52 protein-coding genes and 4 tRNA genes (1 of these 56 running past the window's edge) are annotated in these 56,985 nt (G+C 62.4%); 20 read left to right on the forward strand and 36 right to left on the reverse strand.

Going from position 1 to position 56,985, the window contains the following annotated elements:
• Window positions 1-57 precede the first annotated feature (57 nt).
• The 6 genes from lon to purM form a co-directional block, all read right to left on the reverse strand.
• Window positions 58-2,466, reverse strand: coding sequence for an endopeptidase La (gene lon, locus G473_RS0121450; protein WP_029014795.1), 2,409 nt, complete (start codon window positions 2,464-2,466; stop codon window positions 58-60).
• Between the two features lie 271 nt (window positions 2,467-2,737).
• On the reverse strand, window positions 2,738-2,962 hold the full coding sequence (locus tag G473_RS28255; protein WP_035708519.1) for a hypothetical protein: 225 nt from the start codon (window positions 2,960-2,962) through the stop codon (window positions 2,738-2,740).
• 124 nt (window positions 2,963-3,086) lie between these two features.
• The gene (locus tag G473_RS0121460; protein ID WP_029014796.1) at window positions 3,087-3,557 is read right to left on the reverse strand and encodes a GNAT family N-acetyltransferase; all 471 of its coding nucleotides are present in this window, start codon (window positions 3,555-3,557) and stop codon (window positions 3,087-3,089) included.
• Window positions 3,558-3,603: 46 nt separating this feature from the next.
• A complete protein-coding gene (locus tag G473_RS29630) occupies window positions 3,604-4,059 on the reverse strand; it encodes a DUF805 domain-containing protein (RefSeq protein ID WP_051330556.1) in 456 nt (151 codons plus the stop codon).
• Window positions 4,060-4,116: 57 nt separating this feature from the next.
• Window positions 4,117-4,767, reverse strand: a complete 651-nt coding sequence (gene purN / locus G473_RS0121470; RefSeq protein WP_425411588.1) for a phosphoribosylglycinamide formyltransferase — start codon at window positions 4,765-4,767, stop codon at window positions 4,117-4,119.
• Entirely contained in the window at window positions 4,764-5,822 is a 1,059-nt protein-coding gene (gene purM, locus G473_RS0121475) for a phosphoribosylformylglycinamidine cyclo-ligase (RefSeq protein WP_029014798.1), read from the reverse strand. The genes purN and purM overlap by 4 nt, the downstream gene beginning before the upstream one ends.
• Before the next feature lie 112 nt (window positions 5,823-5,934).
• Between purM and G473_RS0121480 the strand changes: the two genes are divergently transcribed.
• The 4 genes from G473_RS0121480 to G473_RS0121495 all read left to right on the forward strand — a co-directional run bounded on the left by G473_RS0121480 (window position 5,935) and on the right by G473_RS0121495 (window position 9,816).
• Window positions 5,935-7,119, forward strand: coding sequence for a DUF2066 domain-containing protein (locus G473_RS0121480; RefSeq protein ID WP_084438467.1), 1,185 nt, complete (start codon window positions 5,935-5,937; stop codon window positions 7,117-7,119).
• Window positions 7,120-7,328: 209 nt separating this feature from the next.
• On the forward strand, window positions 7,329-7,934 hold the full coding sequence (locus G473_RS28265; RefSeq protein WP_035708521.1) for a CDP-alcohol phosphatidyltransferase family protein: 606 nt from the start codon (window positions 7,329-7,331) through the stop codon (window positions 7,932-7,934).
• Window positions 7,931-9,097, forward strand: coding sequence for an AI-2E family transporter (locus G473_RS28270; RefSeq protein ID WP_051330557.1), 1,167 nt, complete (start codon window positions 7,931-7,933; stop codon window positions 9,095-9,097). Before G473_RS28265 ends, G473_RS28270 begins: the two co-directional genes overlap by 4 nt.
• Window positions 9,098-9,111: 14 nt before the next feature.
• Complete coding sequence (locus G473_RS0121495; RefSeq protein WP_029014800.1) at window positions 9,112-9,816, forward strand: HdaA/DnaA family protein; 705 nt, start codon at window positions 9,112-9,114, stop codon at window positions 9,814-9,816.
• A gap of 25 nt (window positions 9,817-9,841) precedes the next feature.
• Here G473_RS0121495 and G473_RS0121500 read toward each other — a convergent pair whose 3' ends face one another.
• From G473_RS0121500 to miaA, 16 genes are all read right to left on the reverse strand, one after another.
• Window positions 9,842-10,426 carry a tyrosine phosphatase family protein gene (locus G473_RS0121500; protein ID WP_035708523.1) on the reverse strand — a complete coding sequence of 195 codons (585 nt, stop codon included), beginning with the start codon at window positions 10,424-10,426 and terminating at the stop codon, window positions 9,842-9,844.
• Window positions 10,427-10,447: 21 nt separating this feature from the next.
• Window positions 10,448-10,789, reverse strand: a complete 342-nt coding sequence (locus G473_RS0121505; protein ID WP_154667508.1) for a DUF6491 family protein — start codon at window positions 10,787-10,789, stop codon at window positions 10,448-10,450.
• 155 nt (window positions 10,790-10,944) lie between these two features.
• A tRNA-Lys gene (locus tag G473_RS0121510) sits at window positions 10,945-11,020 on the reverse strand.
• A 32-nt stretch (window positions 11,021-11,052) separates the two neighbouring features.
• Window positions 11,053-11,128, reverse strand: a tRNA-Lys gene (locus tag G473_RS0121515).
• 123 nt (window positions 11,129-11,251) lie between these two features.
• Window positions 11,252-12,406 (reverse strand): rod shape-determining protein RodA, encoded by a 1,155-nt coding sequence (rodA, locus tag G473_RS0121520; protein ID WP_051330558.1) that lies wholly within the window; start codon window positions 12,404-12,406, stop codon window positions 11,252-11,254.
• On the reverse strand, window positions 12,403-14,295 hold the full coding sequence (gene mrdA, locus G473_RS28275) for a penicillin-binding protein 2 (protein WP_051330595.1): 1,893 nt from the start codon (window positions 14,293-14,295) through the stop codon (window positions 12,403-12,405). The genes rodA and mrdA overlap by 4 nt, the downstream gene beginning before the upstream one ends.
• Window positions 14,296-14,343: 48 nt before the next feature.
• Complete coding sequence (gene mreD, locus G473_RS0121530; RefSeq protein WP_029014804.1) at window positions 14,344-14,853, reverse strand: rod shape-determining protein MreD; 510 nt, start codon at window positions 14,851-14,853, stop codon at window positions 14,344-14,346.
• Window positions 14,854-14,864: 11 nt separating this feature from the next.
• Window positions 14,865-15,746: a rod shape-determining protein MreC gene (gene mreC, locus G473_RS0121535; RefSeq protein WP_029014805.1), complete on the reverse strand. Its 882-nt coding sequence runs from the start codon at window positions 15,744-15,746 to the stop codon at window positions 14,865-14,867.
• Window positions 15,747-15,969: 223 nt separating this feature from the next.
• Window positions 15,970-17,007 (reverse strand): rod shape-determining protein, encoded by a 1,038-nt coding sequence (locus tag G473_RS0121540; protein WP_029014806.1) that lies wholly within the window; start codon window positions 17,005-17,007, stop codon window positions 15,970-15,972.
• A 322-nt stretch (window positions 17,008-17,329) separates the two neighbouring features.
• Entirely contained in the window at window positions 17,330-18,880 is a 1,551-nt protein-coding gene (locus tag G473_RS0121545; protein WP_035708526.1) for a 2-isopropylmalate synthase, read from the reverse strand.
• A gap of 169 nt (window positions 18,881-19,049) precedes the next feature.
• Window positions 19,050-19,202, reverse strand: a complete 153-nt coding sequence (locus G473_RS30495) for a hypothetical protein (protein ID WP_154667509.1) — start codon at window positions 19,200-19,202, stop codon at window positions 19,050-19,052.
• Window positions 19,203-19,391: 189 nt separating this feature from the next.
• A complete protein-coding gene (locus tag G473_RS0121555; RefSeq protein ID WP_029014808.1) occupies window positions 19,392-20,279 on the reverse strand; it encodes a hypothetical protein in 888 nt (295 codons plus the stop codon).
• A gap of 188 nt (window positions 20,280-20,467) precedes the next feature.
• A complete protein-coding gene (gene ilvC / locus G473_RS0121560) occupies window positions 20,468-21,487 on the reverse strand; it encodes a ketol-acid reductoisomerase (protein WP_029014809.1) in 1,020 nt (339 codons plus the stop codon).
• A gap of 70 nt (window positions 21,488-21,557) precedes the next feature.
• The gene (gene ilvN / locus G473_RS0121565) at window positions 21,558-22,070 is read right to left on the reverse strand and encodes an acetolactate synthase small subunit (protein WP_154667510.1); all 513 of its coding nucleotides are present in this window, start codon (window positions 22,068-22,070) and stop codon (window positions 21,558-21,560) included.
• A 65-nt stretch (window positions 22,071-22,135) separates the two neighbouring features.
• Entirely contained in the window at window positions 22,136-23,902 is a 1,767-nt protein-coding gene (locus G473_RS0121570) for an acetolactate synthase 3 large subunit (RefSeq protein ID WP_029014811.1), read from the reverse strand.
• A gap of 102 nt (window positions 23,903-24,004) precedes the next feature.
• Entirely contained in the window at window positions 24,005-25,003 is a 999-nt protein-coding gene (gene miaA / locus G473_RS0121575) for a tRNA (adenosine(37)-N6)-dimethylallyltransferase MiaA (RefSeq protein ID WP_051330560.1), read from the reverse strand.
• 203 nt (window positions 25,004-25,206) lie between these two features.
• On the opposite strand from miaA, the gene G473_RS0121580 reads away from it, so the two are divergent.
• The 4 genes from G473_RS0121580 (at window position 25,207) to G473_RS0121595 (ending at window position 28,969) form a co-directional block, all read left to right on the forward strand.
• Entirely contained in the window at window positions 25,207-26,409 is a 1,203-nt protein-coding gene (locus G473_RS0121580) for an OpgC family protein (protein WP_029014813.1), read from the forward strand.
• 179 nt (window positions 26,410-26,588) lie between these two features.
• Entirely contained in the window at window positions 26,589-27,488 is a 900-nt protein-coding gene (gene serB, locus G473_RS0121585) for a phosphoserine phosphatase SerB (RefSeq protein WP_029014814.1), read from the forward strand.
• A 16-nt stretch (window positions 27,489-27,504) separates the two neighbouring features.
• Window positions 27,505-28,263, forward strand: coding sequence for a sulfite exporter TauE/SafE family protein (locus G473_RS0121590; RefSeq protein WP_029014815.1), 759 nt, complete (start codon window positions 27,505-27,507; stop codon window positions 28,261-28,263).
• A 67-nt stretch (window positions 28,264-28,330) separates the two neighbouring features.
• Window positions 28,331-28,969 carry a LysE family translocator gene (locus G473_RS0121595; RefSeq protein ID WP_029014816.1) on the forward strand — a complete coding sequence of 213 codons (639 nt, stop codon included), beginning with the start codon at window positions 28,331-28,333 and terminating at the stop codon, window positions 28,967-28,969.
• Between the two features lie 124 nt (window positions 28,970-29,093).
• On the opposite strand, the gene G473_RS0121600 is transcribed toward G473_RS0121595, so the two are convergent.
• Window positions 29,094-29,185: transfer RNA gene (locus G473_RS0121600), tRNA-Ser, on the reverse strand.
• Between the two features lie 214 nt (window positions 29,186-29,399).
• Between G473_RS0121600 and G473_RS0121605 the strand changes: the two genes are divergently transcribed.
• Complete coding sequence (locus tag G473_RS0121605) at window positions 29,400-30,137, forward strand: DUF3313 family protein (protein WP_084438471.1); 738 nt, start codon at window positions 29,400-29,402, stop codon at window positions 30,135-30,137.
• Window positions 30,138-30,230: 93 nt separating this feature from the next.
• On the opposite strand, the gene G473_RS0121610 is transcribed toward G473_RS0121605, so the two are convergent.
• The gene (locus tag G473_RS0121610) at window positions 30,231-31,826 is read right to left on the reverse strand and encodes an alpha-N-arabinofuranosidase (protein WP_245580232.1); all 1,596 of its coding nucleotides are present in this window, start codon (window positions 31,824-31,826) and stop codon (window positions 30,231-30,233) included.
• A 93-nt stretch (window positions 31,827-31,919) separates the two neighbouring features.
• Window positions 31,920-32,915 carry an AraD1 family protein gene (gene araD1 / locus G473_RS0121615; RefSeq protein WP_029014819.1) on the reverse strand — a complete coding sequence of 332 codons (996 nt, stop codon included), beginning with the start codon at window positions 32,913-32,915 and terminating at the stop codon, window positions 31,920-31,922.
• Window positions 32,916-33,154: 239 nt separating this feature from the next.
• Between araD1 and G473_RS28280 the strand changes: the two genes are divergently transcribed.
• Both G473_RS28280 and G473_RS0121625 read left to right on the forward strand, forming a co-directional pair.
• Window positions 33,155-33,925 carry a FadR/GntR family transcriptional regulator gene (locus tag G473_RS28280; RefSeq protein WP_035708528.1) on the forward strand — a complete coding sequence of 257 codons (771 nt, stop codon included), beginning with the start codon at window positions 33,155-33,157 and terminating at the stop codon, window positions 33,923-33,925.
• Between the two features lie 18 nt (window positions 33,926-33,943).
• Complete coding sequence (locus G473_RS0121625) at window positions 33,944-35,758, forward strand: IlvD/Edd family dehydratase (RefSeq protein WP_035708530.1); 1,815 nt, start codon at window positions 33,944-33,946, stop codon at window positions 35,756-35,758.
• Window positions 35,759-35,897: 139 nt separating this feature from the next.
• On the opposite strand, the gene gatB is transcribed toward G473_RS0121625, so the two are convergent.
• The 4 genes from gatB to G473_RS0121645 form a co-directional block, all read right to left on the reverse strand.
• Entirely contained in the window at window positions 35,898-37,352 is a 1,455-nt protein-coding gene (gatB, locus tag G473_RS0121630; RefSeq protein ID WP_029014821.1) for an Asp-tRNA(Asn)/Glu-tRNA(Gln) amidotransferase subunit GatB, read from the reverse strand.
• Window positions 37,353-37,496: 144 nt separating this feature from the next.
• Window positions 37,497-38,582 carry a hypothetical protein gene (locus G473_RS0121635; protein ID WP_029014822.1) on the reverse strand — a complete coding sequence of 362 codons (1,086 nt, stop codon included), beginning with the start codon at window positions 38,580-38,582 and terminating at the stop codon, window positions 37,497-37,499.
• 100 nt (window positions 38,583-38,682) lie between these two features.
• Entirely contained in the window at window positions 38,683-39,849 is a 1,167-nt protein-coding gene (locus G473_RS0121640; RefSeq protein ID WP_029014823.1) for a PQQ-dependent sugar dehydrogenase, read from the reverse strand.
• Between the two features lie 87 nt (window positions 39,850-39,936).
• Window positions 39,937-40,416: a GNAT family N-acetyltransferase gene (locus G473_RS0121645; RefSeq protein WP_029014824.1), complete on the reverse strand. Its 480-nt coding sequence runs from the start codon at window positions 40,414-40,416 to the stop codon at window positions 39,937-39,939.
• A 138-nt stretch (window positions 40,417-40,554) separates the two neighbouring features.
• Here G473_RS0121645 and G473_RS0121650 point away from each other — a divergent pair.
• Both G473_RS0121650 and G473_RS30500 read left to right on the forward strand, forming a co-directional pair.
• Window positions 40,555-40,642 (forward strand) — tRNA-Ser (locus G473_RS0121650).
• Window positions 40,643-40,815: 173 nt separating this feature from the next.
• The gene (locus G473_RS30500; protein ID WP_154667511.1) at window positions 40,816-41,184 is read left to right on the forward strand and encodes a hypothetical protein; all 369 of its coding nucleotides are present in this window, start codon (window positions 40,816-40,818) and stop codon (window positions 41,182-41,184) included.
• Window positions 41,185-41,283: 99 nt separating this feature from the next.
• Here G473_RS30500 and G473_RS28285 read toward each other — a convergent pair whose 3' ends face one another.
• Window positions 41,284-43,467: a xanthine dehydrogenase family protein molybdopterin-binding subunit gene (locus tag G473_RS28285; protein WP_051330561.1), complete on the reverse strand. Its 2,184-nt coding sequence runs from the start codon at window positions 43,465-43,467 to the stop codon at window positions 41,284-41,286.
• Window positions 43,468-43,487: 20 nt separating this feature from the next.
• Window positions 43,488-43,934, reverse strand: coding sequence for a (2Fe-2S)-binding protein (locus G473_RS0121660; protein ID WP_035708533.1), 447 nt, complete (start codon window positions 43,932-43,934; stop codon window positions 43,488-43,490).
• Window positions 43,935-44,563: 629 nt separating this feature from the next.
• Between G473_RS0121660 and G473_RS0121670 the strand changes: the two genes are divergently transcribed.
• Both G473_RS0121670 and G473_RS0121675 read left to right on the forward strand, forming a co-directional pair.
• Window positions 44,564-44,950, forward strand: coding sequence for a response regulator (locus G473_RS0121670; protein ID WP_051330562.1), 387 nt, complete (start codon window positions 44,564-44,566; stop codon window positions 44,948-44,950).
• Between the two features lie 215 nt (window positions 44,951-45,165).
• Window positions 45,166-45,501 carry a hypothetical protein gene (locus G473_RS0121675; protein ID WP_029014827.1) on the forward strand — a complete coding sequence of 112 codons (336 nt, stop codon included), beginning with the start codon at window positions 45,166-45,168 and terminating at the stop codon, window positions 45,499-45,501.
• Window positions 45,502-45,600: 99 nt separating this feature from the next.
• Here the strand turns inward: G473_RS0121675 and rsmA are convergent, their stop codons facing one another.
• The 5 genes from rsmA to lptF form a co-directional block, all read right to left on the reverse strand.
• Window positions 45,601-46,446, reverse strand: a complete 846-nt coding sequence (rsmA, locus tag G473_RS0121680; RefSeq protein WP_029014828.1) for a 16S rRNA (adenine(1518)-N(6)/adenine(1519)-N(6))-dimethyltransferase RsmA — start codon at window positions 46,444-46,446, stop codon at window positions 45,601-45,603.
• A complete protein-coding gene (pdxA, locus tag G473_RS0121685; RefSeq protein WP_029014829.1) occupies window positions 46,439-47,464 on the reverse strand; it encodes a 4-hydroxythreonine-4-phosphate dehydrogenase PdxA in 1,026 nt (341 codons plus the stop codon). Before pdxA ends, rsmA begins: the two co-directional genes overlap by 8 nt.
• Window positions 47,465-47,469: 5 nt before the next feature.
• On the reverse strand, window positions 47,470-48,777 hold the full coding sequence (locus G473_RS0121690) for a peptidylprolyl isomerase (protein ID WP_029014830.1): 1,308 nt from the start codon (window positions 48,775-48,777) through the stop codon (window positions 47,470-47,472).
• Window positions 48,778-48,865: 88 nt separating this feature from the next.
• Entirely contained in the window at window positions 48,866-49,960 is a 1,095-nt protein-coding gene (gene lptG / locus G473_RS0121695; RefSeq protein ID WP_029014831.1) for an LPS export ABC transporter permease LptG, read from the reverse strand.
• Window positions 49,961-49,963: 3 nt separating this feature from the next.
• Complete coding sequence (gene lptF, locus G473_RS28290; protein WP_051330563.1) at window positions 49,964-51,100, reverse strand: LPS export ABC transporter permease LptF; 1,137 nt, start codon at window positions 51,098-51,100, stop codon at window positions 49,964-49,966.
• A gap of 291 nt (window positions 51,101-51,391) precedes the next feature.
• Here lptF and G473_RS0121705 point away from each other — a divergent pair, with 291 nt between their 5' ends.
• From G473_RS0121705 to G473_RS0121725, 5 genes are all read left to right on the forward strand, one after another.
• On the forward strand, window positions 51,392-52,876 hold the full coding sequence (locus G473_RS0121705; RefSeq protein WP_029014832.1) for a leucyl aminopeptidase: 1,485 nt from the start codon (window positions 51,392-51,394) through the stop codon (window positions 52,874-52,876).
• A gap of 152 nt (window positions 52,877-53,028) precedes the next feature.
• On the forward strand, window positions 53,029-55,476 hold the full coding sequence (locus G473_RS0121710) for a beta-galactosidase (RefSeq protein ID WP_051330564.1): 2,448 nt from the start codon (window positions 53,029-53,031) through the stop codon (window positions 55,474-55,476).
• A gap of 108 nt (window positions 55,477-55,584) precedes the next feature.
• Window positions 55,585-56,070, forward strand: coding sequence for a hypothetical protein (locus G473_RS0121715; protein ID WP_154667512.1), 486 nt, complete (start codon window positions 55,585-55,587; stop codon window positions 56,068-56,070).
• A gap of 13 nt (window positions 56,071-56,083) precedes the next feature.
• Window positions 56,084-56,533, forward strand: coding sequence for a DNA polymerase III subunit chi (locus tag G473_RS0121720; RefSeq protein ID WP_029014835.1), 450 nt, complete (start codon window positions 56,084-56,086; stop codon window positions 56,531-56,533).
• A 123-nt stretch (window positions 56,534-56,656) separates the two neighbouring features.
• Window positions 56,657-56,985: the start of a LacI family DNA-binding transcriptional regulator gene (locus G473_RS0121725; protein ID WP_029014836.1), read on the forward strand. Its footprint extends 715 nt past the window's final position; the window shows 329 of its 1,044 coding nt (coding positions 1-329); it begins with the start codon at window positions 56,657-56,659; the stop codon falls past the right edge of the window.

The raw sequence follows: 56,985 nt of genomic DNA on the forward strand, positions 1-56,985 counted from the left end.
CCCGATTAACGCAAGGGGGGCAGCGGGAACCCAATTCACACGATTTCCCGGCTCACTTCAATGGCGAATCACGCCATCTCGCTCCTCTTCCCCAGCTTTTCCGGGCACCTGGGCTACTTCGTCAGGCTCCGTCCACTCAATTTCAACCGGGGCGGAGGCCAATGCGTTGGCAATCACCTCATCAACGGTTGAAACAGGGATGATGGTCAGGCCTTTTTTGACGTTATCAGGGATCTCGGCGAGGTCCTTCTCATTGTCCTGGGGAATCAGAACCCGCTTGATTCCCCCCCGCAACGCCGCCAGCAGCTTCTCCTTCAGGCCGCCAATGGGCAGAACACGGCCGCGCAAGGTGATCTCACCCGTCATGGCCACGTCCTTGCGCACCGGAATCCCGGTCAGCACAGAGACGATGGTGGTGATCATGGCCACACCGGCGGACGGTCCATCCTTCGGAGTCGCCCCTTCCGGGACATGGACATGGATGTCACGCCGTTCGAACAAGGTCGGCTTGATGCCAAACTTAAGCGCATTGGCCTTCACATAGGATTCGGCGGCCTGCACCGATTCCTTCATGACGTCGCCCAGCTTGCCCGTGGTCTGAATACGGCCCTTGCCACGCAGCATGACGGCTTCGATGGTCAGCAGCTCGCCGCCCACTTCCGTCCAGGCCAGGCCGGTGGTGGCACCGACCTGATCCTCCAGCTCCGCCTCGCCATAGCGGAAGCGACGGACACCGGCGAACTTTTCCAGATTGTCGGGCGTGACCTTCACCTTGTCGACGCCCTGCATCAGGATTTCCTTGATCGCCTTACGCGCCAGGTTGGCGATTTCCCGTTCCAGGGAACGCACGCCGGCCTCGCGGGTGTAATAGCGGATCAGGTCGCGCAGCGCCTCGTCCGTGACGGTGAATTCACCATCCTTCAGGCCGTGATCCTTGACCTGCTTGCCGATCAGGTGGGTCTTGGCGATCTCCACCTTCTCATCCTCGGTGTAGCCCGACAGACGGATGATCTCCATACGGTCCAGCAACGGCTGCGGCATGCGCAGGGAGTTGGCCGTGCAGACGAACATCACGTCCGACAGGTCGTAATCAACCTCCAGATAATGATCGGCGAAGGTGCCGTTCTGTTCCGGATCCAGCACTTCCAGCAGGGCTGACGACGGGTCGCCGCGCCAATCGGCACCCAGCTTGTCAATCTCGTCCAGCAGGAATAGCGGGTTGGAGGTCTTGGCCTTCTTCATGCCCTGGATGACCTTGCCGGGCATGGAGCCGATATAGGTGCGGCGGTGACCGCGCACCTCGGCCTCATCCCGCACGCCGCCCAGCGACATGCGCACAAACGTGCGGCCGGTGGCCTTGGCGATGGACTTGCCCAGCGAGGTCTTGCCCACACCCGGCGGGCCGACCAGGCAGAGAATCGGGCCCTTCACCTTATCCATGCGCTGCTGCACGGCCAGATATTCAAGGATGCGCTCCTTGACCTTCTCCAGACCGTGATGGTCGGCATTCAGGATGGCCTCAGCCCCCTTGATGTCCTTCTTGACCTTGCTGCGCTTCTTCCAGGGAATCGACAGCATCCAGTCCAGATAGTTGCGCACGACGGTCGCCTCGGCGCTCATCGGGCTCATGCTGCGCAGCTTCTTGACCTCGGCCTGGGCCTTTTCGCGGGCTTCCTTGCTGAACTTGGTCTTGGCGATCTTCTCCTCGATCTCCGCCACCTCGTCCTTGCCGTCCTCGCCCTCGCCCAGTTCCTTCTGAATGGCCTTCATCTGCTCATTCAGGTAGTACTCGCGCTGGGTCTTCTCCATCTGGCGCTTCACGCGGTTGCGGATGCGCTTTTCCACCTGCAGCACGCCGATCTCGCCTTCCATGAAGGCATAGACCTTCTCCAGCCGTTCAGCGACGGTGGGGGTCTCCAGCAATTGCTGCTTTTCGGGAATCTTGAGCTGAAGATGGCTGGCGATGGTATCGGCCAGCTTGCCCGGCTCCTCGATCTGGTTAATCGAAACCAGCACCTCGGGCGGGATCTTCTTGTTGAGCTTTATATATTGCTCGAACTGCGACACGGCGGCGCGCGAAAGCGCCTCCAGTTCCTGCGGCTCACTGGACTTCTCGTCGATCAGTTCCGCATAGGCCTGGAAAAAATCCTCATTGTCGCCGAACTTCGTGATGGTCGCGCGCTTGCCGCCTTCGACCAGCACCTTCACCGTGCCATCCGGCAGCTTCAGGAGCTGCAACACGGTGCCGATGGTGCCGACACTGAAAATATCAGCCGGCGTCGGGTCATCCTGCGAGGCGTTCTTCTGGGTGACGAGCAGGATCTGCTTGTCATCCTTCATGACGTCTTCCAGCGCCCGAACCGATTTCTCACGGCCCACAAACAGCGGGACGATCATATGGGGGAAGACGACGATGTCTCTCAGCGGAAGGACCGGGTAGAGAACACCACGGGGGATGTCCAGCATATCAATCTGCCTTCTGTCTCGTATTGCCGCCAGCCCCGCTGGGCCTGGACCCAACCGCCCGCCCCAACTGGGCGCGGGAATGAACGGTCGGAGACGGCGTCGAGCTTAACGTGGCACACGGGTGTGCCCCCTTCAAGGGCTTGAACCATTGCCGTTGCGCACTAAGGGATAGGAGACGGCCATCTGGTGGTCGCCCGGACAGCAAAAAGGCCGCTGGTTCGACGAACCGGCGGCCTTTTCAAGGCAAATCAGATGCAGGCGACCGAGGGGGTCAGACCTTGCCCAGCAACGCCAGGATCGCCGTGGCAACAAAGCCCAGCAGCATGAAGAACACCGCATAGCCCCAGCCCACAAAGAAGTGCAGCAGGAACATCAGCAGGATCAGCGTCACCACAATGATGCTGATGGTGGTGAAGCGGGTGAAGGCGTGCCAGCCCTCCGCATGTTCGCGCACGATCTTGTCGCTGACCAGAGCGGGCCCGTGGTTGCCGGCCATGTTGTTCTCCCCGGAACTGAAGCTGAAGAATTCTGCCAATCGTTTAAGCGCAGAACCGTCCCTTGACAAGGGGCCACGCGATGGGAGGCCTCGCGATGGGGGGGCCTCGCGACGAAACGCCCCGCTAGCGGATATCCTTCACCAGTCGCAGCGTCTCTTCCCCATAGCCCTGGCGGGCATAGAAGGCGCGGCCCCGGGCATTGCTGGCAAAAACATCCAGCGCGACATGGGCATATCCCTGTTCACGCGCCCATTCCTCCACCCGCGCCATCAGGGCCTTGGCCACGCCCTTCCCCTCCGCCGCATCACTTACGGCCAGCAGGGGGATATAAACGGCGTTCCGGTCGGTAAAGATGTCCAACTGCGGTTCGGCATGGATAAAGCCTAGCCGCTCGCCCCCCTCTTCATCGTCCGCACAGGCGATGAAGGTCACCGCCCCGGCACGCGGCATTTCCAGCGTTTCATGCATGAAGGCCCGCTGAAAGCGCATCACCTCATCCGCCGAACGCCAGGCCAAATCGGCTACACCCGCCAGACGAGGGGCCAGGGCGTGGATGAAATCAGAATCATCTTGGGTGGCAGGGCGGATGATCATCGCGGCACTTCAACAGTATCGAGAGAGAGAACCCATTAGCTTATATTCACGGAGCCAGTGGATCATCACCGAAACGGTTTGGACCCTTGGTACCTGGCCAGCACAACCAGGCGGCAATCATCATGATGGCGCCAAACAAACCGATCCCCGCAATGATCTGCCCTATTCGGGTCCAAATCGCAGGCTCATACGCATATTCCAAACTGAAAAACATGAAAAGCACCACGAAAGGGATGTACAAAAATCCACACCACCTATTTACATTGACGTCCTGCAATCGCCGAAAATAGATCGAAATACTGGGCATAAGCGTAATCAATGAAAAAATACCTGCGGCAATTTCATTGAACGAGAAAGCAATACCAAAAAAGTTTACGAAAACTTGCCACCACCAGAATTCCGACCGCGAGGCCCGACCAAACAGGTTGGCATACTGGCGAAATCCGCTTTTTACCGCCTTCAAAGGCCCCATAGCCAACCCCACAGCCCGATCATGTGCCATGGGGTGATGCATTTAGCCCGCATTAGCAACCGAAATAACGGGCCACGCGACCGCCTTTTAGGAATTTGGCGGCGGGCAGATCACCGGTGCCGGTGCCCGTAATCCCTCGATATGGGCGACCATCCCCTCCACCCGCACCCTTCCCTCCCCGATCAGGCGGACGGCCAGCGGATAAGCCGTGTGTTCCTGCACCAGCACGCGATCGGCAAGCGTGTCGGGCGTATCCCCCGGCAGGACCGGCACCGCCGCCTGCACGATGATCGGGCCCTCATCCATCACTTCCCGCACATAATGCACGGTGCAGCCATGGAAGCGGACACCCGCCGCGATGGCGCGGGCATGGGTGTCGATGCCGGGAAATGCCGGCAGCAGGGAGGGGTGGATATTGATCAGCCGGTCATGCCAATGGGTGACGAATCCACCCGTCAGCAGGCGCATGAAGCCCGCAAGGCAGACCAGCCCGATGCCGGCATTTTCCAGCGCCGACGTCATCGCCGCCTCATGCGCCGGCTTGTCGGCATAATCCTTGGGCTTCAGCACCAGGGTGGGGATGCCGGCAGCCGTGGCACGGGCCAGACCGGCAGCATCCGCCTTGTTGGAGATGACCAGAGCCACCTCCGCCGGGAAGCCCGGATCGCGACAGGCGTCGATCAGGGCCTGCAGGTTGGACCCCCGGCCGGAGATCAGGACGCCCAGGCGCAGTTTCACGACCAGCGCTCCAGCCCGCTGACGGCGACGCGATGCTCGGCCCCCTCGCGCGGCACCACGGTGCCGATGCGGGCCACTTTCTCGCCCTTCTCCGTCAGCAGGGCCATCGCCTCGTCCGCCTTGTCGGCGGGAACGATCACCACCATGCCGATCCCGCAATTAAACGTGCGGGCCATCTCGGTCGCATCCACATTGCCGGTACGCTTCAGCCAGGAGAAGACGGGCAGCAGATCCCAGGCCGCCGCATCCAGATCAACACCGGTACCGGTGGGCAGCACGCGGGGAATATTCTCCAGCAGACCGCCGCCGGTAATATGCGCCATGGCATTGACGAGACCAGCACGGACAGCCGCCAGCAGCGGCTTTACATAAATCCGGGTCGGGGTCAGCAGCGCTTCACCCAGGCTGATCGCGCCATCCCACGGGCAGGGGCTTTCATAGGTCAGGCCGGACACGCCGACCAGCTTGCGCACCAGGGAATAGCCATTGGAATGAACGCCGCTGGAGGCCAGCCCCAGCACCACATCGCCCGCCTTGACCTTATCCCCCATCAGCACCTGGGAGCGTTCAACCGCACCGACGGAGAAGCCGGCCAGATCATAATCACCCTCGGCATACATGCCGGGCATTTCCGCCGTCTCACCCCCCACCAGGGCGCAGCCGGCCTGGCGGCAGCCTTCAGCGATGCCGGCGACGATAGCGCGGCCAGCCGTCACATCCAGCTTGCCGGTCGCGTAATAATCCAGGAACAGCAGCGGCTCGGCACCCTGCACCACGAGATCATTGACACACATGGCCACCAGATCGATGCCCACCGTATCATGATGCTGGGCGTCGATGGCGACCTTCAGCTTGGTGCCCACCCCGTCAGTGGTGGAAACCAGCAGCGGGTCCTGGAAGCCGGCGGCGCGCAGATCGAACAGCGCGCCAAAGCCGCCCAGCCCGGCATCAGAGCCGGTGCGGGCCGTGGATTTGGCCAGCGGCTTGATCGCCTCGACCAGCGCGTTGCCCGCGTCGATATCGACACCGGCATCCCGGTAGGAATAGCTGCTCATCGCCCTGGCCCTCGCTTCTGGCGTAATGACGTGCGGATCGGCTACAAAGCAAGGCAACCTTCCCAGGCGCCAACCCGTTTAGACGGCGCCGAACATAGCAATATCGGAAGCCATGGCAATGCTGGTCCGCTGCACCCCCGCTTTGCGCAAAGGCCTGACGGCCGCGCTCCTCTCCCTGTCGCTGGTCTGGCCGGCCGCAGGACAGGGGGCGGATGACCTGTTCACCGTGCGCGACGTGACCGTCGATGTCACGGCCGCGTCCGCCCTTGCCGCCCGCGATCAGGGCATGCGCGAGGGCCAGCGCAAGGCTTTCGACGCCCTGTTCGACCGGCTGACCCCGGAAGGGACCCGCGCCCGCCTGCCCTCCCTGGACAGCACCGCCGTGGACGCCATGGTGCAGAGCTTCCAGGTGCAGGAGGAGCGGGCGTCCGACGTGCGCTATCTCGGCCGGCTGGCGGTGAGCTTCAACGCCGCCGCCGTGCGCCGTTTCATGCGCAGCTACAATATTCCTTATACAGAAGTGCGATCGCGGCCCGTGCTGGTCATCCCCGTGGACCAGACCGGCGGCGCCCCTGTGCTGTGGCAGGCGGAAACCGCCTGGCGTCAGGCCTGGGCTGACCTGCCGCTGCAAAGCGGTCTGGTTCCCATCGCCATTCCCTATGGCGAGGCACAGGACGTGGCCGATATCGGCGTTGAGCAGGCGGTGGCCGGGGAAGCCGACCCGCTGGCCCGAATCGCCAGCCGCTATGAGGCCGGCGATGTCGCTGTCGCCATCCTGGCCCCGGCCGGCAGCGGGGTCACCGTAACCGTTACCCTTTATCCGGCGACAGGCAGCGCGCCGGAGAGCTTTACCATCAATCAGGAGCAGATCACCACGAGCACCGACGCAGCCAGCGGCTCAACAGGCGCCCATGGCGGTCCAACAGGCGCCCATGGCGGCCCGACCCTGAAGGCGGCTGTGGAAAAAATCGTCCATCAACTGGAAGAGCGATGGACCGCTGCCAACATGGTGGTTCCCGGTCAGGAAAGCGATCTGACCCTCTCCATCCCCTTCACCTCACAGCGGGACTGGCTGGATACGCGCAAACGCCTTTCCGCGATTCCCACCGTCAGCCAGGTGCGCCTGTTGAGCCTGGGCCGTGACCGGGCAGAGGTTGAACTGCGCTATGTCGGCGATATGGAGCGGCTGCGCAGCGCCCTGGCGCAGCAGGACCTGTCCCTGATACAGGCCAGCGAGAAAACGGAACTGCGCCGGCGGGGTGCGGTTTCCACACCCAGCACGCCCCCCACCCCTTGAAAGGCCAACAGGGCCTCATCCTGATTTATCCCCGTTTATCCAGAATTCTCCCCCGGTGGATAACGGGGAACATGGGCATGCACAGATAGCCCCCCTGTCTGTCCGGGCGGAATCGGCCTACAGTTTGTTTATCCACTACCCCAAAAGCGCTCCGCCACCCGGCGGCGATCGCCCAGGGCCATGGATAGCTGAATGGACCGATCCGCCCGATGACGACCGAGAAACCAAACCGGATGCTGCATGTGCCCAACCTGATCACGGGTGGGCGCATCCTGGCTGTGCCCGTGACGGTGTTGCTGATCCTGACGGATCACCTTCACGCCGCTTTCTGGCTTTTCGCGCTGGCTGCCTTGTCAGACGCGGCCGATGGTCTGGTAGCCCGCCTGTTCCGGGCGCGCACCAAACTGGGCGGGTGGCTGGACCCGGCCGCCGATAAGCTGCTGCTGGTCGGCACCTATGTCGCCATGGCGATAACCAACCTGATACCGGTCTGGCTGCTGATCCTGGTCTTGCTCCGGGACCTCATCATCATTGTCGGTATCGCGGTACTGATCCTGGCTCTGCGGGAGAAATTGTCGATCCAGCCCTTGTGGATCGGCAAGCTGAATACTTTTCTGCAGCTTTCCCTGGTGGGGCTTGTCCTCGGGGCCGCCGGGCCGTTCCGGGATTATGCGGATTATGTGATGCCGGGCACGTTGGTGGTGGCCGTGTCCACCGTCGGATCCATGGTGGCTTACATCATGCGCGGGGTGTTCATCCTGCGGACGCGCCTGGGCGCGCAGGATGAACAGCAGGATGGGGAGAAGGCCGAATGAATGCGGCGCGGCAATGGCGTTTCTGGCTCTGGACCCTGATCGTCTTTATCGGTCTGGTCTGGCTGCTGCGGTCCGTCCTGGGGCCTTTTGTTGCTGGTATGGCAATCGCCTATCTGCTGGACCCGCTGGTTGACCGGCTGGAACGGCGGGGTGTGGCCCGCTGGGCCGGCACCACCATCGTGTTGCTGGGATTCGCCCTGGCGCTGATCCTGTCACTTCTGCTGCTGGTGCCATTGCTCCAAGGTCAGGCCATGCAACTGGTCCAGACAATTCCCTCCTGGGTCAGTTGGGCGCGGGAAGAGGCACTGCCTTATGTGCAGCATCTGATGGAACAATTGCCGCAGGAGGATATGGACAAGCTGCGCGGTGCTGTGGGCGATTATGCTGGCACTGCCGTCTCCTGGACCGCCGACCTGCTGAAGGGTGTGGTCACCCAGGGTGTCGCACTGGTCGATATCATCTCAGTGGTATTGATCACCCCCATCGTCGCCTTTTATCTGCTGCGTGACTGGGACCAGTTGATCGCCAATATGGATAGCTGGCTGCCCCGCCAGCATATCGGCACCATCCGGGAACAGGCCAAGGCAGTGGACAATACCCTGTCAGGCTTCGTTCGGGGTCAGGCGACGGTCTGCTTGGTGCTGGGAGCGTTCTACGCCGTCGCTCTGACAGCAGCCGGGCTAAAATTCGGCCTGATCATCGGCATGGTCGCGGGGCTTCTTTCCTTTATCCCCTTCGTCGGCTCTCTGGTGGGATTCCTGGCCAGTGTCGGCGTGGCTCTGTTCCAGTTTGACGAGATGTGGCGGGTTGCCATCGTGGCCGGCATCTTCTTCTTCGGTCAGGCCGTGGAAGGCAATGTGCTGACTCCCAAGTTGGTAGGCGACAAGGTGGGACTGCACCCGGTCTGGGTCATCTTCGCCCTGATGGCCGGCGGTGCCCTGTTCGGCTTCGTCGGTATCCTGCTGGCCGTGCCGATGGCGGCCGTAATCGGCGTCCTCGTCCGTTTTGTCCTGGGCCAGTACATGGACAGCACCATCTATCGTGGCCCGGCACCGGCGGCGCCCACCCCCTGTCCGGAAATCGCCATAGATCCCCTGCCCGCCGATCCGGCAGCGGAAGGCACGGATCGACGTATCCTCAGCGATTATAGGCCGGCGCCATGATGGGTTGCACACTCATGACCACCCCTCCCCCCCGGCAAACCCGCCAGATACCGCTCGACCTGGGGCATCGCTCCGCGATGGGGGAAGCTGATTTCCTGGTCGCGCCCGGCAATCAGGATGCCGTGGCATGGCTGGATGCGTGGCCGGAATGGCCGGCACCGGTGCTGGTCCTGTTCGGGCCGCAAGGGTCGGGCAAAAGCCATCTGGCCCAGATCTGGCGCGCCCGGGCGCGGGCCAATCTGCTGGATGTGGATGATCTGCGCGCAGAAGATTTGCCGGACCTGCTGCACCCGACCCGCACCGCTGTGCTGGATGGTGCGCAGCGTGTGGCGGGTGACCCGGTTCTGGAGCGGGCGCTGTTCCATCTCTATAATCTGGCGAAGGAAAGCGGCGGTCACCTGCTGCTGCTGGCCGATAATGCGCCTGTGAACTGGGTGCTGCGGCTACCCGACCTTCGCTCCCGTCTCCTGGCGGCGCCTGCCGTCGGCATGGCGGCACCAGACGATTCGCTTTTGATGGCGGTGCTGGTCAAGCTGTTCGCCGACCGGCAGGTACGGGTCGGTGAGGATGTGATTGAGTGGCTGCTGACCCGCACCGAACGCAGCTTCGCCAATGCCCGCCGCGTGGTCGACCGGCTGGATCGCGAGGCGCTGGCGGAAAAAAAGCCGATCACCGTGCGATTCTGCCGGCAGGTTCTGGGAGATCGGGGAGATATGTGATCCCCCCGATCCCCCAGCAGGCCTTTTATCCAGCATGCATGAAATCAACTTCGCGGCGGCGGTTATTTTCCAGCAGGAAGCGGATCCATTCCGGCTTGCCGACCGCAGCCTGCCTGTAATGGTCCCGTAATGCTGCCAGCAGCGGCTCCTGACAGCCAAGCAGGGCGCCACCCATCTCCAGCATGCGCAGGTTGGGCCAGGCACGGGGCCTGATTCGCACCACCTCCGCCAGGGCATCCGCTGCCGATCGGTCGGGCCGGGTCTGCGCCAGGATCAGGGTCATGGCGGCTGTGGAGCGGGAAATGCCCATATGGCAATGCACCAGCAGATGGGCCGCCTCCACCGGCTCTACCGCCAGATCGCGGCCGAAATCCAGCAAGGCACGCAAATGCGCCTCCTCCGGCGCCGTCTTGCCCGGCAATTCCTCGATAATATCGTCGAACCGCATGTCCAGGCGCGCATGCTCGCCATAAGCGCCGAAGGCCGGCGGCGTTTCCCGACCGGGGTCCATGATGGACAGGACATGGCTGACGCCGACAGCGCAATGGCCGCCCAGCTCGTCGATCCCGCAGACGGTCAATCGGAAGGGCACAAGGCTGGGCACAGACATCGGAACATTCTCCGGGACGGGTCAGGGGGATGGCAACAGGTCGATGGACTCGACACGGATCAGACGCCCATCGGCGATCACAAAGCCTGTGCCGGCACAGAGCCGGCCATCGCTGCGGGGTTTGAAACCGATCTGGGAAATGGACCGCAAGGCTGCTGTTTCGGCAGCCAGGGACAGGCTGAGGCGATAATGACGGTTGGCACCCATCACAACATCAATCTGGCGGTCGCTGACGACACGCCAGCTATTGATGCGGTTGCTCTCGATGCAGTTTTGCGCCGCCGTCCCCTTCTCCTGGGCATGGACGGGCCCTACCAGCATCAGACACAGGCCCACCAGTACCCCTCTCTTCGTCGGCTGCATCACGATCCTTTCGCACGGATGACGGAAAGGATATGGCGCCGTGAAGGGAAAAGGCCAAGCGTCTTTGCGTGGCAACCGCAAAATGCGACCATCTACGGCGTGTCTTAAACTTCTGAATTTTTCATGGGGATATAAAGCAGAAGTGAATGGAAGGTTGGTGGGCGCACAAGGACTCGAACCTTGGACCCGCTGATTAAGAGTCAGCTGCTCTACCAACTGAGCTATGCGCCCAACCTTGCCTTACTTCACTGCTTGGGATGGATTGGTGGGCGCACAAGGACTCGAACCTTGGACCCGCTGATTAAGAGTCAGCTGCTCTACCAACTGAGCTATGCGCCCAATCCATCTTCCGCTTTCGCGAAGCCCGCCGTGACGTTCGTCGTGGCGAGGCGCGCTGTTTAGCAAAGGGTTCTGACCTTGTCGATAGGAAAATTCACGAGCCCTGAATTTTTCCCAAACCCCTTACAAATCGCCCAATCCGCGCCGGGACATGCGCACATCACGATGCACATGGGCCGACAGGATCAGCCCGAAACCGACCATCACCGCCAGGGTTGCCGTGCCGCCATAAGAGATCAATGGCAGCGGCACCCCGACCACAGGGATCAATCCCATGATCATGGCGACATTGATAAACAGATAGAGGAACAGGTTGACCGTCAGCCCCAGGACAAGCAGCCGGCCATATTGGTGCCGGCACCGGCTGGCGATGACGAATCCATAGAGCAGCAGCAGACAGTAAAGGAACAGGAAGACCAACCCGCCGACCAGCCCGAACTCCTCTGCCAGCATGGTGAAGATGAAATCGGTCTGCTTTTCCGGCAGGAAGTTCAGATGGCTCTGCGTGCCCTGCAAAAACCCCTTCCCTGTCAGGCCGCCGGAGCCGAAGGCGATCTTGGACTGGGTGATGTGATAGCCGGTGCCCAGCGGATCGCTGTCCGGGTCCAGGAACGTCTCCACCCGGTCACGCTGGTAATCATGCAGCAGGAACTGCCAGGACAAGGGCACGGCAATCAGCACCGCGCCAATCACCAGGCCGAATTTCCACAGCCGCACCCCGGACAGGAAAAACATGGAACCGGACGCCAGGATGAGCATCAGCGACGTGCCCAGGTTGGGCTGGGCCAGCACCAGGCCCACGGGCGCCACCACCAGCGCCAGGGGAACGAACAGGAAGGGAATGCGGCCGGTATCCTCCAGGGTCGCCCCATGGAAATAGCGCGCCAGCACCATGACCAGCGTCACCTTCATCATTTCCGATGGCTGAAGTTGGACGAAGCCCAGATCGATCCAGCGTTGCGCGCCTTTCCCGACATTGCCGAACAGGTCCACCCCGATCAGCAACACCAGGACAATGCCGTAAAGCGGATAGGAGAGCTTCATCCACACCCGGATATCGACCAGGGCGATGACGATCATCATCGCCAGACCAACGCCAAAGCGCATCATCTGGCGTGAGGCCCAGGGGTCGATATTGCCGTTGGCGGCGGAATAGAGCATCGCAAAGCCGATGCTGGCCACCAGGGTGATGAGAAAGATGAGACTCCAGGAAATCTGGCCCAGCTTCTCGCCGATCGTCATCGTGCCGTTATCGGCGGAAATATCCAGACTCATCATTCATTTCCCGATACGGGAACCGTGGTGGACGGGGTGCCCTGTCCCATGCTGCCGGCGGGCGCTGCCGCTTGTGGCTGCTGTGCCACGCTATGCCGGGCCGCATCCAGCATCTGGCATTCCAGCAATATGTCACGCGCGATGGGGGCGGCGGTGGCCCCACCACTGCCCCCATGTTCCACAAAGACAGCACAGGCATATTTGGGCGCGTGAACAGGGGCATAGGCAACGAACAGCGCATGGTCGCGCTCGCGCCAGGGCAAATCCTCATTCTTACGCACACCGCTGCTGCGTTCCGCCATGGAGATACGGCGCACCTGCGCACTGCCCGATTTGCCCGCCAATTCCATGCCTGGAACCGTGATGCGGGATTTGTAGCCCGTGCCGCCGGGTACGTTGGACACACCGTTCATCCCTTTCAGGACGGTGGCCAGATTTTCCGGCTTCACCCCGATCAGGGGCCATTCCGTCTGTTCCTGGAACTCGCCTTCAATGGATTTGGCCAGATGCGGCTGTACCGCCCGGCCGCTGGCCAGCCGCGCCGTCATCACGGCAAGCTGTAAGGGGGTGGAAAGCACATAGCCCTGGCCCATGCTGGCGATCAGCGTTTCACCGGGATGCCATGGCTTTTTCAACGTAGTCCGCTTCCATTGCGGATCGGGGATCAGGCCGGGCCGCTCTCCCGGCAGTTCCAGCCCGACGCGGCTGCCCAGGCCGAAACGCCGCGCCATATCCGCAATACGGTCCATGCCGATCCGCTGCGCCAGATCATAAAAATAGACGTCGCAGCTATGCATCAGCGCGCCGACCATATCCATGGTGCCGTGGCCGCCCCGGCGCCAGCAATGGAAGCGGTGGCTGCCCAACTCCATATGGCCAGAGCAGAAAACACGATGCTCGGCATTGACGATGCCGGATTCCAGCGCGGCCAGCGCCGTCATCATCTTGAAGGTCGATCCCGGCGGATACTGCCCGGCAATGGCCTTGTTGATCAGCGGCGTGCGCTCATCATTCAACAGCGCCTGATAGGCATCATACCCGATGCCCATGGCAAACTGGTTGGGATCGAAGCTGGGGGTAGAGCAAAGGCCCTGCACACCACCCGTATTCACATCAATCACAACCGCAGCACCGCTCTCCTCCGCCGACAGGCGCTGGTGCATGTAATGCTGGAGCTTGGCATCCAGCGTCAGCACCGTCTGGCGACCGGGCTGTCCATTCTCCCGCGACAACTCGCGGATCACACGGCCAACGGCATTCACCTCAAGCTGTCGGTTGCCGGCTGTACCGCGGAGCGCCTGATCGAACTGCCGCTCCACCCCCCCCTTGCCGATGCGGAAGCCCGGCAGAGAGAGCAGCGGGTCGGAAACGCCTTGCACATCCTTCTCGTTCGGCGCGCCGACATAGCCCAGCACATGGGCAAGGGCTTCCCCGAACGGGTAGGATCGCACCTGCCCCACATCAATCGACACACCCGGAAGATCGGGCAAATTCACCTCAACGGCGGAAACCTGATCCCATGTCAGGTTTTCCTTCAAGGTGATCGGGGTGAACACACGGGAGCGCTGTATATCCCGCTGGATGCGACGTTCATCAGCTTCCGTCAAGGGAACCAGACGGCCCACCTCATCGAGAATCTGCTGCACATCCCCTGCCCGCTCGGACACCAGAACGACGGAGAAATTCTGCTCATTCACCGCCAGCGGCACACCGAACCGATCCAGGATCTGGCCCCGCGGCGGCGCGATCAACCGCAGGGAGATGCGGTTATCCTCGGCCAGTGTGGTGTACCGGTCGCTCTCCACGATCTGGAGATAATAAAGCCGCGCCACCAGGGCAGAAACGGCAGCACCCTTCAGCCCGCCCAGCACCAGCGTGCGGCGGCTCAGCATACGCTGTCGCTCGGCATCGCGATCAAAGGCGGACAAGGGACGCTCTCCTCAGCTTAAATAGGCGCGGTGCAACCGCTGGAACAGGTAGGTGGGGAGCGGGAACAATGCCACACCAAGCAGCCACTGCACCAATACCGGCCTTGCATCCAGCAATCGCGCTTCAGTCAAGGCGTACACAATCCACTGTACCGCGCCCGCCCCAATCGAGACCACGGCGAATCCGATCCAGAGCATCACAAAGGAGCGGCCCAGGAAGAAGCGGCGCTGCGTGATCAACAGCCAGTACGCCAGGATGAGCGACATGGAGCTGACACCCAGCAACGTGCCCGCGATCAGATCGTAGAAAATGCCCAGTGCAAAAACCACAAGCGGCCGCAGCAGGTCTGGCCGGTGGATGACCCAGTAGAACAGGCTCATCAACACCAAAGGCGGCGTGACCATGGAATAGCCCGGCAACGGCAAGGGCATCATGCTGAGAAGCATGGCCATTACGGTGACGGAAAAGGGCAGCATATTGCGCCCGAGTTGATCAAGACGTTGCCAAAATCCGACGGCCACGGCCGTGGCCCTCACTCTATGCTATCCGACCGGCCGCCCTGTTCCGCGGCAAGACCTTCTGTGCTGCCAAAATCGACGATCTGCACATGTTCGATACGGGACAGATCCACCATCGGGACCACGCGGGGCTGACCACTGGCATCCACCCGGACAATACCCACCGGGAGGCCGGGCGGGAACAGACCGCCATGACCAGAGGTGAAGACCCGTTCCCCATCCTTCAACGCCGTGCTGGCGGGGATATACATCAAGGTCGGGTGGTCGGAATTATCGCCCGCCATCATGGCGCGCTGGCGGCTTTCCTCCAGCACCACAGGGATGCGGGCATTAAGGTCGGTGATCAGCAGGATACGGGCGGATCGCTCCCCCACCTGCACAATACGGCCAGCCAGCCCCTGGCCGGACATCGCCGCCTGACCACGACGCACACCATCACGGCTGCCTGCGGTCACAACCATGGTGCGCACAAAGGAACCACCCGTATCGGCCACCACCCGGGCTGCAATGGTGCTGGCCGGCGCTTCCGCCTTGAACGACAGGAGCGAACGGAGGGAGCGGTTCTCCGCTTCCAGCCGCAAGGCCGTCTGTTCCCATTGGCGCAGGCGGGTATTCTCTTCGCGCAACCGCGCATTTTCATCATGCAGGTCCACCAGTTGGCGGACATATTCCAGCCCGTCCGCCACACTGGACGCCGGCCGCGACATGATGTTCAGGATCGGGGTGAAGGCATCGGTGACGCGGGCGCGCACCTGATCGACGACGCCGAGATTGACATGGCCCACCATCATCAAGGCGATGGCCGCCATGATCAGCAGCGGAAAATAGAATCGCTGCGCAAGCCCCCAGACGGGGGCCGCAAGACGAGCAACGGATCCGCTGTTTCGCGTCTTCACAGGGGGTTGGTATCCCGTGTCTGGTTGCAGGTGCCAATGCGGCTGGCACCCTTTACCGTAGAAATGAAACCAAACCGTTAAGTTTCCTGTATAAACCCGCAACAGGACAACGTAAACGCAGGTTTCACCCTTAAGACAAAGTCCCTAAAAAATCCCTACCCCAGGCACCTGGTGGCGCAGCAAGGGTGAAAGCCCGGCACCGGGTCCGGGCTTTCAATCCGCCTTAATACATGCGGATCAGGACATTACGCAGGCTGGCCTCTTCCAGCGCGCGGCCGGAACCCAGCGCCACGCAGGAAAGCGGATCATCCGCGATGGAAACCGGCAGACCCGTCGCATGACGCAGCACGAAATCCAGGTTTGCCAGCAGCGCACCACCACCGGTCAGGACGATCCCCTTGTCCACGATATCGGCAGCCAGTTCAGGCGCCGTGTGTTCAAGCGCGACCTTGACCGCCTCGATGATCTGGGACACCGGCTCGGCCAGGCTCTCGGCAATCTGCCGCTCGCTCATCACCAGTTCCTTGGGCACGCCGTTCATCAGGTCGCGGCCCTTGATCTCCATCACCCGGCCCTCGCCGTCTTCCGGCGGGCAGGCGGAGCCGATTTCCTTCTTGATCCGCTCGGCCGAACCTTCACCGACCAGCAGATTATGATGGCGGCGGATATAGCCGATGATGGCCTCGTCCATCTTGTCGCCGCCAACGCGGGCGGAACGGGCATAGACGATACCGTTCAGCGACAGCACGGCCACTTCGGTCGTGCCACCACCAATATCCACAACCATGCTTCCCGTCGGCTCGGTCACCGGCAGGCCGGCACCGATGGCAGCAGCCATCGGCTCCTCAATCAGGGAAACGCGGCGGGCACCGGCAGCTTCGGCCGATTCCTGGATCGCGCGGCGCTCAACGGCGGTGGAACCCGACGGAACGCAGATCACGATTTCCGGGCTGGCAAAGCTGCGCCGGTTATGAACCTTGCGGATGAAATGCTTGATCATTTCTTCCGCAACTTCGAAGTCGGCAATAACACCATCGCGCAGGGGGCGAATGGCCTGGATGTTGCCAGGCGTACGACCAAGCATCAGCTTGGCCTCGTCACCGACAGCCAGAACCTGCTTTTTCCCCCGCAGATCGCGGATAGCGACAACGGAAGGTTCGTTCAAAACGATACCGCGGCCTTTGACATAGACCAAGGTGTTCGCCGTCCCCAGGTCGATCGCCATGTCGGCCGAGAACATACCGAGCAGGTTTGAAAGCATGGATGAAGAATATCTCTAAGTGTCCGGATTTGCCGCCGGTGGTGTGGCCCGACCCCGGATATGCCGAACCGCGACTGTTGCATAGACCATTTGGACATGATCCCTCAAGCCTTGAAAGGCCCGAAAGCCCAACTTTATCCCGGCTTTTACGATGAGGACGCCGCAGCGCACCCAACAGAGGCCATCCGGAGCAAATTGCGGCAACAATGGGGCGAAATGGACGCAACCTATTTGGGCAAAAACCCGCCAAGCGCCCAAATGAAACCCCCGCCGGCAGGATACCGGCGGGGGGAGCATCAAGGGGAGACGGGGAAAGGGAGAATCAAGCCGACAAGGCGACCGGTGCTGTCTTCTGCCGCTTGGTCACCAGCTTGTTCAGCGCATGGATATAGGCACGCGCCGATGCCACCAGCGTATCGGCATCCGCTCCCTGGCCATTGACCGACTTGCCATTCTCATCCAGCCGCACCGTCACTTCCGCCTGGGCGTCGGTTCCTTCGGTCACGGCATGAACCTGATAGAGCTGCAGGCTCGCCTCATGCGGGAAAGCCAGCTTCAGGGCGTTGAAGACGGCATCGACCGGACCATTACCAAAGGCGACGACCGGGGCGATGGGCTTACCTTCCACTTCCAGTTCCAGCACCGCATGCTGCGGCCCGCGGGAGCCGGCAACGACATGCAGGGCCTGGAAGCGGATATGCTCATGCTGACGGCCCGCCTCGTCATCCATGATGGCGACGATATCTTCGTCGTAGATGTCCTTCTTGCGGTCGGCCAGATCCTTGAAACGGCCAAAGGCGTCATTCACCTGATTTTCGCCGATATCATCATAGCCAAGCTCCTTCAGCTTGGCGCGGAAGGCGGCGCGACCGGAATGCTTGCCCATGACCAGCGAGGACCGGTTCAGCCCGACCGATTCCGGCGTCATGATCTCATAGGTTTCAGCGTGCTTCAGCATGCCATCCTGGTGGATGCCGCTTTCATGCGCGAAGGCATTGGCACCGACGATGGCCTTGTTGGGCTGCACCTGGAAGCCGGTGATGGTGGAAACCAACCGGGAGATGCGGGTGATATGCTCGGTCTTGATGCCGGTATCGCAGCCGATCAGGTCATGACGGGTGCGCAGCGCCATCACCACCTCTTCCAGGGAGGCATTGCCGGCGCGTTCACCCAGGCCGTTGATGGTGCATTCCACCTGGCGCACGCCGGCACCGATGCCAGCCAGGGAGTTGGCGACAGCAAGGCCCAGATCATTATGGCAATGGACGGAGAAGATCGCCTTATCGCTGTTCGGCACGCGGGTCATCACGTCGCGGAACATGTCGGCATATTCTTCCGGCAGGGCATAACCCACCGTGTCCGGAATATTGATGGTGGTGGCGCCGGCCTTGATGGCGGCTTCCACCGTCCGGCAGAGGAAATCACGCTCCGACCGGCTGCCATCCTGGGCCGACCATTCCACGTCGTCCACCAGATTACGGGCATAGGTGACGTAATCGATGGTGCGCTGAAGCACCTCCTCTTCCGTCATCTTCAACATATACTTCATATGCACCGGGCTGGTGGAGATGAAGGTATGGATGCGCTTGCGCTCGGCGAACTGCAACGCCTCGGCGGCGCGATCAATATCGGCGCGGGCGGTACGGCAGAGGGCGGCGATGATGCTGTTCTTCACCACCTTGCCGACTTCGCGCACGGATTCGAAATCGCCGTTCGACGCGATGGGGAAACCGGCCTCGATCACGTCGACGCCCATTTCCTCCAGCACAGCGGCAATGCGCAGCTTTTCCTCCAGATTCATGGAACAGCCGGGGGCCTGTTCACCATCACGGAGGGTGGTGTCGAAAATGATGACGCGGTTGCTGCTGGTCATGGTCTTAATCCCTGAAACCCGAACGCCACGGGGGCGTGAAATCATTGGATGGCGGGCAAGGCACCGGCTTCGATAAGGGGCCTGACCCGGTGGTCGGATCGGCGGCGCGCGATGCGCGCCCAATTCCCCTGAACGCGGGATCCATCCGGGCAGGATGGAAGCGGGGCGCTCAGGGGCTGATTAGTCGAAGCCCGTCCAGGCCGAACGCGGCGGGCGCCAGCAGCAGGGACAGGGATAGCGGCAAGCCGGACGCGCGCAGCATGACGCCAGCGCGGGAAAAATCCCGGGCGGTGACGTTCGGCTGGCAGCGATGCGGGGTCACGGGCGGTGATCCTGGTCCGGTTGCACAAAAAGGTACGGGGCCTTTCAAGGCCAACCTTGGTTGGAATTGTTTTAAGCCGCAATTCGGTTAGCCGCAACAGCTTTTGTCAGGCACGTTTCTATCGTCAATGCAGGGCAGAAATGCCGGAAATTTCACGGCAGGCTGCTTTCCTTGCCCAAATGGTACTTCTTACGCCGAGAGAGAAATGCCGGTCTCCGTCACCATCAGCGCCATGGTGACCGTCTCCGTCCTCATATAGCTCTGCGAAACATCCGCCGCGCCGATCGTGCCTGCGGCACGGCCATCGGGGTCCGTCGCCTCCAGCCCGCCGGCCAACCGTTCCACCAGCGCATCGGCAGCGGACAGATCGTCACGGGCGGCCTTCAATTCTTCCTCGCGCTCCTGACGCTCCTCCTCCGTCAGGGGGCGACCCCGCTGCTGTGTGCGCTGGGTTTCTGCTTGGGTGAGAAGGGAGCGGGCACGGCCGGAAATATCCCGAACCTCCTGAACAAAGGCACGAGCGAAGCCGACAGGCACCCCGCCCGCCGTCATGCCGGACTGGATCGGCGCTGGTATTGCCGGGTCCGGCAAACCGGCAGCAATGGCCGCCGCCCGGTCGGCAGGGTCGTGCTGGCGACCTTCCACCAGCCCCTTCGCCTCTTCCGCCAGTCCCTTGGTGATGCCTGCCGCTTCCTTGGCCAGCCGCGCCAGCTTGGCGCCATCGCCCTTGGAAGCGGCTTGGCGCGCCTCCTGCTCCAGCTCGTCCATCCGGCGGCGGGATTGCTCCAGCTTTTCCTTGGCCGCCTTCTTCTCAATCTCGGCGCGGGCCAAATTCATGTAGTTGGAAAGCGCCTCGATACCAGCGGCCTGCTTCAGGGCGCCGTCAAAATCATCACCGGCGAAGCCAATATCTTTCAGCCGGTCAAAAAGACCAGTGCCCCCGCCAGCCGCCCGGGAGGTCGCCGTCTGCTGGAAACGCGCATCCACCGCCTTCTCGACATGCTGGTCGATCTGCGCCTTCAGCGCCTGGGCGTTGGTTGCGGAAAAGAGCGGATTCGCGTTTAGCGAAATCATCATTGCCCCCGCTGTCGATCCTTTTGATCAGGCTTGATCTTAGGACAGACCCCTAAGGGGCGCAACGGCACGGCTTGCACATCAAGAACAAAGGATATGCCCAAAACGCAAACGCCCGACCCCTTCACAGGGGCCGGGCGGCGCAAACAGATCAAAAGGCGGGTGAGAGGAAACCCGACCCGCCATCCGGATCAGTTCTTGGTCTTGTCCACCAACTGGTTGGCAGCGATCCAGGGCATCATGGCGCGCAGCTTGGCGCCCACTTCCTCGATCGGATGCTCGGCTTCGATACGACGGGTGGCCTTGAAGGACGGGGTGCCGGCCTTGTTTTCCAGCATCCAGTCGCGGACGAAGCGGCCCGACTGGATATCTTCCAGCACGCGCTTCATCTCGGCCTTGGTCTCCGACGTCACCAGACGCGGGCCGGTGACATAGTCACCATATTCGGCGGTGTTGGAGATGGAGTAGCGCATGTTGGCGATGCCGCCTTCGTAGATCAGGTCCACGATCAGCTTCACTTCGTGCAGGCACTCGAAATAGGCCATTTCCGGAGCATAGCCGGCTTCGACCAGGGTTTCGAAACCAGCCTGGATCAGCTTGGTCAGGCCGCCGCAGAGCACGGCCTGCTCACCGAACAGATCGGTCTCGCACTCTTCCTTGAAGGTGGTTTCGATGATGCCCGAACGGCCACCGCCAACGGCGCAGGCATAGGACAGGGCGATATCGAAGGCATTGCCGGACGCGTTCTGGTGAACGGCCACCAGGCAGGGAACGCCGCCGCCCTTCTTATATTCGCCGCGCACGGTATGGCCGGGGCCCTTCGGCGCGATCATGAACACGTCGGTGTCCTGGCGCGGCTCGATCAGGCGGAAATGCACGTTCAGGCCGTGGGCGAAGGCAATGGCGGAGCCCTGCTTCAGGTTCGGCCCGATCTCGTTATTGTACAGGTCTGCCTGATGCTCGTCCGGGGTCAGGATCATGATCAGGTCGGCAGTGGCCGCAGCCTCAGCCGGGGTGACGCAGGTGAAGCCGGCGGCTTCGGCCTTGGCGCGGGTCGGCGAATTGGCCTTCAGCGCGATGATCACGTCCTTCACGCCGCTGTCGCGCAGATTCTGGGCATGGGCGTGGCCCTGGCTGCCATAGCCGACGATGGCGACCTTCTTGCCCTTGATCAGGTTGACGTCGGCGTCGCGATCATAATAGACGCGCATGGGAATGTTCCTTCGTTTTCAGTCAGATGTAAGATGGATTGCCGGGTTGCCGGCGTTCTGGGGGTAAGCTTTAGAAGGCGCCCGTGCCGCGCGACAGGGCGACGGCACCGGTGCGGCTGACATCAACAAGGCCCAGTTGCCGCATCAGATCGATGAAGCGGTCCAGATCCTCACCAATGCCGGTGATTTCAAAGACAAAGCTGGTGATGGTGGCATCCACCACACGGGCCTTGAAGATGTCGGCGATGCGCAGCGCTTCCACGCGCTTGTCGCCCGTGCCGACCACCTTCACCAGCGCCATTTCCCGGTCGATGAAGGGGCCTTCCAGCGTCAGGTCCTTCACCTTGTGGACGGGCACCAGCCGGTCAAGCTGCACCTTGATCTGTTCAATGATCATCGGCGTGCCGGAGGTGACGATATTGATGCGCGACAGGCTTTCGTTGCTGTCGACCTCGGCCACCGTCAGGCTTTCGATATTATAGCCACGACCGGAGAACAGGCCGATGACGCGGGCCAGAACGCCCGGCTCGTTATCAACCAGGACAGAGATGGTGTGGCGGCGGATGGGGTCTTGGGTGGACACTTGCAGAAGCTCCCTGAAGGCGGGCGATACCGGGTAGGTTAAAAAGGGTTTGGAGAGGTCCGGGATCAGACCAGTACCATCCCCTCCTCCGGTGTCGCGTCGCTCACCCGTTCTTCCGGTCCCAGCAGCATTTCATTATGGGCCTTGCCGCCGGGGATCATGGGGAAGCAGTTTTCCTTCTGATCGACGCACATATCCACGATGACGGGGCGCGGCGTCTCGATCATTTCGCGGATGACATCATCCACTTCCGACACTTTGGTGGCGCGCAGGCCGACGCCACCAAAGGCTTCCGCCAGCTTCACAAAGTCCGGCAGCGCCTCGGAATAGCTTTCCGAGTAGCGGGAGCCGTGCAGCAACTCCTGCCACTGGCGCACCATGCCCATCCATTGATTATTCAGGATGAAGACCTTGACCGGCAGGCGATACTGCATGGTCGTGGCCATTTCCTGGATGTTCATCATGATGGACGCCTCACCGGCGACATCGATGCACAGCGCACCGGGATTGGCCACCTGGGCGCCAATGGCCGCCGGCAAGCCATAGCCCATGGTCCCCAGACCACCAGAGGTCAGCCAGCGGTTCGGCTTGTTGAAGGGCAGGAACTGGGCCGCCCACATCTGGTGCTGGCCCACCTCGGTAGAGATGAACACATCATCCCGGCCGGCAACGGCGGCGCGCAGACGCTCCAGCGCATATTGCGGCTTGATGACCTTGTCGGTCTTCTCGTACTTCAGGCAATCCTTGGACCGCCAGACCGCGATCTGGTCCCACCATTCCTTCAGCGCCGCCTGATCAGCCCGCTTGTTGCGCGCCTTCCAGATGCGGATCATGTCTTCCAGGACATAGGCCGCATCGCCCACGATCGGCAGATCGACACGAATATTCTTGTTGATATTCGACGGATCGATATCGATGTGGATCTTCTTGGAATTGGGGCTGAACTCGCTGACCTTGCCGGTGACACGGTCATCAAACCGCGCCCCGACCGAGATCATCAGGTCGCAGCCATGCATGGCCAGATTGGCTTCGTAGGTACCGTGCATGCCCAGCATGCCCAGCCATTGCTGATCATGGGCGGGATAGGCACCCAGCCCCATCAGCGTGGTGGTGCAGGGATAGCCCGTCATGCGGACCAACTGGGTCAGCAACTGGCTGGCCACCGGGCCGGAATTGATAACGCCACCGCCGACATAGAAGATGGGGCGCTTGGCATTGGCCAGCATCTCCACCGCTTCCTCAACCTTGTTCAGGTCGGGCTTCACCTGCGGGCGATAGCTCTTGGGCAGGCATTCACCGGGCAGACGATAGGTGCCATCGGCGAACTGCACATCCTTGGGGATATCGATCACCACCGGGCCCGGGCGGCCCGACTTGGCGACATAAAACGCCTCATGCAGGGTGCGGGCGAGGTTGTTGACGTCCTTGACCAGATAATTGTGCTTGGTCGCCGGACGGGTGATGCCGGTCGTGTCGCATTCCTGGAAGGCATCATTGCCGATCAGATGGGTCGGCACCTGCCCCGTCAGGCAGACGATGGGAATGCTGTCCATCAGCGCATCGACCAAGCCGGTAACGGCATTGGTGGCGCCAGGGCCGGACGTGACCAGCACGACGCCGACCTTGCCGGACGAACGCGCATAACCTTCCGCCGCATGAACGGCCGCCTGTTCGTGACGTACCAGGATGTGACGGATGTGGTTCTGTTTGAACAGCGCATCATAGATGGGTAGTACCGCCCCGCCCGGATAGCCGAAAATGGTATCGACACCTTGGTCCCGCAGGGCCTTGATGACGATTTCAGCACCGGAGAGGATAGTTCCCGACGACATGGCGCGCGCTTTCAGATCAGTTCCAACGAGGTTGAAAAACGCCGCTTCTCGCACAGGCGAAAGGCGACGATGGCCGCACCCTAGATGGAACCGAAAAGCCGGTCAACCGCTTTTGGAAATCTTCTGAGTCATACCTGACATGATGTTGTCATAAAATTTCTTATAAGACGCATCATCGGACAGATTATGAGGATCGACCCTAAAGGCATCCTTCATCTGGTTGCGGAACCAGGTGAGTTGTCGCTTGGCATAGTTGCGGGTCATTTGTTGCGCCCGCGCTGTCGCGTCTGCGGGCGTCAATTCCCCCAGCAGCAAGGCGCGCAATTCCGGCACGCCCAGCGCCTTGCAGGCCGGCAGGCTGGGATCAAGGCCCAGCGCATCGAAAGCGGCCACTTCCGCCAGCGCCCCTTCCGCCAGCATCAGATCAAAACGGCGGTCGCATTGGGCGTAAAGCCGGTCACGCGGCGGCTCCACCACCAGGGACGTGAAGGCAAGGTGCGTCGGTACGTCACGCGGCGGTGCCGCCTGCCAGTCGCTGATGGATCGGCCTGTTGCGTGGATCACCTCCCAGGCACGGATCAATCGCTGGCTGTCGGTCGGATGCAGGCGGACTGCGGTAACGGGGTCGATTTCCGCCAGCCGCGCATGCAGCGCAACACTGCCGATATCAGCCTGTAAATCCATGGCCGCCTGACGCGTCTCTGCGGGGATATCCGGAATATCGGACAGTCCATTCATCAGGGATCGCAAATACAGCCCCGTCCCCCCCACCACAATCGGCAGCCGGCCCGCCCCGTGGGCAGCATCAATTTCCGCCAGCGCCAGTTCACGCCAGCGCGCCGCACTCATCCGGATGGAGGATGGCACAATTCCATAAAGCCGATGGGGTACCGCCGCCTCGTCCGCCGGCGAGGGACGGGCCGTGATAATCCGCAGCTCAGCATAGACCTGCATGCTGTCGGCATTGATCACCACCCCATCAGCGTCCCTGGCCAATCGCAGGGCGAGGCCGGATTTGCCACTGGCTGTCGGGCCACCGATGACCAGGACGGGCCGCGCGGAAGGGGCGGACGGGGGCGAAGGGGGTAGGACGGGAACCATCGGGCTCAAGAAGCACTCTATATATGATTGCGGAATGGCGTTTGGGGCCGGGCGATCTGTCTTCCGGGCTAGGTAGGCTTTGTTACGCCAATGTGGCAAGGCTGCCCTGCCCGGCGATAGCCAGAAAATTCACCCTCCCTTGCCATAATTTCCGCGTTTCATGCGTTGGTGGCGGGTTAAGGCCGGTGAGGAGGCGTAAAGCCATGCGGGATCTGCGCATTGATTTTTTCAGGGGCCTGGCGCTGTGCGCCATTTTCCTGAACCATATCCCCGGCAAGGCCACGACTCTGACCTGGCGGCATTACGGCTTCTCCGATGCAGCCGATACCTTTGTTTTTCTGGCCGGCTTCAGCGCGGCGCTCGCCTGGGGTGCCAGCTTCCGGGGTGAAAAAGACCCCGCCATCGGCCGGGCCAACGCCCGCAACCGGGCCTGGCATCTGTACCGCACCCATCTGGGTGTTGTGGCCGCCATGCTGATCCTGGTTACCGCAGGCGCCTGGGTTTATGCCAATCCCGGCATCAAGCAGATGATGGGCTTGGGCTATCTGGGCTCCAACCCGGCGGAGGGTTGGTTGCAGGTGGCGGTCCTGGCCTATCTGCCCAATCTGGGTGATATTCTGCCCATGTATATCGTCTTCATCGGCTCCCTGGCGCTGCTGGGGCCGGCGATTGCACGCTATCCGCTGGCAGCGCTTGCTATGTCCTGCGCGGTTTGGGTCTGGGCCGGCATGTATAATATCGCGCCCCCGTCCCATCCCAATGGCGGGACGTGGTTCTTCAATCCCCTGTGCTGGCAATTCCTGTTTGTCACCGGCTTCGTGCTGGGCAACCGGGTTTCCAGTGGCAAGCCCGTACCGCGCCACCCGCTGCTGATGGCTGCCGCCTCCGGCATGCTGCTTTACGCCCTTCTGGCCACGGCCCCGTGGCACATGCTGGGCATCGGGCGCGATTTCCGGGTGTTCGATCCCGACACGCTGATCCCCCATGGCAAATCGACGCTGGAGATCGGTCGTCTGCTGCATTTCCTGGCGCTGGCTTATGTCATTTCCGCTCTGATCCGGCCGGATGCACGGTTCTTCTCGACCACCATCGGCAATCTGTTCAGCACACTGGGCCGCCACAGCCTGCCGGTCTTTGTTGGTGGGGTGCTGCTTTCCACGGTCTGGACAATCCTGATCCAGCAGACCCCCACCACCAACGCCATGGAATGGATGATGGGTCTGTCCGGTCTGCTGATCCTGTTTGCCATCGGCATGGTATGGGAACGCAACCGCCAGGAAGAGCGCCGCCTTGCCAAAGCGGCCAAGGCCGCCGCTGCCCGCCCCCTGGTCACCGCTATGGCAAAGGGGGAAAGCGCCACCCCGGTTGCTATCCCGGTGCCGGCGGATACAAGGGTTCCAACCTGATCCCTGTACCCTGTATTTATTTGTGATCGGCCGGGCCTGATGGTCCGGCCGATTTCATTTCCATCCTTCATGACCGCCCCGTCCGGGAAACATTGCCGATCCGCGCTGCCGCGCCATTGCATCCCTTCCCTCCAACGGCGATAAGGGCGGCAATCGACCAACTCCTGGACGGGATCGACATGCCCCAGACGCTGACCCTCATCGCCAACCCCGCCGCCCCGGTGCTGGACGATGCCCTGGCCAAGGCCGCCCGTGCCGCTCTGGCCGATCTGGGGGCTTCCACCTCCCCCGCAGACTGGCTGGCGCCGGGTATCGCCTGCGACATCGCCTTTGACGGGCTGAATGATGATCAGGCCCAGGCAGCAGCGGCCAAGGCGCTGGCGGGCCAGCCGGTTGATATCGTGGCGCAGGCCACCGAGGGGCGGCGCAAATCCGTGCTGGTCGCCGATATGGAATCCACCATCATTCAGCAGGAAATGCTGGACGAATTGGGGGAACTGGTGGGTGCCCGCGACCGCATCGCCGCCATTACTGCCCGCGCCATGAATGGTGAGATCGACTTCAAAGGCGCACTGCGGGAGCGGGTGGCCCTGCTGGCCGGGCTGGATGCGGGCGTGCTGACCGATATGATCAGCCGTATCACCTGGATGCCCGGTGCGCCCAGCCTGATCGCTACGCTGAAGAAGCATGGCGTTTATTGCGCACTGGTGTCCGGCGGGTTCAAGACCTTCACCGCCCATGTCGCCGCCCAATTGGGCTTTGACGAGGATCAGGCCAATGATCTGGTGGTTGAAGGCGGCAAGCTGACCGGCCTGCCGACAGAGCCGATCCTAGACAAGGATGCCAAACTGCAAGCGTTGATCCGCATCGCCGGCGCCCGGCGCGTGCCTGTGGCCGCCAGCATCACCGTGGGCGACGGCGCCAATGACCTGCCCATGTTGCAGGCCGCTGGCATCGGCGTCGCCTTCCATGCCAAGCCCACCGTGGCGGCGCAGGCGCGCGCCTGCATCAATCATGGTGACCTGACAGCCCTGCTTTATATCCAAGGCTACCGGGCCGGCGAAATCGTCACCCCCTGACAGGCACCTGCCCATCATGCCCGATCTGGCCGCCCTGGCGGTTCACCTGCCGACATTAGGACAGGCCATCGGGCTGCTGCTGGTGGCCCTGGTCGCGGGTATTATCCGGGGGCTGACCGGGTTTGGCGCCGCGCTGATCATCGTGCCCTGCCTGTCCCTGTTCTTGAGCCCGGCAGAGGCGGTGCCCACCAGCGTGGCCGCCATCGCCACTACCAACCTTCCCTTGCTGCGCGGGGCGGTGAAGGAAGGGGACCGGCGGATGGTGCTGCTGTTCCTGGCCGGCTGCCTGCCGACCATCCCGCTGGGCGTTTACCTTCTGGCATCGCTTCCGCCCGATCTGGTGCGCCGCGCCATCGGCATCTGCGTGATCATCGCGGCCCTTTTGTTGCTGAACAGACGCTTCCGCCTGACCCGTCCGGGCTGGGGGCTGAAAATGGCAGCGGGTGGCATTGGGGGCTTTTTGAACGGTGCCGTGGGCATGGGCGGCCCGCCAGTGATCCTCACCGTGCTGGCCATGCCCCTCTCTCCCCTCACAGCGCGGGCGACACTGATCCTCTATTTCACGGGGCTGAACCTGCTTTCCATCGCAAGCCTGTGGTGGCAGGGGCTTTTCAGCCCACATACGTTGATCTGGTCCTTACTGATGATCCCGCCACTGGTCGGCGCCGCGCGGTTGGGAGAGCTCTGGTTTCGCCGCAATGGCGGCAGCCAGTTCCGCCCCATCGCCATCGGGCTGCTGGTGATCACCGGTATCGTCGCCCTCTTGCGGCCATGACATTGTTGCGGTTGTCACCGCCGGCCCTTTGATCAACCATATTCCCCTCACGGGGGGAGTATGGTTGATGGCCCTGATACCGTTCGATACGCTGGTCCTCTTTATGACAGCCGCCCTGGCACTCAACCTGACCCCAGGCCCGGACATGTTGTTCTGCCTGGGCAGCGGGGTCAGTCGAGGGCCCAAAGCGGGTATCGCCGCAGCCTTGGGCGTATCTGCTGGCGCCATGGTCCATACAGCCGCTGCCGCTTTCGGTTTGGCGGGGCTCTTGATGGCCTCTCCGACCTTATTTGAAATTATTCGCTGGGTGGGGGCGGCTTATCTGGTCTGGCTGGCCTGGACGACATGGCGGGCCCCTCCGCTGATCCCGCACCAGCAGAACCCCCATGGCAAGCCTGTGACAGGCCATCTGTTCCTGCGGGGAGCCGTGACCAACATTCTGAACCCCAAGGTCGCCATCTTCTTCGTGGCCTTCCTGCCCCATTTTATCGATCCCGCGCGGGGCAGCGTGGTGGTCCAAGCATTGATCCTGGGCACCTTGATGAATATGTCCGGCACAGTGGTCAACGCCCTGGTCGGGGCTGGCGCCGGCGGCCTGGGCCAGCGTCTGGCCCAAAATCCCATCGCTCCGCGGTTATTGAACCGGTTCTCCGCCACGATCTTTCTGGGCCTTGCCGTCCGACTGGGCCTGTTGAGCCGGGCCTGAACCGGTTCGTTCAATCGAATCGATTTGATCATCTTCAGGGGTGAAGAACGCCCCTTGAGTAAAAACAAAAAACGCGGCATCCGAACCGGACCCGCGCCTATAAACACTGATTAACTAAGCAGGATGGCGGAGGGGATGGGATTCGAACCCACGATACCAGTTTCCCGGTATGACGGTTTAGCAAACCGTTGCCTTCAGCCGCTCGGCCACCCCTCCGCACCTGATCGCTGCCGTCCCCTGCGGGGCCGACCGCGTCGGTGAGACGGGTGTTTAAGGGCATGAAGCGGGCTTGTCAACGGGCCTGCGTCATACCATTCTAAAAAGATGAAACGCTGCACCTGTGGCGGATCAGGCCGGGCGGGGGCGTCCCGGCACCAAACTTAGGAAACTGGCGGAAAATAAGCGTTTTCCCCTTGCTGGAGGTCGAACCATGTTCGGACGTCATGCCCCTGCGCCGCATCGGCCTGTCGCTGCATTGCCTGCCATGCGCGCAGAATCACTTCCCCACCCCCTTACCCGTGCTGTGGGCATCCTCGGTCTTTCGCTGGCTTTGCTTGTCGGCGCTGCCAACGGCGCCTATGCAAAAAGCGCCTGGGACAGCGTTGAATCCAAAAAGCCCCCCGCTCTGCCGACCGAAGGGTTGACCGAGCAGGACCATGATTCGCTGGACAAGCTTTATATCCGCCCCGGCGTGGATCTGGCTGCCTATGGCAAAGTAACGCTGGCCCCCATTGATACGGCGGTGGAACGCCGCTTCGATGAGGTGCTTCTGTCCAACCGGGACCGCGACCATGCGGTGGAATATCTGACAAAGCGGCTGAAGGATTCCTTCGGCTCGGCTTTGGTGGATCAGGCTGGTCCCGGCGTGCTGACGCTGAAGATCACCATCACGGAATATGTGCCTAACCGGGCCTTCCATGCGGAAAAGCGGAATGGCTCGCGCGTGGATCGGGTTTATTCAGTGGGTCAGGCGGCCTTCCAGGCTGTGCTGACCGATAGCCAGACCGGACAGGTGGTGGCCGTGGCCGCCGATGCCGATATGGGCCTGCCCTTCCCCGATAATGTGAACGCCTACACCATCTATGGTGACGCGGATCGCTTCACCCAGCGTTTCGCCAAGCATCTGGCCAAGGTGGTTTTGAAGCCGGAACCGGTCACCGGCAGCTAAGCAGCGCGGAAAGGCCGCTGGTATCATGCACAAAAGCCCCGGCGTGACCAACCTGCCGGGGCTTTTCCTTTCCAGGATAATGGGGCGTGTCCTTTATTCGATCGTCAGCACCACGACCGATTTGGCCGGCAGGTCAATGGTCAGGCTGTCGCCCCGGCCCTTGGCGCCATTGAAGGCAACGGGCTGTATCTGATGGGGCTGGTCAAAGCTGTTGCGCGTGTCCATGGCCGGACCGGTCAGCACACGGCCACTGATCTTGCGGGCGGAGGCCCCCTCCAGCTTGGCGCTGACGCTGGCCGGCCGGTTCGGGTCCAGGTTGGCCAGGGTCAGATGCAGGGTGCCTGACGCATCACGCGACGCACCCGCATGCACGGCCGGCACGGTGAAACCGGCATGGCTGTAGTCCGGTGCCTTGATATCGACCGGGATATAAGCAGCCCCCTGATGCACGTTGAACATCTCGAACACGTGATAGGTGGGGGTCAGCAGCATCTTCTCCTTATCGGTCAGGATCATGGCCTGCAGCACATTCACCATCTGGGCGATGTTGGTCATCTTCACCCGGTCGGCATGCTGCTGGAAAATATGGAAATTGACCGCCGCGACCAGCGCGTCGCGCAGCGTGTTCTGCTGATACAGGAAGCCCGGATTGGTCCCCGGCTCCACATCATACCAGGTGCCCCATTCGTCGATGATCATGCCGACACGCTTCTGCGGGTCGTATTTATCCATCGCCGCCGCATGGCCCTTGATGATTGTTTCCATCTGGAGCGTGCGGGACAGGGTGGAAATCCACTGATCCTCGTTGAAGCCCGTGGCCGGGCCCTTCTTCTTCCAGTCGCCGGTGGGCAGGGTGTAATAATGCAGGGTCAGGCCATCCATGGCTTTGCCGGCTTCCCGCATCATCACTTCAGTGAAATTGTAATCCTTGTCATTGGAGCCAGAGGCGAATTCCTGCGGGCCGTTGCGGCCGCCAGCCTTGCGGACGAAGGTGACATAATGCCGGTGCAGGTCAGCGGCATATTCCGGCCGCATGCCGCCACCGCAGCCCCAAGTCTCGTTCCCGACGCCGAAATAATCCAGCTTCCAGGGTTTATCGCGGCCATTCTTCCGCCGTTCCTCCGCCAGGGTCGACTTGGTGTCGGAGGTCATATATTCGATCCATTCCGCCATCTCCCGCGGGGTGCCGGTGCCGAGATTGCCGTTCACATAGGCCTTGGTGCCCAGCATCTCTACCAGATCGAAGAACTCGTGCGTGCCGAAGGCATTATCCTCGCCCACGCCGCCCCAGGTCGTGTTTACGCGTACCGGGCGTTCAGCACGGGGGCCAACCCCGTCGCGCCAGTTATATTCATCCGCGAAGCAGCCGCCGGGCCAGCGCAGTACCGGCACCTTCATCTTCTTCAGCGCATCAACCACGTCATTGCGCAGGCCGCGTGTGTTGGGAATGGAGGAATCCGGGCCCACCCACAGGCCCTCATAGATGGAACGGCCCAGATGTTCGGCGAACTGGCCGTAAATCTCCGGCGCGATGGTGGGGCCGGGCTGGCTGGCCCTGACCGTCAATTCAGCCTTCACCGGCGCCGGTTGGGCGAAGGAGGGCAACGCCGTGCCGGCCAGCAGGGCCAGACCGGCAAGGGTGGCGGCAAAGCCGCGCCGATGGATGGGTTTGAACATCGTGCGTTTCATCCCTGGACATTTCCCCTGCTTATGGCCGTGGCCCCGCACCTGTCTTCAACAGGGCGACGCCACGGCGTTGTTTTTTTTAAACAGACCGCTGCATCACAGGCTGCGGATCACCGGTACCGGCTGGTCCACCACGGTCAGCGCATTGCGCAGCGGCAGACCAAAGGGTGCTGCCTCCACCTCGAACACATCGCCGGGGCGGGTGGTGAAACCGTCACTGAAGGACAGGGTGGCCGTGCCGAAATAATGCACATGCACATCGCCCGGACGGCGGAACAGCGCGTACTTGAAATGGTGATGTTCCAGGTTGGCCAGGCTGTGGCTCATATGCGCTTCCCCGGACAGGAAGGGCTTTTCCCAGACGATTTCACCATCACGGCGGATACGGGATGCGCCCCGCACATCGTCGGGCAGCGGGCCGACCAGCAGTTCCGGCCCGAAGGAGCAATGGCGCAGCTTGGAATGGGCGAGATAGAGATAGTTCTGCCGTTCCGTCACATGGTCGGAAAACTCATTGCCCACGGCATAACCGATGCGGAACGGCGTACCATCCGGCCCGATGATATAAAGCCCGACAATCTCCGGCTCTTCCCCGCCATCCAGCGCGAAGGAGGGGGACGGCATGGCCGCATCCGGATCGGCGATGATGGAGCCATCGCCCTTATAGAACCATTCCGGCTGGGCACCCACTTGGCCCGTGGCAGGCTTGCCACCTTCCAGACCCAGGCGGAACATCTTCATCGAATCGGTCTGCTTGGCCGGATCGGCCAGATCCTTGTGCATCTTGTCCCGGCCCTCGGCGGAACCAAGATGGGTCAGGCCCGTACCGGTCACAAATAAATGGGCCGGATCCGGATGATCCAGCGGCGCCAGTACCTGGCCTGCTTCCAGCAGGGCCGCAACATCCACCGGCTCCCCCAGCCCCTGTGAGTGAACCTGGGACGCCAGATCATGGCCGGCGGCAATAGCGGCAACAGCCAGTGCATAGGTGCTGGACACGCCTTTGACCTGTCGCGCCTCGCCCCCGTCCACGCGCGCGGCAACCGCCCGCGCACCCTGGGCATCCCGATATTGTATGAGGCGCAACGCCATCTGGCTCTCCTGGATTATTGATAACAGCGGCCACTGCCGCTTATTGACGCATGATCCCATTTTTTGGGATGGACACAATCATATAATACGACTAATTGATTTTGCAACGATGCTCAGCGTCAAGCAAGGGGCTACAATCCGGCTTTAAAACATATAATATGTTCAAAGAAGCGGACAGCCGTAGCAATTGATACGGGGGCCTGCCCTAACGCCCTATCCGGAGCAGAACGCGTAACGAGATGAACCCGATACCTCCCTCTTCCTGGTCCGTCACCGGGCGCCCCATCTCTAATCACGATCAGATCGTGAGGACCTTAGGGATGGAAATCCTGGCGGGCATGCATGTGCCGGGCGCCAACCTGCCTGCGGAGCCGGAATTGCTGGCCCGCTTCCAGGTTTCGCGCACCGTGATGCGGGAAGCGGTGAAGACCCTGACGGCCAAAGGCTTGCTGGTATCGCGCACCAAGGTCGGCACCCGTGTGCTGGACCCGACGCATTGGAACTTTTTCGACGCTGAGCTTTTATCCTGGAAAGTCGCGTTGGGCATGGACAGTGCGTTCCGCCGCGACCTGCTGGAAATCCGCCAGGCGGTGGAACCTGCCGCTGCCGCCCTGGCCGCCCAGCGCCGTTCCTCTGCCGATCTGGCCGCGTTGCGGCGCTGCATCCAGGCGATGGGAAACCCCGATCATACGCGCCGCAGCTTCGCCGAAGCCGATCTTGAGTTCCATCTGGCGGTGGGCGCCGCATCCGGCAACCCGATGATGCGCGGCATATCCGCTGTGATTGAAACGGCGCTGATCGCCTCTTTCGCCCTCTCCTCCCCCACCGATCAACCGGATTTGCAGCAGCAGACGGTTGAGCGGCACGCTGCCATCGTCGATGCGATTGAACGCGGCGATAGTGCCGCAGCGGCCGCCAGCATGCTGGCGGTGATTGATGCCGGCTATACCCGTATCGAACAGGTGATGGTCGATACAACCACCCCTTCCCTTACCAACACCCCGACCTGATCTGAAAGGCGTCCATCCATGGCGATCGACAATGGCGATAACAAGCAGGGCCCCCGCACGCTACGGTCCCGCGCCTGGTTCGACAATCCCGCCAATCCCGACATGACAGCGCTGTATCTTGAGCGCTACCTGAATTACGGGCTGACGCAGGAGGAATTGCAGAAGGGCGGGCCGATCATCGGCATCGCCCAGACCGGTTCCGACCTGTCGCCCTGCAACCGCCACCATATCGTGCTGGCCGAGCGGCTGCGTGAAGGCATCCGCGCTGCCGGCGGTATCGCCATCGAATTCCCGGTCCATCCGATCCAGGAAACCGGCAAGCGCCCGACCGCCGGCCTGGACCGCAACCTGGCCTATCTGGGGCTGGTGGAACTGCTTTACGGCTATCCGCTGGATGGCGTTGTGCTGACCATCGGTTGCGACAAGACCACGCCCGCCTGCCTGATGGCCGCCGCCACGGTGAATATCCCCGCCATCGCCCTGTCCGTCGGCCCGATGCTGAATGGCTGGCACAAGGGGGAGCGCACCGGCTCCGGCACCATCGTGTGGAAGGCCCGCCAGATGATGGCGGCTGGCGAGATCGATTATGAAGGCTTTATCAAGCTGGTCGCCTCTTCCGCCCCGTCCACCGGCTATTGCAACACGATGGGCACGGCCACGACGATGAATTCGCTGGCAGAGGCCCTGGGCATGCAGTTGCCCGGCTCCGCCGCCATCCCGGCCCCCTACCGGGAACGCCAGCAGGTCGCCTATGAGACGGGCAAGCGCATTGTGGAGATGGTGCGGGAGGATCTGAAGCCGTCCGACATCATGACCCGCGACGCCTTCCTGAATGCCATCGTCGTCAATTCCGCCATTGGCGGGTCCACCAACGCCCCTATCCATCTGGCCGCCATCGCCCGCCATACCGGCGTCGATCTGGCGCTGGATGATTGGCAGACCTATGGCCATAAGGTGCCACTGCTGGTCAATCTCCAGCCCGCCGGTGAGTATCTGGGCGAGGATTACCACCATGCCGGCGGCGTGCCCGCCGTGGTGAATGAGTTGATGAAGCAGGGCCTGATCCGCGAGGGTGCCCTGACCGCCAATGGCAAGACCATTGGCGAGAATTGCCGCGGCAAGGAGATCGAGCTGGAGGAGGTGATCCGCCCGTTCGACAAGCCCTTGAAGAAGGATGCCGGCTTCCTGGTGCTGCGCGGCAACCTGTTCGACAGCGCCATCATGAAGACCAGCGTCATCTCGCCGGAATTCCGCGACCGGTATCTGTCCAACCCCGACGATCCGGAAGCATTCGAAGGCCGTGCCGTCGTGTTCGACGGGCCGGAGGATTACCATCACCGCATCGACGATCCGGAACTGGGGATCGATGACCGGACCCTGCTGTTCATGCGCGGTGCTGGCCCCATCGGCTATCCGGGGGCAGCAGAAGTGGTGAACATGCGCCCGCCCGCCTATCTGATCAAACAGGGGGTTTCGGCCCTGCCCTGCATCGGCGACGGGCGTCAGTCCGGCACGTCGGGTTCGCCCTCCATCCTGAACGCCTCGCCGGAAGCGGCCGCCGGCGGCGGGCTGGCCCTGCTGAAGACAGGCGACCGGGTGCGGATCGACCTGCGCAAGGGCAGCGCCAACATCCTGATTTCAGATGAGGAACTGGCCGCCCGGCGGCAGGCGCTGGAAGCGGCTGGCGGTTATCGCTACCCGGCCTCCCAGACGCCGTGGCAGGAAATTCAGCGCAACCTGACCGGCCAGTTGGGCGAAGGGGCCGTGCTGGAACCGGCGGTGAAGTACCAGCGCGTGGCCGACACGTTCGGCATCCCGCGCGACAATCACTGATCCGCTTATAAAGGAAAGCCCCGCGACCTTAGACCGGTCGCGGGGCTTTCTTTGCTGATTGCCCAGACGATGGCGGACATGAAAAAGGCGCGGAAAGCACCTGCTCTCCGCGCCTTTTTCATACCCTCAGCCGAAGGGATCAGCCCTTCAGCTTCTGCGCCAAAAGGTCGTTCACCATGGCCGGGTTGGCCTTGCCCTGGCTGGCCTTCATTACCTGACCGACGAAGAAGCCGAACAGCTTATCCTTGCCGGAGCGATACTCGGCCACCTTGTCGGGGTTGGCTTCCATCACCTGGGCGATCACCGCATCAATGGCGCCGGTATCGGTCACCTGACGCAGACCCTTTTCGTCCACAATCACGGCGGCCGGCTTGCCGGTTTCCAGCATGATGGCAAACACATCCTTGGCCAGACGGCCGGAGATGGTGTTGTCGGTGATCAGGTCGATCAGCCCGCCCAGATCGGCGGCGGAGATCGGGGATTCGCTGATATCCTTGCCCGTCTTGTTCAACGCACCCAGCAGGTCGCCGATGACGAAATTGGCGGCCATCTTCGGGTCACGGCCCTTGGCCACTTCCTCATAGAAGTCAGCGCGGGCGCGTTCTGCCACCAGCACGCCGGCATCATAGGGCGTCAGCTTATACTGGTCGATGAAGCGGGCCTTCTTGTCGTCCGGCAGTTCCGGCAGGGTCGCCTTGATCTGATCGACAAAGCCCTGTTCCAGCACCAGCGGCAGCAGGTCCGGATCGGGGAAATAGCGGTAATCATGCGCTTCTTCCTTGGAGCGCATGGAGCGGGTGATGCTCTTGCCCGGATCCCACAGGCGGGTTTCCTGGACGATGGTGCCACCTTCCTCGATCACCCCGATCTGGCGCTGCGCCTCATACTCGATGGCCTGCTGCACATAGCGGATGGAATTGACGTTCTTCGTCTCCGTCCGCGTGCCCAGCGGGCCGCCCGGCTTGCGCACCGACACGTTGATGTCGCAACGCATGGAGCCTTCTTCCATGTTGCCATCGCAGGTGCCCAGATAGCGCAGGATGGTGCGCAGCTTGCGCAGATAGGCCGCCGCCTCTTCCGGGGAGCGCATGTCCGGCTTGGACACGATTTCCATCAGCGCCACGCCGGCCCGGTTCAGGTCGACATAGGTCTTGGACGGGTGCTGGTCATGCAGCGACTTGCCAGCATCCATTTCCAGATGCAGCCGCTCAATCTCCACTTCACGCGTGGCACCATCGGCCAGATCCAGGATCAGCGTGCCCTCGCCAACGATGGGCTGCTTGAACTGGCTGATCTGATAGCCGGACGGCAGATCGGCGTAGAAGTAATTCTTGCGGTCGAAGACGCTGTGCAGGTTGATCTGCGCCTTCAGGCCCAGGCCCGTACGCACCGCCTGTTCAACGCACACTTCGTTGATCACGGGCAGCATGCCGGGGAAACCGGCATCGACGAAGCTCACTTGGCTGTTGGGGGCGGCACCGAATTCAGTGGCGGCCCCACTGAACAGCTTGGCATTGGAGATGACCTGGGCATGGACCTCCAGCCCGATCACGACCTCCCACTCACCCGTCTCGCCCTGAATGCGGTAAGCCATCGTCTCTGCGCTCTGAATAACGGAAATAGGCAAGGGTGTTTTCTGGCGGGATTCGCCACAAAGGGCAAGGGGCTTAGGCGCAGAACCGCCATTTCTCCCCTCAAAGGGCGCGATTTTCCCCCGGTGGTGATGCCCTCAACCCGATCAGATCGTGAGTTGCACCAGGCTGCCCGGCGGCGGGGTGAAGGCGGCGGCGGTTTGCCCCAAGGGGGACGGGGCGGCACTGGTCGCCTCGGCCAGTGCCTGCTCCCCTTCCGCCATGTCGCGCTCCACCTCTTCCATCTGCGCCTTGGTGCCGGGGGCGCCGTCCTTCTCCGCCAGATTCTTCATCTGGTCCACGATGCTGCGCAATTGCGTGATTGTTTCGCGCACACCATTATTGAAATCGCTCACCTCCCGCCGGGCTGCGAAATCCTTGGCCATGGCGGCGCGGCGCTCATTCCAGGCGTCAGCAGGGTTTTCGTCCTCGGCCCCGCCGCCTTCTTCAGCCTTGGCTTCGGCTTCAGCCTTGTCGGCCTCCCCTGTTTCCCCTGGGGCCGTTGTCTGTTCAGTGCCGGTCCCTTCACCCTCCTGCGGGGTGGAACCGCCCTCCCCCTCGTCAGCGGGGGTATCGCCCACACCGGCCGCCGTGCTGGCAGCCTGCTGGGCCACGGCCTGGGCATCGGCGGCGGCCTGATCACCAGAACCGGCAGCCGGAGCCGTTGCCGCCGCTGCCGGCGTGGCGGCTGTTGCTGCTGTTGCTGCTGTTGCTGTTGCTGTTGCAGCCTCTGCCTTACCCGCCGTGGCCGTGCTGGTACCGCCGCTGTCCGCGCCATAGTCGCGGGCCGCTTGTCCCAGTTCCTTGGCCAGTTGGGCGGCTTCCTTGGCGATGCGGGCGGCAGCCTTCTTGTCGCCACTGGCGGCGGCAAGCTGGGCCTGCATCTTCAGCATTTTCAGCTTCTCCTTGGCCTCGTCCGCCTTGCGGGCCGCCGCTTCCTTGGAGGATTCGCCACCGGCAGACAGGCGCTGTTTCAGCGTTTCGGCCTGCTGCTGCATGCTGAGAAGTTTTTCGCGGGTCTCGGGGGAGACAAAGGCCGCCAGACCATTGGTGGCAGATTGCGCCGCAGCGCCACCGCCCTGGCCCGATGCAGACGTCGCCAAGCCTTTCCAGGCGGCCTGCGCCTTGGCCTGAAAACTCTTCTGCGCTGCATTGAAGATATTGGACGCGGATAACCCACCCAGGACCGACATCTTACCCCTCCCCTTCTATGGGAAGAATGCGCCCGATGCGGGGTGTTTGTCCATCTTTATGGTTGCATGGCGGGGGCCATTACAGCCCCCGCGTTCATGCCTATTTGCGGTCGATACGCACCAGCTTGCCATCCGGGCCCGGCTGTTCGATCAGGGCATAAAGCCTTCCATCCGGGCCCACGGCCACATCGCGGGTGCGCGGCAATTCCGCCTCCAGCAGCCGTTCGGTGGCCACCACCTTGCCATTCTCAATATCCAGCCGGGCAATGCCGCCGGCCAGCAGGCCGACAATCAGATCACCGCGCCAGAAGGGCAGCGCCCCGCCTTCATAGAACGCCATGCCGGCCAGGGCCAGGGACGGCACGAAATAGACCTCCGGCTGGGCCATGCCTTCCTTTTCCGTGCCTTCACCGATCTTCAGGCCCAGACCATAGGTCTTGCCATAGGTGATAACGGGCCAGCCATAATTCACGCCAGGGCGGATGATGTTGATCTCATCCCCGCCCTGGGGGCCATGCTCGCTCTCCCAGACCAGCCCGGTGGCCGGGTCCACCGCCAGCCCTTGCGGGTTGCGATTGCCATAGGTGAAGACCTGGGGCAGCGCCTCCTTGTCCCCGACAAAGGGATTGTCCGCCGGCACGCTGCCATCGCGGTTCAGGCGGAAGATCTTGCCGGCGGCATCCAGCCGGTCCTGCGCCCGGTCCTGCTGGCCGCGTTCACCGATGCCGAAATACATGAGCCCGTCGCGATCAAAGGCGAAACGGCTGCCGAAATGCAGGCGCGACTCCACCAGCGAGCCCCGGAACAGCACCTGCATATCGGTCAGTTCCGTCCCGCCATCCTTGAAGCGCGCGATGACGGTGCGGTTGCCCTTGGCCTGATCGCGGGGCAGCGCATCCGCCCCCTTCTCCGCCTTTTCCATGAAGGAGAGGTAGATATAGCGGTTATTGGCATAATCGGGGTCCAGCGCCACATCCAGCAGGCCGCCCTGACCATATTCCTCAATCTCCGGCAGGCCGCCCATGGAGTCGGGCAGCAGCTTGCCATCCTTGATCACGCGCAGTTTGCCGCTGCGTTCCGTCACCAGGATGCGGCCATCGGGCACAAAGGCGATGGCCCAGGGCGTATCCAGCCCTTCGGCAATCACGGTCACTTTCACATCATGGCGGGCCTTGGGCGCGGGAAAGCTGGCAAATTCCTGCGGGGCGGCCTGGGCGGCGGCGGGAAGCAGCAGCGCGGTCGCAAGAAGGGCGGCGCGGGCAAGCATGCGGGGCGTCTCCGTCTGGGGGTGATGGGGGCAAAGATGGGGTTTGGGACCGTTGTCACCAAGCAAAATCAGCGCTGTCCCGGCCTGTCAGCCCTGAAAATCCGCAGGCCCGCCGCCCAGCCACATGGTGACATGCGGGATGCCGCCATCATTATAGGGCGCGCCCACGGTGACGAAGCCGAAACCGGCATAGAATTTTTCCAGATGCTGCTGCGCGCCGATGCGCAGCGGGACGCCCGAATAATGCTGCGCCATGAAATCCAGCCCCGCCGCCACCAGCCGCCGCCCCAGTCCGGTGCCGCGCCAGGGCGCCCCCACAACAATCCGCCCGATAAAACCGGGATGCCCCGCCCGGGGGCCACGGGCGCGCAGATAGGCGGCAAGGCTGCCATCGGGGGCGGTAACCAGCAGATGCTGGCAATCCGGGTCCAGCCCATCCAGGTCCGGATATGCGGAAGCCTGCTCCACAATGAAAATATCCTGCCGGAAACGCAGCACATCATAAAGCGTGCCGGCATCCAGCCCGGCAAAGGGCACCCAGGTAAAGCGCAGGGCGGCGATATCCATCGGCAATCATCCGTTACGGTCAGGAAGCGGCAGTTTACCAGCCACCGCCAGCGATCGCGATGTGCCCGTTCAAATCCTCTTGCAGAAACACCCCGTTATCGGCTAGGCGTGTCGCATAAAGCCCGCAAGACGGGCCGTGGATGGGTGGCCGAGTGGTTTAAGGCAGCGGTCTTGAAAACCGCCGTGGGGCAACTCACCGTGGGTTCGAATCCCACCCCATCCGCCAACCTTGCCTATATTTTCACATCAATGAATGAAAATTAATTCTAACATAGTTGAGCTGAATTAATTACACTTAGTTACGAAACCATCTTTCTCAACTTCCAATCTTGCAAATAGATTTCTGGCCGGGTAAATCTTTATTCGTCTGCAACAAACAATAAAAGATAGGACAAAATAATGAAATTTCATAAAATTTTTCTCATTGCAACATTAATCCTCGGCGGCTGCGCGGTAGACAATCCTGAAGAATTTTCATCCAGAACACCTGCCTTTACAAAGACATACCCTGGAACAAATGCAAAAGATTTTGCATTTTGCTTCGCCTTAAACGGGAATGCAATATGGCTAGCTCAAACTCCTGGTGAAAATTATAGAATTTCGATATTGGGGGCTGGAGTCGGATCAATTCTAGCTGTAATCCAGTTTACCGGCTCCCCCACGACTGTTGAGATCCGAGAGGGCCGGTCAATAAATCCAGGCTGGACTTATGAATCTATTGCCCCCGGAATAGATGAGTGCGCTAGAAAAATAACAACCAACCCTTAATCAATTTATTATGTTCTGGGTTTACATCCACACAATAGTGGACTGATTTAAGATGAGGAGGCCGGCGCCCACCTCGCGTCGGCCTCCTTGCCCCTCCCCTCACGCCTGCAACGCCTCCACAACCGGCAGGCTGCGGATGCGGCGGCCCAGAGCGGTGGAGAGGGCGTTGACCAGGGCCGGGGTGGTCGGGGGCAGGCCGGGTTCCCCGACGCCGCCCAGGCTCTCCCCACTTTCGATGAAATGCACATCGACCGCCGGTGCCTCGCTAATCCGCATCAGGCGGTAGCTGTCGAAATTGCGCTGTTCGGCCTTGCCATCCAGCACGGTAACCGCCTCAAACAAGGCGGTGGACAGGCTCATGATCACGCCGCCTTCCATCTGGCTGCGGGCGCCGTCGGGCAGCACGACGCTGCCGCAATCCAGCACCGCTGTCACCTTATGCACCTTCGGCACCCCATCCACGATGGAGGCTTCCACCACATGGGCTGACAGGGCGTTGAAGCTAGCGAAATAGGCGAAGCCCTGGGCATGGCCGGGGGGCAGCTTGGCCCCCCAATTGCCCTTGGCCGCCGCCGTTTCCACCACCTTCAGGGCGCGGGCATCATCCTTCAGCAATTCCCGGCGGAAGGCCACCGGGTCCTTGCCGGCCGCCGCCGCCAGTTCATCAATGAAACATTCCAGGAAGAAAGCGTTCTGCGTGGCGCCCACGGCCCGCCAGGGGGCGGCGGTGACAGCCACATGGCGCATGGCATAATCCAGCCGGTAATTGGGCAGGCCATAGCGCAGATCGGTCAAATCCTGAACGGAGGAACCGTCCAATTCCCCATCCTTCAGGCTGCCGGGCAAAAATTCCCGCCGCATGGACGGGCCGGTGGTGCGGATGGCAAGGCCGGTCAGATTGCCCTTGGCATCCAGCGCCCCGGTCAGGCGCGCCATCTGGGCGGGGCGGTAATAGCCCCGCTCCATCTCATCCTCACGCCGCCAGAAGAATTTCACCGGCGTGCCGGGCATGGCCATGGCGCATTGTACGGAACCGGGAACCCCATCATCCACCAGCCGGCGGCCAAACCCGCCGCCCAGCGACAAGGTGTGCAGGGTCACGGCCTCGTTGGCGATGCCGGCTGTGGCGGCGGCGGTGCGCAGGCTGCGATCCTGCACCTGGGTCGGGGCCCAGATTTCCAGCTTGCCATCTTTGAACAGGGCCGTGCTGCTCCACGTCTCCATGGGCGCGTGGGAGATATAGGGCACGGCATAATCCGCCGTCACTGTCTTGGCCGCCGCCTTGAAGGCGGCATCGACATCGCCGTTATTCTTGGACGGGGCCGCCTGGGCGGCCCCCAGCCCTTCCCGCATCATCGCCGCCAGCGCAGTGCTGGAAATCTTGTCCTGCGGCGAAGGGGCCAGGGTAACGGTCAGCGCATCGGCCCCCTTGATGGCGGCCCAGACCGTATCGGCCAGGACAGCAACGCCATCCTTCACCTTCACCACCTTCTTCACGCCCTTCACCGCCAGGGCGGGCGCCTCATCAAAGCGGGCGATATCACCATGGAAAACCGGGTTCAGCCGGGCGCAGGCATAGAGCATGCCGGGCAGGCGGAAATCGAGCGAATAGACCTGCTGGCCCCGCACCTTGGCCGGGATATCCAGGCGCGGCACCTTATGGCCGACATAGCGGAAGGTCGTGCGGTCGCGCAGCGTCGGATTTTCAGGCGGGGTCAGCTTGGCGGCGTCCGCCGCGACCTCCCCGATGGGCAGGCTGTTCTTGCCGCTGCTCAGGCGGCCATCGGCCAGGGTGACGCTGGCCGGGTCCACCTTCCACCGCGCGGCAGCGGCCTGGACCAGCATTTCCCGCGCCTGGGCGGCGGCACGGTGCAGATGGGCCGACCAGCGGCGCACGCCCCAGCTTCCGCCCGACCCCATGCTGCCGCCCCAGCGATAGGCATCGGCCGGGATCGCCGTTTCCACGGTCACGCTGGCAATATCCACCCCCAGCTCATCCGCGATGATGGCGGCATGCGCCGTCTGGCTGCCCTGCCCCATCTCCGTGGTGGGGGAAATCATCACAATCTTGCTATCGGGCTTTACCACCACATAGGCGGTCAGCATGCCGCCCTGGGCATTGGCACCCGCTGCTGCTGCATTGGTGGCCGGTACGGGCGAGGCGCCTTGCTGGGCCCGCGCCGGCAGGCTGACGGCAATCGCCAGACCGCCCATCCCGGCCAGAATGGCGCGGCGTGACAGGTCCAGCGCGGTCGCCGGGGATGGCATCATATGGGTATCCATGGTCTATCCCTCCCCTGGCGTCAGGCTGCACCGGCGGCGCGCTTGATGGCGGCGCGGATGCGCGGATAGGTGCCGCAGCGGCAGAGATTGCCATCCATGGCACTATCAATATCGGCATCGGTCGGCTTCGGCGTCTCGGCCAGCAGCGCCACGGCGGACATGATCTGCCCGGACTGGCAATAGCCGCATTGCGGCACCTGCATCTCCTCCCAGGCCTTCTGGACCGGATGGTCGCCGCCCAGCCCTTCGATGGTCGTCACCGCCATCCCGGCCACACTTTCCAGCGGCGTCACGCAGGCACGCACCGGCATGCCATCCACATGCACGGTGCAGGCCCCGCAGGCGGCAACACCACAGCCATATTTCGTACCGGTCAGCCCCACCAGATCCCGGATCGCCCACAGAAGCGGCATGTCAGGATCGGCATCCAACTGGTGCGCCTTACCATTCACCTTCAGCTCGATCATCACTGCCAACTCCCGGTTCGTTTTGATTGACAACAAGATAGGGTCCCTGCCGACCAGAAACCGCTATTTTCGTGTTACCGATTCGTAACGAACATATCAAAACATACCAAGCGTCTCGCCCGGCCGGCGGCAAATCATCATGCCGGTCCAATCCCGGGAAAAATCGGCACGATTCCCGACCATTTAATTTGGTCGCTGAAATATTTTTCAGCCATCTGGGATAGACCCGGTGATAGCGATTTTTCGGCATATGCGCTAAAAATCCAGCCTAAACTCGGCTTAACCGGCCCGTTTGTCGGCCCCAAACACTGACTTTCCGGTGCAGGGATCGAAAAAGTTAATGCGTAAAACCCTCCCCATCCTTTCTTTCGGCCTAGGGAATCGACCAAGCGGCTGGCTTGCCGCTGGCCTCATTTTTGGCTTAACCAGCATGGAGCAGTGGCATGGGTGTCAGTCACAGCCCGTTGAGTTTATGGGACGCGCCATGGGGGGCGGGCACTCAACAGGTCAGGCTCTCGCCGGTTCATGCTTATCACCTTGTTTTAACAGATTGTTCGTGCCGCATGCCCAATAAAACAAACACCCCCCAGTCCACCACGGACGCTCCACCGGTACCATCCGGCGCCCCGATGCGTGTTCTCATCGTGGAGGATGACGCGCTGGTTGCCCTGGGCATCCGCATGACCGTGACCGAACTGGGCTATGAGGTGGTGGGGATTGCCGCGTCGGAGCTGGAGGCTGTTGCCCTGGCCGATGCGGAACGGCCGCAAATGGCGTTGATGGATATCCGTCTGCGCGGCCCTGTGGATGGGGTGGATACCGCCCGCCGCCTGCGCAGCGAATTCTCCATCCGCAGTGTCTATCTTTCGGCCTATGCGGACGAGCAGACAATGGCGCGGGTGGCACAGACCTATCCGCTCGGCTTCGTGCAAAAGCCCTATTCTGCGCCGCAATTGAAACAAGCCCTTGAACTTGCCCAAAGGCGCCTTGTACAAAACACTGAAAAATCAGGGTGATATCATGGGTTCGCCGCAATCTGCGGCTAATCCATTATACATGACAAAGAAAATCGGCCCGGCCGCCAGAAATCGAAAAAATTCGGCTGTGTCGGGAGCGATTGAACGGTTACCCTGTTGTCACAGGGAAACGGCCATTCTAAGGCCGGCAATGGGTGGAGCCGACCGCACCAGCGGTCAATTGACCACCAGTTTGACGTGAAGGAGCGAAAGATATGCGCGTGCTTCCCTTGGTTTTCTCGGGTCTGATGGTTCTGGGCCTGGCCGCTTGCGGCGAGAAGAAGGCGAACGAGCAGCCGGCAACCCCGCCGCCGGCCACGTCCGATGTCCCCGCGACCACGGGCGCCCCGGTTGAGCCGCCGGCCGACACCATGACGACGCCGCCGGCCGACACGACCACGCCGCCGGCCGATACCACGACGGTCCCGCCGGAAGGCACCACCACCCCGGACAGCACCACCACGCCGGATGCCACGACCCCGCCGGCTGGTGAGACCACTACGCCGCCGGCTGGTGAGACCACTACGCCGCCGTCCGGCACCAGCAACTGATCACACAGCCGCCTTCGGACGGCATGTATCAGCGCTAAAGGTCAAGGGCCGGGAATTTCCCGGCCCTTTTCCATGAAATGCACCAATGAGGCGCCGCAATCAGCCCGCAGCGCGCCACGCCTTGGCCAGGGCAACAAACCCGTCCACGTCAATTTCCTCTGCCCGCGCCGTCGGGGCGATACCGACTGAAAGCAACAAGGGCTCCGGTTCGCGCAGCAAGCCTTTCAGGCTGGACCGCAGCATCTTGCGCCGTTGCCCGAAGGCCGCTGCCACCAGGGCCTCCATGGTGGCGAAATCCGGATCATCCGCCGGGCGCTGGCGCGGGGCCAGGCGCACAACGGCACTGTCTACCTTGGGCGGCGGGGTGAAGGCACGGGCCGGAAGATCCATGATGGTCCGGCAATCGGCCAGCCATTGCGACATCACCGCCAACCGGCCATAGGCTTCGGTACGGGGCCGCGCCACAATGCGGTCGGCCACTTCCTTCTGGAACATCAGCGCCAGGAAGCGATATTCCGTCATCCGCTTCAGCCAGCCGATCAGAAGCGGTGTGCCAACATTATACGGCAGGTTGGAGACCACGGCGCGCGGGGCCGGCACCAGATCGACCGGGTCGACCGTCAGTGCATCGGCCTCCACCAGGGTCAGCCGGCCGGCGGATGCCGCAATGACATCGCCCAGCGCCGCCGCAAAGCGCGGATCACGCTCCACCGCCACCACCCGTTCCGCAGCGCTTTCCACCAGCGCCCGGGTCAAGCCGCCGGGGCCGGGGCCAACCTCCACCACACTCAACCCATTAAAATTCCCCGCCTCCCGCACGATGCGGCGGGTGAGATTGAGATCGAGCAGGAAATGCTGGCCAAAAGACTTCTTGGCCGCCAGATCGTGGGTGGCGATCACATCGCGCAACGGCGGCAGATGCGACAGGTCGCGGCCGTCAGACATGGAGACCCCCATCACGACGGGCTGCAATGGCGCCCGCCCGGTGCAGGGCGGCAATCAGGCTGCTGGCACTGGCTTTGCCCGTTCCGGCAAGGGAAAGGGCGGTCCCGTGGTCGGGTGATGTGCGCACGAAGGGCAGCCCCAGCGTGACATTGACCCCGGTATCGAAATCCAGCGTCTTCAACGGGATCAACCCCTGATCATGATACATGCAGACAACAGCGTCATAATGTGCCCGCGCCCCGGCATGGAACAGCGTATCCGCCGGGAAGGGGCCAGACGCCGCAATCCCTTCCGCCTGTAAACGGGCGATAGCGGGCGTGATGATCTCCATCTCCTCCCGCCCCATGGCGCCCCCTTCCCCCGCATGCGGGTTCAGGGCTGCCACGGCCAGACGCGGCGCTTCGATCCCGAAATCCCGGATCAGGGCGGCATGGGTGACACGGGCGACATGGCAGATCGCATCCGCCGTCAGCGCCATCGCCACATCCTTCAGCGCCAGATGGATGGTGGCCAGCACAACGCGCAGGCCCCCGCCTTCCAGCAGCATCACGGTGCCATCGTCCGGCAGGCCGGCCAGATGGGCCAGATACTCCGTATGGCCCGGCCAGCGGAAGCCCGTGGCATAGAGCGCGCTTTTCTGGATCGGGTTGGTCACCACCCCGGCCAGCAGGCCGGCGCGGGTCAGTTCCACAGCACGGTCGATGGCGGCAATGACGGAAGCGCCATTGGCCGGGTCGGGCTTACCGGCGACAACCGGCACGGACAACTGCACCGGCAATACGGGCAGGGCCTGGTCGAACAGGTCGGGCACAGCCGCCAGTTCCCCCTCCCCCACAACCCGTATAGGGACGGAAAGACCAAGCCGGTCGGCCAGCGCTGCCAGCCTATTCGGATCATCCAGCAGCACGAAGGGCGGCACAGGGCGCAAGGCACGCCCGGCCCAGGCGGCAAGGGCGATATCACCGCCAATGCCGGCCGGCTCCCCCATGGTCAGGCCCAGTGGCCGCGCGGCGGCCATCCTGGTCACAGCCGGGTTTCGATCGTCGCCTGGCGGCGCAGATCGCGCAGATAGCGCCGCTGCTGAAGATCCATGCGCTCCTGGAACAAGGCACCACGCACCTGATCCGCCGGCGGCAGGCTGCCTTCCGGCACCACCCGGTCACAGACCATCAGCAGCATGACGCCACGATCCGTCACCAGCGGGTCGGTGGCATTGCCAACACCGAGGCCGCCGATCAGGCTGGAAATCTGTTCCGGGATATCCCCCAGCCGGGTGCTGGGCTGGGTGAAGACCTGGGCACCGGGAATGGACTGGGCCGCCTGCGCCAAGGCTTCGCAGCCCTTGGCAGTGCGCCCCAGCTCGCCCACTGCTTCCGTCAACTGCGCCTGCTGGGCGGGATCGTTGAGAGGAACGACGAACTGACCGACGCTGACCTGGATATTCTTGGGATCGCCAGCGGCAACCGCCCGCTCTTCCTGCAGCCACAGGATATGATAACCGGCGGCACCCCGGATCGGGCGGGAGAACTGACCGGGCCGCAACTGCTGCAGCGCCCGGTCAAGCCCTTCTTCCAACTGGCCCTGCTGAATCCACCCCAGGTCACCACCGGTGGCGGCACCGGCGGACTGGGAAAATTGCTGGGCGACGGCATTGAAATTGGCACCCTGGCTGATCTGATCAACCAGACGCTCACCCAGCCGGCGCACCTCTTCCTCGCTGGCGGGGTTGTCCACGGCCAGGAAGATTTCCGCCACATGATATTCCGGCTTGCCGGCATTCTGGCGGATGCGCTCGATATAGGCGTTCACTTCGCTGTCGGCGATGTTCACCTGCTGGCGCACCACACGCTGCACCACCTTGTTCCAGGCAAGCTGAGCCAGCATCTGCTGGCGCATGGTCGTCCAGGGAACACCCGCCTGCCCCAATGCCGCCTGCAACTGGTCGCGCGTCATGCGATTGCGCTCGGCCGTCTCATCCAGGGCGCGGTTCAATTCATCTTCGGTAACCGTCATGTTGCGCTCGCGCGCTTCCTGAATCTGCAGCGCCTCGTCGGTCAGCAGACGCAGCACCTGGGGCAGCAGGCGCTGGCGCGTTTCCGGCGTGTCAGGCAGACCGGACGAGACGATGGCGAGCTGCATGCGCCCTTCCACATCGTTCATCGTGATCGGCGATTCATTCACGATGGCGGCGATACGGCCCAATTGGGCCGGTTGCGCCACCGCCTGTCCCTGAAAGGGCGCAAGCGGGATGGACAGGGCAAGGGCAGTCGCCCCGAACAAGGCTTTGCGCGCGAAGCTTTTCATGGTCAGTCGGATCACAGGCTGCATCATAGGGTGCTTCTTATAGAGAACTGGTCGCCGGAAGGCAAAGCGTGTCGGCAAATTCATGCCCGACGGTGCGTCTGTCGCATTTCATGGGTCAACCATCCTCCGTATGCAGCAGGGCCGCCGCCGACAACATCACCGTGACGCCGGCCGGCGCCCAGGCCGCCAGCAGCACGGGAATGGAGCCAGACATGCCGAGCGCCATGATCACATCCTTGATGATGAACAGCAGCAGCGCCGATACGACACCGGCACCAATAAGCTGCAATGTGCCACCACCCCGCATCTGCCGCAGGGAGAAGGCCGCTGCCAGCAACACCATGGCGGCAAACAGCACCGGCTGCGCCAGCAGCGTGTGCCAGTAAAGCCGGTGCCGTACCGGCGACAGGCCGGTCAATTCCAGTGTGCGGATAAAACTGGGCAATTCCCAGAAGGACAAGGTATCGGGAGAAGCGAAACTCTCCTGGATACGATCTTCCGTCAGGTCGGTTTCCAGCCGGTACCGTGCCAGGAAGCGGGGCGCTTCCCCCGGCTGGTTGTACCAGACCTCTGTCAAGTCCCAGTAACCGGGCTGAAGCACGGCAGATGCTGCATCCAGCCGGGCAGACAGCGGACGGGTCGGGCTGGAGAGCAACACCATGACGCGCCGCAGTTCCAGCGTGCCGGGGACCACCGATTCTGCATGGATGCGATACCCCCCGCTCTCTGTCACCTGCCGCAGCCAGATACCGGAACTGCCGACATCCAGGGAGGATGTCATCCCCCGGATGTACCGGTTCTCCAGCTTCTCATACCGATTCAGCATGGCGGCGAAGATCGGGTTCAGCACCGTGACCAGCACGATCCCAATCACCATGGCCCAGGCGAGCACCGGGGTCATGAACTGCCAGACGCTGATGCCGCTGGCGCGGGCAACCACAAGCTCTTGGCTGCGTGTCAGCCTGAAGAAGGTGTACATGCCGCCAAAAAGGATAACGAAGGGGAATATCTCCTGCCCGATTTCCGGCAGTTTCAGCAGCCCCATCGTGACCACAATGTCAAACGTGGCTTCCGGCCGGTTCGCAGCGCGACGGAGCAGTTCAACCGTATCCAGCAGATAGACCAAGGCCAGAAGCGCCGACAGCCCTGCCATGAACCAGAGCAGAAACTGGCGGCCGACATAATGGGAAAAGGTTGCGGACAGGCGCATCACTCAGCCCTCCCCCGCCAGGCGCGCCGCAGGCGGCGGCGACCGGCGCCATAGGCCAGCCAGTTGCACACGCTGAAGATACCAGAGGCCCAGCGGAATCGGCAGGATGGCAACCATATAAAGCAGCGGCGTCAGGGCCGGTGCCTTGCCAATCAGGTTGACGATGCCCAGCGTCCCCGCCTGCAGCACCAGCGCCCCAACGGCGGCAATAGTGACGCGCTGGCCCCGCCCGCGTCGGGAAAATTCCCCTGGCAACAAGGCACACAGGCCGATCACGGCGAAGGACAGCGCCAGGAAGGGGCTCGCCAGACGATTATGCAATTCCGCCCGGATACGGCCGGCGAAACGCTTGTCATCCTCGCTGTCATCGGGATGCCACAGCTGGGTCAGCGTCCGCTCCCGCGGCTCCACCCACCGGGCCGTGAATTCCTTGCGCAGGGCCTGAAGGTCCACAGCGTACCGTTCAAATTCCAGCCAGTCCGTCTTGCCGGTGGCGGGGGTGAATTTCGTCTGTGTCCCGTCATGCACCAGCACACGAGGTTGCCCGTCAGCATCGGTCAGCGTGCCGCGCTGGGCAACGACCGTACTGATGGAACCGGGCTGCCGCGTATCATGGATCAACAGGTCCACCAGCGTGCCATCGGCCAGCCGGTCCCGGACATAGACCGTCAGCCCGTCCCCCAGCTCGTTAAAGGTGCCTTCGCGGAGCAGGGCGGCAGAAATGTCGGACCGGACCGACTGTCGCATGGCGACAAGCTGACGCTGCGCCGCCGGGCCGATATGGATGGTCAGGGCGAAACACAAAAGCACCACGACCATCCCCAGGGCAAGCGCCGGGCGGGCCAGGGACAGCGGCCCCAGGCCCGCCGCCCGCATCACCACCAGTTCGCTGTCCGCCGTCATGCGATTATAGGTGAACAGCACCCCGGCCAGCAGCCCGAAAGGCAGCACCAACGACAGGAAGGTCGGAAAAGCCAGCATCGCCAGTTGCAGGAAAGCCCCGAACGAGGCGCCCCCTTCCACCACCAGTTCCACAAGCCGCAGCGACTGGGTCAACCAGATCGCCGCCGACAGGGCACCAGTCACCGCGGCCGTAGCGACGGCGAGATTGCGCAGCAGGTAACGGTTGATCTGGTACATGGCTTTCCGGGTTGGCCGCCCTTTACGATAAGGAACGGAGACATGGCGATGGCTGACCAGTTTACACGTATCAGCACCTATCCGGCGATTGCGTCCTGAACGTGGCGGCCATCGCCACGCCGATCCACATTTCCGGGGGTGGGTTTGTGCGACCGGGCCTTTTTTGTATCGCCGCTGACCTTGACACCACGCCGCCGCTGTTCTTTATCGACTCTCTGCCATACACACAACGCCGGAACCGGCGGAACCTTTCCGCGAAACGCGAATCCGGACAACCAGAGAGCCACCTGAATGAAAATCGCCTTCTCGTCGCCCAGCCTGCCCAAGGCCGGTATTCTGGCCGTAACCGTCGCTGCCGACCGCGCGCTGGGCACTTTCGGTCGTGACCTGGATCAGCGCAGCGGCGGCCAGATCGCGCGCGCCATCGAAGCCGCCCGCTTCAAGGGCAAGGCCGAGGAAGTGCTGAACCTGGTGGCCCCGGCCGGGCTGGATGTATCGCGCTTGCTGCTGGTCGGCATCGGCGCCGATGCCGGCGCGCTGACCGCCAACAATGTCGGCGCCGCCGTGCTGGCCGCCGTGCAGTTCAGCGGTGAGGCGGAAGTGGCGCTGGTGGTCGATGACCATGCGCTGAAGGTCGAACCCGGCCTGTTCGCCGCAGAGGCCGCCTTCGGCGCCTATCTGCGCAGCTACCGCTTCGACAAGTACCATTCCACACTGACCGCCGACAAAAAGCCGTCCATCACCAAGGTGACGGTGCAGGTCGAGGCGACCAAGGACGCCAAGAAGGCGTGGGACAAGCTGGAGAAGATCGCCGACGGCATCTTCCTGACCCGCGACGTGGTGACCGAGCCGCCGAACGTGATCTATCCGGAGACCCTGGCCGACCGCTGCGTCGCGCTGGAGAAGATCGGCCTGGAGGTCGATGTTCTGGATGAGAAGAAGATGAAGAAGCTGGGCATGGGCGCGCTGCTGGGCGTGGGCCAGGGCTCCACCCAGCCGCCGCGTCTGGTGGTGATGAAGTGGAATGGCGGCGCCAAGGGCGATGCCCCCGTTGCCTTTGTCGGCAAGGGCATCACCTTTGATACCGGCGGCATCTCCATCAAGCCTGCCGCCAACATGGATGACATGAAGTGGGACATGGGCGGTTCCGGCACCGTGATCGGCCTGATGGCCGCCCTGGCCGGCCGTAAGGCGAAGGCCAACGTCGTTGGTATCGTCGCCCTGGCCGAGAATATGCCCGACGGCAATGCCCAGCGTCCGGGCGACGTGGTGACCTCCATGTCCGGCCAGACGATCGAGGTGCTGAACACCGACGCCGAAGGCCGTCTGGTGCTGGCCGACGCCCTCTGGTACTGCCAGGACCAGTTCAAGCCGAAATTCATGGTCGATCTGGCCACGCTGACCGGCGCCGTCATTGTCAGCCTGGGCAACGAGCATGCCGGCCTGTTCTCCAACAATGATGAGTTGGCGGGCAAGCTGACCGAGGCCGGTCTGGCAACGGGTGAGAAGCTGTGGCGTCTGCCGCTGGCCCCGGCCTATGACAAGGATATCGACAGCGACATCGCCGATATGAAGAATATCGGTCGCCCGATGAATGCCGGTTCCATCATCGGTGCCCAGTTCCTGCAGCGCTTTGTCAATGACACGCCCTGGGCGCATCTGGACATTGCCGGCACCGCCTGGACCAAGGCCGACAAGGGCATGGTGCCGAAGGGTGCAACCGCCTTTGGTGTCCGCCTGCTGGACCGGCTGGTTGCGGATCATTACGAGGGTTGATCCCTCACCCGTTCCCCGTCCGGAATGGATTTTACAGGGCCCCCATCGCGGGGCCCTGTTTCATTTCCAGCCTCTCCAACAGTGGTTCATTCTCCCATATTTATCAGATAATATTTCCGGATAAGGAAAAACCGGCTGTTGGGAGGATGTGAATGGGTTTGGATAGACGCCGCCTCGCCTTGATGATGGCGATGGCTGGATTGGTGGCTGCTGCACCATTGACGGGAACGGCGACCGCGGAAACCTTGTTGACTGTAGACGCGACCAAACAGCCGCCCGCCCTGGAAACCAACTATCTGAAGATGGGCGAAGGCCGCCACCCGGACGGCCCCCGTATCGCCATCAACAATCGCTATCTGACCCTGAACGGCAAACCCTGGATGCCGGTGATGGGGGAGTTCCACTATACCCGCTTTCCCGCCGTCTATTGGGAAGAACAGTTACGCAAGATGAAGGCGGCCGGCATCGACATCGTGGCCACCTATATCATCTGGAACCATCATGAGGAGGTGGAGGGCACCTTCACGTGGGAAGGCGACCGCGATCTGCGCCGCTTCGCCGAACTCTGCGCCAAACATGGGTTAAAACTGGTGGTCCGGATCGGCCCCTGGTCACATGCGGAGGTGCGCTATGGCGGCATCCCGGACTGGGTTGTCCATGCCATGCCGACACGCGGCGATGATCAGCAATATCTGTCCTATGTGGACCGCTATTACCGGCAGATCGCGAAGCAGGTTTCCGGTCTGCTGTGGAAGAATGGCGGCCCCATCATCGGCGTCCAGTTGGAGAATGAATATAACCTGACCGGCCCCGGCCAGGGGCGGGACCATATTGCCACCCTGAAGCGGATGGCCCTGGCAGCAGGATTCGATGTACCGCTTTATACGGTGACCGGCTGGGATCAGGCCGTCTATCCCAGCGGCGAGGTGGTGCCCGTCTTCGGCGGCTATCCGGACGAGCCCTGGAAGGCCAGCCCCGAAATCCTGCCGCCGAAGGAAACCTATGCCTTCCGTTTTGACAGCCGGGTCAGTGGCAATCTGGGCGCCCAGACAACGGCCACACGGCGCGGCGATGCCGATCCGGATATCCCGCACACGCCTTTCCTGGGGGCGGAATATGGCGGTGGCGTGCCGGCCATGTATCGCCGCCGCGCCGTGATCGACCCCGCCGATATCTCCGCCATGCTGCCAGTTCAGGTGGGGTCCGGCGTCAACCTGTTCGGCTATTACATGTTCCATGGCGGGCGCAACCCGATGGGGCGGACAACGCTGGAAGAAAATACCGGCAGCGGCGGCCATAATGACACGCCGATCATCGGCTATGATTTCCAGGCCCCTCTGGGCCAATATGGCGATATGCGCCCGGTCTTGCGCAAAATCCGCCCTTACCATCTGTTCATGCGGGCCTATGGCGACAAGTTGGCGCCGATGATCCCGCACGCCCCGGCCACCCTGCCCAAGGCCCTGGATGACCTGTCCACGCCGCGCTGGTCGGTGCGCAGCCAGGGGGACAGTGCCTTCCTGTTCTATAACAGCCATGTCCGCCAATATCAGATGGCACCCGCCCAGGATGTTCGCTTCGCCCTGGACCTGCCGGGCGGGCGGGTGACCTTCCCGCAAAGCCCGGTGACCTTGCCGGCGGGGGCCCATTTCATCTGGCCGGTGAATATGGATCTGGGCGGGGCCACCCTTGCCTATGCCACAGCCCAGCCCGTGACAAAGCTGATGGTGGCGGGTGTGGAAACCCATATCCTGCAGGCCGAACCGGGCGTGCCGGTGGAACTGGCGCTGCGGGGTGCTGACGCCATCCGGACGGCAGGCGGGAAAATTACCGCAGCGGATGGCATCAGCCGCATCCAGGGGCTGGAACCCGGCACCGGCGCCGTAATCGACTTCACCGCTGGCGGAGCAGCCAAGCGCCTGCTGATCCTGACAGAAAAGCAGGCGGAAGACCTGACGCTGGCCGATATTGGCGGCCGTGCCTTCGCCCTGATCAGCGAGGCCGACCTGTTCACGGACGAAAAGGGGATTGATCTGCGCCGCCGGGGCGATAACCGCTTCCGCTACGCCAGCCTGCCCGCCATCGCACCGGGCGGTACGGTGGACGGGCTGTTCCACACCTATGAAGCGACAGTTCCGGCCAAACCCACCACGCCCGTGACCATCGAGCCCCTGCGGGAGGCGCGGCCCGTACCGCCCATCCGTACCGGCGGAGCCGCGAAGGCGGCGATGCAACCGGCACCGGAACTGTTTGGACGATCCGCCGCCTGGAAGATCACCATCCCGCGCGATGCCCTGCAGGGCGTTGCCGATGCGTGGCTGGAGCTGGATTATCAGGGTGATGTCGGTCGGCTGTTCAGCGGTATCCAGTTGCTGGACGATCATTATTTCAACGGCCCCGTCTGGCAGATCGGCCTGAAACGGTTCAAGGCGGAAATCGCCCAGCCCTTGACCCTGACCGTAATGCCGCTGCGCGGTGACGCGCCGATCTATATCCAGCAGGAATGGAAGCCGGCACAGGCGGCAGATGGCCAATTGGCCGTTCTGAAAGGTGCCAGGCTGGTGCCGGAATATGCATTGCGGGTGGAGGTGGGCCGCTGAGGAAAGTCAAAAGTGGCGGGGTATAAAGCCTGCGGAACTGTCACCCAGGCTTTTCCCCGGCCGCTTTTATGCTAAATGAAGGGGGTGATGATCGTTATGGAGTATGTGATGACCGGCCGCCGTTTGATCCCCTTCCTGCTGCTGGCCTGTCTGGCCCTGGTCACCCCGGCCATGGCGAATGTCAACCGCACCATGGCTGCCGCCCTGCCGGATGAGCCGGATGGATGGGTGATGAGCGAGGTGCGCCCGGCACGCGGCGGGTTGCCCATGTATTCTGCCGCCACGGCGGAAGCCACCTATAAGCGCGGCCATGTGGAAGTGGTGGTCGGTGCCGGTCGCAGCCCCACCCTGTTCAAAGCCGTGATGGGATCGGTGAAGAACACGGCCTCCCTGCCGCCGGACAGCACGGTGGAAAAGATCGCCGATCATCACGCCGTGGTGTCCCGCTTCCCCAATTCCAAACCGCCCCTTTTCACGGTGCAACTGCTGGCCGGGTCGGATGGCATCATCATCCTGACCACCCGCAACGGCACCTATGAGGATCTGGTGGCGCTGGCGCAGGAAGTGGATTTCAGCCAGTTCCCCCGTCGTTGATCTGGCACCTCGCATGACGGAGCTTCGCTTCTACCATCTGACGCTGCGCACGCTGGAACAGACCCTGCCGGGCCTGCTGGAAAAGTCGCTGGAGCGCGGATGGAAGGCCCTGGTGCTGACAGATGGCGAGGAACGTGCCCAGGCGCTGTCCCAGCATCTCTGGACTTATAAACCCGACAGTTTCCTGCCCCACGGCACACGCCAGGATGGGCACCCTGCCCATCAGCCGGTGCTGATCACCAGCGAGGATGACCGCGCCAACAACGCCCATGTCCTGTTCCTGACCGGTGGCACAACCACCCCTGCCCTGGCCGACTATAATCTGGCCTGCGACCTGTTTGACGGGAACGATCCGGATGCGGTGGCCGCCGCGCGCCAGCGCTGGCGCGCGGCCAAGGAAGCGGGCCACAGCCTGACCTATTGGCAGCAGAATGAACGCGGCGGATGGGAGAAAAAGGCCTGAATCTTTGGCCCGATAGATCATATGGTTGGCCCAACCCCGCTATGACAACATTATCACACGCTTGCAACAATATGACACGCATGCGATTGGATTAGACAACCCATAACAACCGGGTGTGGAATCGTGGCCGAGCGTAAGCCGACGATCATTGATGTAGCCCGCGCCGCGGGCGCCTCGATCAAAACTGTTTCCCGCGTCATGAACAATGAGCGTTATGTCAGCGCCGAGACGCGGGAACGGGTGATGAAGGCGATGGCGGAACTTCAGTTCCAGCCCAATCGGTCCGCGCAGAGCCTGAAGGGCGACCGGTCCTATCTGATTGCCCATATCTATGGCGATCCGGGTGGTCCCTATACCGGTGAAATCCAGATGGGGCTGCTGAACCGCTGCCGCCAGCAGGGCTACCATCTGCTGATCGAAGAAATCGATTACAGCGGCGGGGATGTGCAGGA

It is taken from the genome of Niveispirillum irakense DSM 11586 (assembly GCF_000429645.1).
GTDB classification, from domain to species: Bacteria; Pseudomonadota; Alphaproteobacteria; order Azospirillales; family Azospirillaceae; genus Niveispirillum; species Niveispirillum irakense.

Excerpts from the sequence above, each read along its gene's own strand:
- mrdA (WP_051330595.1), bottom strand. The coding sequence starts at position 14,295 with ATGCTGAGCCGCCGCACGCTGGTGCTGGGCGGGCTGAAGGGTGCTGCC.
- G473_RS0121555 (WP_029014808.1), bottom strand. The coding sequence starts at position 20,279 with ATGATGATTTCGCTAAACGCGAATCCGCTCTTTTCCGCAACCAACGCC.
- G473_RS0121640 (WP_029014823.1), bottom strand. The coding sequence starts at position 39,849 with ATGCTTGCCCGCGCCGCCCTTCTTGCGACCGCGCTGCTGCTTCCCGCC.
- G473_RS0121480 (WP_084438467.1), top strand. The coding sequence starts at position 5,935 with ATGGCAATGCTGGTCCGCTGCACCCCCGCTTTGCGCAAAGGCCTGACG.
- purM (WP_029014798.1), bottom strand. The coding sequence starts at position 5,822 with ATGAGCAGCTATTCCTACCGGGATGCCGGTGTCGATATCGACGCGGGC.
- G473_RS0121505 (WP_154667508.1), bottom strand. The coding sequence starts at position 10,789 with ATGCAGCCGACGAAGAGAGGGGTACTGGTGGGCCTGTGTCTGATGCTG.
- lptF (WP_051330563.1), bottom strand. The coding sequence starts at position 51,100 with ATGTACCAGATCAACCGTTACCTGCTGCGCAATCTCGCCGTCGCTACG.
- araD1 (WP_029014819.1), bottom strand. The coding sequence starts at position 32,915 with ATGGCGTTGCGCCTCATACAATATCGGGATGCCCAGGGTGCGCGGGCG.
- G473_RS0121540 (WP_029014806.1), bottom strand. The coding sequence starts at position 17,007 with ATGCTTTCAAACCTGCTCGGTATGTTCTCGGCCGACATGGCGATCGAC.
- G473_RS0121495 (WP_029014800.1), top strand. The coding sequence starts at position 9,112 with ATGACCACCCCTCCCCCCCGGCAAACCCGCCAGATACCGCTCGACCTG.
- rsmA (WP_029014828.1), bottom strand. The coding sequence starts at position 46,446 with ATGTCTGACGGCCGCGACCTGTCGCATCTGCCGCCGTTGCGCGATGTG.
- miaA (WP_051330560.1), bottom strand. The coding sequence starts at position 25,003 with ATGGTTCCCGTCCTACCCCCTTCGCCCCCGTCCGCCCCTTCCGCGCGG.
- G473_RS0121570 (WP_029014811.1), bottom strand. The coding sequence starts at position 23,902 with ATGTCGTCGGGAACTATCCTCTCCGGTGCTGAAATCGTCATCAAGGCC.
- G473_RS0121610 (WP_245580232.1), bottom strand. The coding sequence starts at position 31,826 with ATGAAACGCACGATGTTCAAACCCATCCATCGGCGCGGCTTTGCCGCC.
- G473_RS0121720 (WP_029014835.1), top strand. The coding sequence starts at position 56,084 with ATGACGGAGCTTCGCTTCTACCATCTGACGCTGCGCACGCTGGAACAG.
- G473_RS0121500 (WP_035708523.1), bottom strand. The coding sequence starts at position 10,426 with ATGTCTGTGCCCAGCCTTGTGCCCTTCCGATTGACCGTCTGCGGGATC.
- serB (WP_029014814.1), top strand. The coding sequence starts at position 26,589 with ATGCCCCAGACGCTGACCCTCATCGCCAACCCCGCCGCCCCGGTGCTG.
- G473_RS0121690 (WP_029014830.1), bottom strand. The coding sequence starts at position 48,777 with ATGATGCAGCCTGTGATCCGACTGACCATGAAAAGCTTCGCGCGCAAA.
- G473_RS0121635 (WP_029014822.1), bottom strand. The coding sequence starts at position 38,582 with ATGTCGGTCCTGGGTGGGTTATCCGCGTCCAATATCTTCAATGCAGCG.
- G473_RS28280 (WP_035708528.1), top strand. The coding sequence starts at position 33,155 with ATGAACCCGATACCTCCCTCTTCCTGGTCCGTCACCGGGCGCCCCATC.
- G473_RS30500 (WP_154667511.1), top strand. The coding sequence starts at position 40,816 with ATGAAATTTCATAAAATTTTTCTCATTGCAACATTAATCCTCGGCGGC.
- G473_RS0121675 (WP_029014827.1), top strand. The coding sequence starts at position 45,166 with ATGCGCGTGCTTCCCTTGGTTTTCTCGGGTCTGATGGTTCTGGGCCTG.
- G473_RS0121460 (WP_029014796.1), bottom strand. The coding sequence starts at position 3,557 with ATGATCATCCGCCCTGCCACCCAAGATGATTCTGATTTCATCCACGCC.
- gatB (WP_029014821.1), bottom strand. The coding sequence starts at position 37,352 with ATGGCTTACCGCATTCAGGGCGAGACGGGTGAGTGGGAGGTCGTGATC.
- ilvC (WP_029014809.1), bottom strand. The coding sequence starts at position 21,487 with ATGCGCGTCTATTATGATCGCGACGCCGACGTCAACCTGATCAAGGGC.
- G473_RS0121545 (WP_035708526.1), bottom strand. The coding sequence starts at position 18,880 with ATGACCAGCAGCAACCGCGTCATCATTTTCGACACCACCCTCCGTGAT.
- lon (WP_029014795.1), bottom strand. The coding sequence starts at position 2,466 with ATGCTGGACATCCCCCGTGGTGTTCTCTACCCGGTCCTTCCGCTGAGA.
- G473_RS0121705 (WP_029014832.1), top strand. The coding sequence starts at position 51,392 with ATGAAAATCGCCTTCTCGTCGCCCAGCCTGCCCAAGGCCGGTATTCTG.
- rodA (WP_051330558.1), bottom strand. The coding sequence starts at position 12,406 with ATGATGAGTCTGGATATTTCCGCCGATAACGGCACGATGACGATCGGC.
- G473_RS29630 (WP_051330556.1), bottom strand. The coding sequence starts at position 4,059 with ATGGCACATGATCGGGCTGTGGGGTTGGCTATGGGGCCTTTGAAGGCG.
- G473_RS0121660 (WP_035708533.1), bottom strand. The coding sequence starts at position 43,934 with ATGATCGAGCTGAAGGTGAATGGTAAGGCGCACCAGTTGGATGCCGAT.
- G473_RS0121715 (WP_154667512.1), top strand. The coding sequence starts at position 55,585 with ATGACCGGCCGCCGTTTGATCCCCTTCCTGCTGCTGGCCTGTCTGGCC.
- lptG (WP_029014831.1), bottom strand. The coding sequence starts at position 49,960 with ATGCGCCTGTCCGCAACCTTTTCCCATTATGTCGGCCGCCAGTTTCTG.
- G473_RS0121590 (WP_029014815.1), top strand. The coding sequence starts at position 27,505 with ATGCCCGATCTGGCCGCCCTGGCGGTTCACCTGCCGACATTAGGACAG.
- G473_RS28285 (WP_051330561.1), bottom strand. The coding sequence starts at position 43,467 with ATGGATACCCATATGATGCCATCCCCGGCGACCGCGCTGGACCTGTCA.
- G473_RS0121625 (WP_035708530.1), top strand. The coding sequence starts at position 33,944 with ATGGCGATCGACAATGGCGATAACAAGCAGGGCCCCCGCACGCTACGG.
- G473_RS0121605 (WP_084438471.1), top strand. The coding sequence starts at position 29,400 with ATGTTCGGACGTCATGCCCCTGCGCCGCATCGGCCTGTCGCTGCATTG.
- G473_RS28265 (WP_035708521.1), top strand. The coding sequence starts at position 7,329 with ATGACGACCGAGAAACCAAACCGGATGCTGCATGTGCCCAACCTGATC.
- G473_RS0121670 (WP_051330562.1), top strand. The coding sequence starts at position 44,564 with ATGCGTGTTCTCATCGTGGAGGATGACGCGCTGGTTGCCCTGGGCATC.
- G473_RS28270 (WP_051330557.1), top strand. The coding sequence starts at position 7,931 with ATGAATGCGGCGCGGCAATGGCGTTTCTGGCTCTGGACCCTGATCGTC.
- G473_RS0121580 (WP_029014813.1), top strand. The coding sequence starts at position 25,207 with ATGCGGGATCTGCGCATTGATTTTTTCAGGGGCCTGGCGCTGTGCGCC.
- G473_RS28255 (WP_035708519.1), bottom strand. The coding sequence starts at position 2,962 with ATGGCCGGCAACCACGGGCCCGCTCTGGTCAGCGACAAGATCGTGCGC.
- pdxA (WP_029014829.1), bottom strand. The coding sequence starts at position 47,464 with ATGGCCGCCGCGCGGCCACTGGGCCTGACCATGGGGGAGCCGGCCGGC.
- G473_RS0121710 (WP_051330564.1), top strand. The coding sequence starts at position 53,029 with ATGGGTTTGGATAGACGCCGCCTCGCCTTGATGATGGCGATGGCTGGA.
- G473_RS0121645 (WP_029014824.1), bottom strand. The coding sequence starts at position 40,416 with ATGGATATCGCCGCCCTGCGCTTTACCTGGGTGCCCTTTGCCGGGCTG.
- G473_RS0121595 (WP_029014816.1), top strand. The coding sequence starts at position 28,331 with ATGGCCCTGATACCGTTCGATACGCTGGTCCTCTTTATGACAGCCGCC.